The sequence below is a fragment of the Enterobacter cloacae complex sp. S3 genome, assembly GCF_014930495.1.
Lineage (GTDB): Bacteria > Pseudomonadota > Gammaproteobacteria > Enterobacterales > Enterobacteriaceae > Enterobacter > Enterobacter asburiae_B.
The window spans coordinates 1-52191 of record NZ_JADBRD010000037.1; the positions used below are offsets into that span (position 1 = coordinate 1).

At 53.7% G+C, this 52191-nt stretch carries 49 protein-coding genes, 1 tRNA gene and 1 pseudogene; 24 read left to right on the forward strand and 27 right to left on the reverse strand.

The genetic code is table 11. The annotated features are described in order from the left end of the window. Positions 1–102: 102 nt before the first annotated feature. Positions 103–774, forward strand: a pseudogene (locus IM317_RS19665) (autotransporter domain-containing protein); the annotation flags it as partial. Positions 775–899: 125 nt separating this feature from the next. On the opposite strand, the gene mnmH reads toward IM317_RS19665, so the two are convergent. The 7 genes from mnmH to ppiB form a co-directional block, all read right to left on the reverse strand. Beyond that, complete coding sequence (gene mnmH, locus IM317_RS19670) at positions 900–1970, reverse strand: tRNA 2-selenouridine(34) synthase MnmH (RefSeq protein ID WP_033144819.1); 1071 nt, start codon at positions 1968–1970, stop codon at positions 900–902. An 84-nt stretch (positions 1971–2054) separates the two neighbouring features. After that, positions 2055–3122, reverse strand: coding sequence for a 5-(carboxyamino)imidazole ribonucleotide synthase (purK, locus tag IM317_RS19675; protein WP_033144820.1), 1068 nt, complete (start codon positions 3120–3122; stop codon positions 2055–2057). Beyond that, complete coding sequence (gene purE, locus IM317_RS19680) at positions 3119–3628, reverse strand: 5-(carboxyamino)imidazole ribonucleotide mutase (RefSeq protein WP_023310631.1); 510 nt, start codon at positions 3626–3628, stop codon at positions 3119–3121. Before purE ends, purK begins: the two co-directional genes overlap by 4 nt. A 161-nt stretch (positions 3629–3789) precedes the next feature. Beyond that, positions 3790–3975 (reverse strand): hypothetical protein, encoded by a 186-nt coding sequence (locus IM317_RS19685; protein ID WP_029741050.1) that lies wholly within the window; start codon positions 3973–3975, stop codon positions 3790–3792. 68 nt (positions 3976–4043) lie between these two features. Beyond that, positions 4044–4253, reverse strand: coding sequence for a YdgH/BhsA/McbA-like domain containing protein (locus IM317_RS19690; RefSeq protein WP_033144821.1), 210 nt, complete (start codon positions 4251–4253; stop codon positions 4044–4046). A 137-nt stretch (positions 4254–4390) separates the two neighbouring features. Further along, positions 4391–5113: a UDP-2,3-diacylglucosamine diphosphatase gene (gene lpxH / locus IM317_RS19695; protein ID WP_033144822.1), complete on the reverse strand. Its 723-nt coding sequence runs from the start codon at positions 5111–5113 to the stop codon at positions 4391–4393. Between the two features lie 3 nt (positions 5114–5116). Further along, positions 5117–5611 (reverse strand): peptidylprolyl isomerase B, encoded by a 495-nt coding sequence (gene ppiB, locus IM317_RS19700; protein WP_023310635.1) that lies wholly within the window; start codon positions 5609–5611, stop codon positions 5117–5119. Positions 5612–5785: 174 nt separating this feature from the next. Between ppiB and cysS the strand changes: the two genes are divergently transcribed. Further along, complete coding sequence (gene cysS / locus IM317_RS19705) at positions 5786–7171, forward strand: cysteine--tRNA ligase (RefSeq protein WP_029741052.1); 1386 nt, start codon at positions 5786–5788, stop codon at positions 7169–7171. A gap of 89 nt (positions 7172–7260) precedes the next feature. On the opposite strand, the gene IM317_RS19710 is transcribed toward cysS, so the two are convergent. From IM317_RS19710 to folD, 5 genes are all read right to left on the reverse strand, one after another. Continuing rightward, positions 7261–7788, reverse strand: a complete 528-nt coding sequence (locus IM317_RS19710; RefSeq protein ID WP_033144823.1) for a metal-dependent hydrolase — start codon at positions 7786–7788, stop codon at positions 7261–7263. Positions 7789–7862: 74 nt separating this feature from the next. Continuing rightward, the gene (gene malI / locus IM317_RS19715) at positions 7863–8879 is read right to left on the reverse strand and encodes a Mal regulon transcriptional regulator MalI (protein ID WP_023310638.1); all 1017 of its coding nucleotides are present in this window, start codon (positions 8877–8879) and stop codon (positions 7863–7865) included. Positions 8880–8965: 86 nt separating this feature from the next. After that, positions 8966–10465, reverse strand: a complete 1500-nt coding sequence (locus IM317_RS19720) for a PTS transporter subunit EIIC (RefSeq protein WP_029741054.1) — start codon at positions 10463–10465, stop codon at positions 8966–8968. 234 nt (positions 10466–10699) lie between these two features. Next, positions 10700–10912 carry a ribosome-associated protein YbcJ gene (gene ybcJ / locus IM317_RS19725; RefSeq protein ID WP_023334767.1) on the reverse strand — a complete coding sequence of 71 codons (213 nt, stop codon included), beginning with the start codon at positions 10910–10912 and terminating at the stop codon, positions 10700–10702. Between the two features lies 1 nt (position 10913). After that, positions 10914–11780 (reverse strand): bifunctional methylenetetrahydrofolate dehydrogenase/methenyltetrahydrofolate cyclohydrolase FolD, encoded by an 867-nt coding sequence (folD, locus tag IM317_RS19730; RefSeq protein ID WP_008499332.1) that lies wholly within the window; start codon positions 11778–11780, stop codon positions 10914–10916. Positions 11781–12090: 310 nt separating this feature from the next. Between folD and fimA the strand changes: the two genes are divergently transcribed. The 6 genes from fimA (at position 12091) to sfmF (ending at position 18102) form a co-directional block, all read left to right on the forward strand. Next, positions 12091–12654 carry a type 1 fimbrial major subunit FimA gene (gene fimA / locus IM317_RS19735; RefSeq protein WP_023310641.1) on the forward strand — a complete coding sequence of 188 codons (564 nt, stop codon included), beginning with the start codon at positions 12091–12093 and terminating at the stop codon, positions 12652–12654. A 68-nt stretch (positions 12655–12722) separates the two neighbouring features. Then, positions 12723–13268 (forward strand): type 1 fimbrial protein subunit FimI, encoded by a 546-nt coding sequence (gene fimI, locus IM317_RS19740; RefSeq protein ID WP_023310642.1) that lies wholly within the window; start codon positions 12723–12725, stop codon positions 13266–13268. Positions 13269–13302: 34 nt separating this feature from the next. Then, positions 13303–13995 (forward strand): type 1 fimbria chaperone FimC, encoded by a 693-nt coding sequence (fimC, locus tag IM317_RS19745; RefSeq protein ID WP_033144824.1) that lies wholly within the window; start codon positions 13303–13305, stop codon positions 13993–13995. Between the two features lie 14 nt (positions 13996–14009). Beyond that, on the forward strand, positions 14010–16571 hold the full coding sequence (locus IM317_RS19750; protein ID WP_033144825.1) for a fimbrial biogenesis usher protein: 2562 nt from the start codon (positions 14010–14012) through the stop codon (positions 16569–16571). Further along, positions 16564–17571 (forward strand): type 1 fimbria D-mannose specific adhesin FimH, encoded by a 1008-nt coding sequence (gene fimH / locus IM317_RS19755; protein WP_033144826.1) that lies wholly within the window; start codon positions 16564–16566, stop codon positions 17569–17571. The genes IM317_RS19750 and fimH overlap by 8 nt, the downstream gene beginning before the upstream one ends. A gap of 9 nt (positions 17572–17580) precedes the next feature. Further along, entirely contained in the window at positions 17581–18102 is a 522-nt protein-coding gene (sfmF, locus tag IM317_RS19760; RefSeq protein WP_033144827.1) for a fimbria assembly protein, read from the forward strand. A gap of 51 nt (positions 18103–18153) precedes the next feature. On the opposite strand, the gene fimZ is transcribed toward sfmF, so the two are convergent. The 3 genes from fimZ to IM317_RS19775 form a co-directional block, all read right to left on the reverse strand. Next, complete coding sequence (fimZ, locus tag IM317_RS19765; protein ID WP_033144828.1) at positions 18154–18786, reverse strand: fimbria biosynthesis transcriptional regulator FimZ; 633 nt, start codon at positions 18784–18786, stop codon at positions 18154–18156. 800 nt (positions 18787–19586) lie between these two features. Then, positions 19587–20315, reverse strand: a complete 729-nt coding sequence (locus IM317_RS19770) for a response regulator transcription factor (protein ID WP_033144829.1) — start codon at positions 20313–20315, stop codon at positions 19587–19589. A gap of 24 nt (positions 20316–20339) precedes the next feature. Next, complete coding sequence (locus IM317_RS19775; protein WP_033144830.1) at positions 20340–21038, reverse strand: EAL domain-containing protein; 699 nt, start codon at positions 21036–21038, stop codon at positions 20340–20342. Positions 21039–21316: 278 nt separating this feature from the next. Between IM317_RS19775 and IM317_RS19780 the strand changes: the two genes are divergently transcribed. The 8 genes from IM317_RS19780 (at position 21317) to pheP (ending at position 30616) form a co-directional block, all read left to right on the forward strand. Next, positions 21317–21393, forward strand: a tRNA-Arg gene (locus tag IM317_RS19780). Between the two features lie 102 nt (positions 21394–21495). Then, complete coding sequence (locus IM317_RS19785) at positions 21496–22326, forward strand: CPBP family intramembrane glutamic endopeptidase (protein WP_033144831.1); 831 nt, start codon at positions 21496–21498, stop codon at positions 22324–22326. Positions 22327–22681: 355 nt separating this feature from the next. Beyond that, on the forward strand, positions 22682–23698 hold the full coding sequence (locus IM317_RS19790; protein WP_033144832.1) for an iron ABC transporter substrate-binding protein: 1017 nt from the start codon (positions 22682–22684) through the stop codon (positions 23696–23698). 24 nt (positions 23699–23722) lie between these two features. Then, positions 23723–25297 (forward strand): iron ABC transporter permease, encoded by a 1575-nt coding sequence (locus IM317_RS19795; RefSeq protein WP_033144833.1) that lies wholly within the window; start codon positions 23723–23725, stop codon positions 25295–25297. A gap of 1 nt (position 25298) precedes the next feature. Beyond that, positions 25299–26330 (forward strand): ABC transporter ATP-binding protein, encoded by a 1032-nt coding sequence (locus IM317_RS19800; RefSeq protein ID WP_033144834.1) that lies wholly within the window; start codon positions 25299–25301, stop codon positions 26328–26330. Between the two features lie 149 nt (positions 26331–26479). Then, a complete protein-coding gene (gene yahO / locus IM317_RS19805) occupies positions 26480–26755 on the forward strand; it encodes a DUF1471 family periplasmic protein YahO (RefSeq protein ID WP_033144835.1) in 276 nt (91 codons plus the stop codon). Positions 26756–26940: 185 nt separating this feature from the next. Further along, positions 26941–29124, forward strand: a complete 2184-nt coding sequence (locus tag IM317_RS19810; RefSeq protein WP_033144836.1) for a TonB-dependent siderophore receptor — start codon at positions 26941–26943, stop codon at positions 29122–29124. Between the two features lie 103 nt (positions 29125–29227). Further along, complete coding sequence (pheP, locus tag IM317_RS19815) at positions 29228–30616, forward strand: phenylalanine transporter (RefSeq protein WP_024906896.1); 1389 nt, start codon at positions 29228–29230, stop codon at positions 30614–30616. Between the two features lie 82 nt (positions 30617–30698). On the opposite strand, the gene IM317_RS19820 is transcribed toward pheP, so the two are convergent. Both IM317_RS19820 and IM317_RS19825 read right to left on the reverse strand, forming a co-directional pair. Next, the gene (locus IM317_RS19820) at positions 30699–31940 is read right to left on the reverse strand and encodes a mechanosensitive ion channel family protein (RefSeq protein WP_033144837.1); all 1242 of its coding nucleotides are present in this window, start codon (positions 31938–31940) and stop codon (positions 30699–30701) included. 65 nt (positions 31941–32005) lie between these two features. Beyond that, positions 32006–33442, reverse strand: a complete 1437-nt coding sequence (locus tag IM317_RS19825) for an MFS transporter (RefSeq protein ID WP_033144838.1) — start codon at positions 33440–33442, stop codon at positions 32006–32008. Between the two features lie 107 nt (positions 33443–33549). Between IM317_RS19825 and IM317_RS19830 the strand changes: the two genes are divergently transcribed. Next, positions 33550–34419: a helix-turn-helix transcriptional regulator gene (locus IM317_RS19830; RefSeq protein ID WP_033144839.1), complete on the forward strand. Its 870-nt coding sequence runs from the start codon at positions 33550–33552 to the stop codon at positions 34417–34419. A gap of 15 nt (positions 34420–34434) precedes the next feature. Here IM317_RS19830 and IM317_RS19835 read toward each other — a convergent pair whose 3' ends face one another. The 3 genes from IM317_RS19835 to IM317_RS19845 all read right to left on the reverse strand — a co-directional run bounded on the left by IM317_RS19835 (position 34435) and on the right by IM317_RS19845 (position 36587). Next, the gene (locus IM317_RS19835) at positions 34435–35043 is read right to left on the reverse strand and encodes a helix-turn-helix domain-containing protein (protein WP_158002599.1); all 609 of its coding nucleotides are present in this window, start codon (positions 35041–35043) and stop codon (positions 34435–34437) included. Between the two features lie 299 nt (positions 35044–35342). Then, positions 35343–35912, reverse strand: a complete 570-nt coding sequence (locus IM317_RS19840) for a fimbrial protein (RefSeq protein WP_049015674.1) — start codon at positions 35910–35912, stop codon at positions 35343–35345. Further along, complete coding sequence (locus IM317_RS19845; RefSeq protein WP_033144841.1) at positions 35913–36587, reverse strand: molecular chaperone; 675 nt, start codon at positions 36585–36587, stop codon at positions 35913–35915. 285 nt (positions 36588–36872) lie between these two features. On the opposite strand from IM317_RS19845, the gene IM317_RS19850 reads away from it, so the two are divergent. The 7 genes from IM317_RS19850 to IM317_RS19880 all read left to right on the forward strand — a co-directional run bounded on the left by IM317_RS19850 (position 36873) and on the right by IM317_RS19880 (position 43569). Then, positions 36873–37421 carry a fimbrial protein gene (locus tag IM317_RS19850; RefSeq protein WP_033144842.1) on the forward strand — a complete coding sequence of 183 codons (549 nt, stop codon included), beginning with the start codon at positions 36873–36875 and terminating at the stop codon, positions 37419–37421. 78 nt (positions 37422–37499) lie between these two features. Next, positions 37500–38033 (forward strand): fimbrial protein, encoded by a 534-nt coding sequence (locus tag IM317_RS19855; protein ID WP_050595273.1) that lies wholly within the window; start codon positions 37500–37502, stop codon positions 38031–38033. Between the two features lie 6 nt (positions 38034–38039). Further along, entirely contained in the window at positions 38040–38771 is a 732-nt protein-coding gene (locus tag IM317_RS19860) for a fimbria/pilus periplasmic chaperone (RefSeq protein WP_223998124.1), read from the forward strand. A gap of 22 nt (positions 38772–38793) precedes the next feature. Then, a complete protein-coding gene (locus tag IM317_RS19865) occupies positions 38794–41427 on the forward strand; it encodes a fimbrial biogenesis usher protein (protein WP_049015675.1) in 2634 nt (877 codons plus the stop codon). Between the two features lie 14 nt (positions 41428–41441). Then, positions 41442–41981: a fimbrial protein gene (locus IM317_RS19870; RefSeq protein WP_049015676.1), complete on the forward strand. Its 540-nt coding sequence runs from the start codon at positions 41442–41444 to the stop codon at positions 41979–41981. A 9-nt stretch (positions 41982–41990) separates the two neighbouring features. Further along, the gene (locus tag IM317_RS19875; RefSeq protein ID WP_033144845.1) at positions 41991–42518 is read left to right on the forward strand and encodes a fimbrial protein; all 528 of its coding nucleotides are present in this window, start codon (positions 41991–41993) and stop codon (positions 42516–42518) included. Positions 42519–42603: 85 nt separating this feature from the next. After that, positions 42604–43569 (forward strand): fimbrial protein, encoded by a 966-nt coding sequence (locus IM317_RS19880; protein WP_033144846.1) that lies wholly within the window; start codon positions 42604–42606, stop codon positions 43567–43569. Positions 43570–43611: 42 nt separating this feature from the next. On the opposite strand, the gene IM317_RS19885 is transcribed toward IM317_RS19880, so the two are convergent. The 7 genes from IM317_RS19885 to IM317_RS19915 form a co-directional block, all read right to left on the reverse strand. After that, the gene (locus IM317_RS19885) at positions 43612–43764 is read right to left on the reverse strand and encodes a hypothetical protein (protein WP_158002598.1); all 153 of its coding nucleotides are present in this window, start codon (positions 43762–43764) and stop codon (positions 43612–43614) included. Positions 43765–43930: 166 nt separating this feature from the next. After that, complete coding sequence (locus IM317_RS19890; protein WP_049130888.1) at positions 43931–45643, reverse strand: O-antigen ligase; 1713 nt, start codon at positions 45641–45643, stop codon at positions 43931–43933. 86 nt (positions 45644–45729) lie between these two features. Then, positions 45730–47388: a ShlB/FhaC/HecB family hemolysin secretion/activation protein gene (locus tag IM317_RS19895; RefSeq protein ID WP_033144848.1), complete on the reverse strand. Its 1659-nt coding sequence runs from the start codon at positions 47386–47388 to the stop codon at positions 45730–45732. A 93-nt stretch (positions 47389–47481) separates the two neighbouring features. Continuing rightward, entirely contained in the window at positions 47482–50091 is a 2610-nt protein-coding gene (locus IM317_RS19900) for a filamentous hemagglutinin N-terminal domain-containing protein (RefSeq protein ID WP_050595275.1), read from the reverse strand. Between the two features lie 404 nt (positions 50092–50495). Then, positions 50496–51149: an oxygen-insensitive NAD(P)H nitroreductase gene (gene nfsB, locus IM317_RS19905; RefSeq protein ID WP_033144849.1), complete on the reverse strand. Its 654-nt coding sequence runs from the start codon at positions 51147–51149 to the stop codon at positions 50496–50498. Positions 51150–51269: 120 nt separating this feature from the next. Then, the gene (locus tag IM317_RS19910) at positions 51270–51638 is read right to left on the reverse strand and encodes an MmcQ/YjbR family DNA-binding protein (protein WP_033144850.1); all 369 of its coding nucleotides are present in this window, start codon (positions 51636–51638) and stop codon (positions 51270–51272) included. Continuing rightward, entirely contained in the window at positions 51628–52179 is a 552-nt protein-coding gene (locus IM317_RS19915; protein WP_193362519.1) for a TetR/AcrR family transcriptional regulator, read from the reverse strand. The genes IM317_RS19910 and IM317_RS19915 overlap by 11 nt, the downstream gene beginning before the upstream one ends. Positions 52180–52191: the final 12 nt, after the last annotated feature.

Below are 52191 nucleotides of genomic sequence, written 5' to 3' on the forward strand. Positions count from 1 at the left end.
ATGACCTACTTAGTATCCTGTTAAGTAGGTCTATCTGAAGAAGTAGACAACTTTAAAGTCTTTTTCATGTTAAAGGAGACAACTTTAATGTCTGTGTACAACGACATGATTGGTCAGGCTCCAGGTAACGGGATCAACGGCGATTACGACGGTTCTTACCGTTCACGCCAGATGCTGAAATATAAGAAAACCGTGGGCGATGCCGACATCTACGCATCTTACCTGTTTGAAGACAGCGAATACCTGCCGGGCAACGGCCTGCGCTACAAGCGTAAAGGCGGCGGCTCGCTGGGTCTGGATTACCACCTGACTACCGACCTGACCTGGGGCGCGGCGTGGAACTACACCCGCGCGGACATGCGTAACCCGGACAACGGCGACAGCAAAACCTACGACCAGAACATTCTCGGTACCGCGCTGAGCTGGACCCCGGACAACTGGACCTTCTCCGCAGGCGGCGGCTGGTACCAGAACTTCATGACCACCAAAAAAGTGTCGGTTAACGACTACTTTGCGGGTGATGCATGGGGTATTGAATACTTTGCGGGCTACAAGTTCCCGGTCGGCCAGTACGCGGTTAAATCCATCCAGCCTTACTTCATGGGCGACCGTATTGAGTACGTGAACGGCCGTAACTACCAGCGCATCGACAACGGCGTGGGTATCAGCTTCCAGCTGGATTACGGTTTCCGCGTGGATTACGAACACGTGTTCACCTCCAGCACCGACAACCTGGGCGACATGAACCTGGTGCGTCTGCGTTACGACTTCTAAGTCGTCTTGTTGGGTGCGCCCTGATGCCCTCACCCTGACCCTCTCCCACGGGGAGAGGGAATAAACATTAAAAACGGCAACCCAGGTTGCCGTTTTGCTTTTACCTCGCCACCCGGCTTTATTTTTCAGCGATCAAGCCACTCAGCAATCTCTTCGTACGTCCCGCGATACACAATCTTCTCCGCCTTTTTCTCCAGCTGATAGCCGTACATCGGGTCGTAATAATCCTTCAGCAGCGGCGCAAGCCAGCTGAAGTGCGCGTCAGTGCTGCCGGAGCGTTGCTGTTCCAGCAGCGCGGAATCTAACAGCGCGGTGAATTCTGCATACCGCTGCAGCCCCAGACGGCGGCGAATGGCAAACAGGCCGTGGTGCAGATACTCGCTGTATTCTTTCCAGCCCGCTTCCTCGCCGTATGCGGCAGAAAAGTCTGCCCACATATGGTCGAAATACTCTTCGCGCAGGCGCTCAAGGCGGACGTCAAACGGGTCTTCGACGACAACGATAGGGGCTTCAGCCATGCGGTCGCGCAGGCACTCCGGCAGGTGGTTGGAGCCAATCATCCGGCCCTCGTCTTCCAGCACCCAGCGCGCGGCGTTTTTTTTCAGGAGCTCAACCGCAAGGTGGTTTTCAAAGCTGGCCTGGGAAAGCTGCGGCGTGAGCGTGCGGCCAAACGACGAACCGCGATGGTGCGCCAGCCCTTCCAGATCGATACCCTGCGCGTGCTGCTTCACCAGCAGGGTTTTGCCGTTTCCGGTGCAGCCGCCAATAAGCACCATCGGCTTTTGCGACTGCTCGATAGTCACCTGAATCGCCGTCTGACGCAGAGCCTTATAGCCGCCGCGGATCAGCGGGTAGTCAACGCCCGCCTCTTTCAGCCAGGCCTGCGAGATATGCGAGCGCTGGCCGCCGCGCGCGCAGCAGAGAAAGCCCTCAGGATGGGTAAGGCTGGCTTCCCGCCAGGCGTTAATGCGTGCCTCACGCGTCTCGCCGCTCACCAGCTGATGGCCGAGCGCCAGCGCGGCCTCGGGGCCCTGGCGTTTATAGCAGGTACCGACGGCGGCGCGCTCGTCGTCGTTCATTAAGGGCAGGTTGATCGCCGCAGGCATCGCGCCCTGGGCAAATTCGATCGGCGCGCGAACGTCGATTAAAGGGGTATCAAACGCGAGGATCGCGCGATAGTCCGTTCCATCGTTCATGGTTGTTCCAGAAGAAAACTCAGCAGCAATGGGCGGGGATTGTACGCCGGGGAAGGGGAAGATCAACTCCCCGGCGCAGATGTCTTACTTGAGCTTAGACTGTGCCCAGACAATGCCGCTCGCATATTCCGGCGGCAGGAGCGGGATCATCGCTTCCAGGGTGGCGCTCAGGCGGCCCGTGTCGCTGTCGTTCAGGTTCAGGTGACCGACCTTACGACCCGCGCGTACCTCTTTGTCATACCAGTGCAGATGCACGAGCGGCAGCTTCAGCCAGTCGTAGTTCAGATCGGTGCCGATCAGGTTGATCATCACCGACGGGCTGTTCACCACCGGCTGCGGCAGCGGCAGGTCCGTAATCGCGCGCAGGTGCAGCTCGAACTGGCTGATGGACGCGCCGTTTTGCGTCCAGTGGCCGCTATTGTGCACGCGCGGCGCAAGTTCGTTGATCAGCAGACCGGACGGGGTGATAAAGCACTCCATCGCCATGACGCCCACATACCCGAGTTCGTGCATGATGGCAGAGAGCATATCTTCCGCCTGCGCCTGCTGGTCAGCATTGGCGTGCGGGAAGGCGACGCTGGTGCGCAGAATGCCGTCCTGATGCAGGTTATGCGTCAGCGGATAAAAGACGGTATGCCCGTCTTGCCCGCGCGCGCCAACCAGCGACACTTCACCGCTGAAGTTGATGCCCTGCTCAACGATGCACTCGCCGTAGCAATCGTCCGGCAGTTCTGCCGTTTCATCTGCACGCAGGCGCCACTGGCCGCGGCCGTCATAGCCGCCCACGCGGCGCTTCACGATTGCCAGCTCGCCCAGCATCGCGAAAACGTCATTCCACTCGCTTTTATCGGACAGGAGCTGCCACGGCGCGGTCGGCAGACCGAGCTTGTCGAACAGCTGCTTTTGCGTCAGACGGTCGGCGATGATCGGGAACACGTCGCGGTTAACGAAGGCGTTATGACGCGCCAGCTCGCGGGTCAGAGCCGTTTCTGGCCAGCGTTCGATCTCGGCGGTGATCACGCTCTGGTGGAACGGTACGGCTTCCGGTTCGGCGTCCAGCCCGACGGGCCAGACGGCAATACCCAGCGGCTCACCGGCCTGACGCAGCATGCGGCCTAGCTGGCCGTTACCGAGGACGCAAACCTGCTTCATGCCGCACCCCGCGGGTCCGGATTGTCCAGCACCTCGTCTGTCTGGGCTTTACGCCACTCCGCCAGACGCTGGTGTAATGCTTTATCGTGCGTCGCAAGAATTTGCGCCGCCAGCAGGGCGGCATTGGCAGCACCCGCTTTACCAATCGCCAGCGTGCCGACAGGAATACCGCGCGGCATCTGGACGATTGAGTAGAGGCTATCCACACCGCTTAACGCGGCGCTTTGGACCGGAACGCCCAGTACCGGCACCAGGGTTTTAGCGGCAATCATGCCTGGCAGATGTGCTGCGCCGCCCGCGCCGGCAACGATCACCTCATAACCGTTCTCTTCGGCGCTTTCGGCGAAGCTGAACAGTTTGTCCGGTGTACGGTGCGCGGAGACCACTTCAACGTGGTGCGGAACATTCAGGATTTCAAAGATTTCGGCGGCGAACTGCATGGTAGCCCAGTCGCTTTTGGACCCCATCACGATGGCGACACGCGCCGGATTATTGCGGGAAGACATGCGTCTTAAAACTCCTGTGGTGCGAAACACACTGCTTTCGAGGGCACAGAGAATAGCATGTTATACGGGCAAGGAAAACGGTTGCGCGGTTAAAAGGCGAGCAGTTATGGCGAGAAAGCGATAACAAAAAAGACCGCACGATGGCGGTCTTTTATATGATGTTACTGAAGATCCCCTGCGGACAGGTTCTCGTTGTCGAACGCGCGGCTGACATCGATATGATTCACCATGCTGGTGTCGGCATTCGAGCCCGATTTTGGCACGGAGAAGCGATTCTCCGCGGCCTGTGCGCCAGTGGACACCACGACTGCCAGCAGCAGGGTACTTACGATGCTGATGTTTTTCATTCTCTGTTCCTTCCTCATCGTATTGTCGCTGTCGCACGTCTTCGCTGGCGGCACGGCAATCAGGGTTTTTATTTAGTCAGTTCTGCGGTCATGTACACGCGGTTGTTGACCTTCGCGCTCGTGATTTTATAAGAGGCATTCTGCTCGGCGGCCTGCGCGGCAATTTTCGCTTCTGCGCGGTCAAGGGTAGAGGCGGTTGCGCTCACGCTTTGAGCGAAAGAACCGAAAGAAACCAGGGAAAGAGCGGCAGCTGCAACGAAAGTTTTGATGGATTTCATGGTCGTATTCCTTAAGTGTTTTATCTGGGATAGGGCGTGTTGCCCTGATGTGATAAATAATAGGCCGCCCACGGGCTGATTAAAATCGAAACAATTTGCCGATATTGTTCAAAAAAATAGAATGATGGTGCGAGGGGTTAAAACGGAAAGGCGATCGGCTCCACGCCCTCTGGCGTGACTTTGACCATGGAACCTTCGGTGTGCCAGGCACCTAATACCACGCGATGGGCCGGTTCGCCGTTGGCGATAAGGGAATGGACGTCAGGACGATGGGTATGACCGTGGATCAACCACTGAACGCCATGCTTTTCCATCACGCTCACCACGGCCTGCGGGTTCACGTCCATGATGGTCATGGATTTGCTGCTGTTGGAGGCTTTACTGCCCGCGCGCATTCTGGCGGCGATACGGTTGCGGATAAACAGCGGCAGCGCAAGGAACACCTTTTGGATCCACGGGGTGTGGACTTTGGCGCGAAACGCCAGGTAGCCGGTATCGTCGGTGCAGAGCGTGTCGCCGTGCATGATCAGAACCCTGCGGCCATAAAGGTCGAGCACCTGTTCTTCCGGCAGCAGCGTCATGCCGCTTTCGCGGGCGTAGCGCTTGCCGATCAGGAAATCACGGTTGCCATGAATGAAGTAGCAGGGGACGCCGGAATCCACGAGCGCGTGAATGGCGGCGGCCATTTCACGGTGCAGCGGGTTAGGGTCGTCGTCGCCAATCCAGGCTTCAAAGAGGTCGCCCAGGATGTACAGCGCATCGGCGCTTTTCGCTTCACCGCGTAAAAAACGCAGAAAACCGGCGGTTATCGCCGGTTCTTCTGTTTGCAGATGCAGATCCGCAATAAAGAGTGTCGCCACGAATTACTCGCTGACGGTCACGCTTGTAATCACAACGTCTTCTTTAGGAACGTCCTGGTGCATACCGCTGCGGCCAGTAGCGACGGCTTTGATCTTGTCAACCACGTCCATACCTTCAACCACTTCTGCGAATACGCAGTAGCCCCAACCCTGCAGGCTTTCGCCGGAGAAGTTCAGGAAGTCGTTATCAGCCACGTTGATGAAGAACTGCGCGGTGGCAGAGTGCGGAGCCTGAGTACGGGCCATTGCCAGCGTACCGCGGGTGTTTTTCAGACCGTTGTTCGCTTCGTTTTTGATCGCTTCTTTGGTCTCTTTCTGGTTCATGCCAGGTTCGAAACCGCCGCCCTGGATCATAAAGCCGTTGATCACGCGGTGGAAAATGGTGTTGTTGTAGAAACCTTCGCGGCAGTAGTCCAGGAAGTTTTTAACTGTTTCAGGCGCTTTGTCATCAAAGGTTTTGATTACGATATCGCCATGATTAGTGTGGAAAGTAACCATTTTTGCATCCTGTTCCGTTATTGTGGTACGTCGACCCGCGTTCGGGTCATCTATAGGGGCTTGTTATAGCATAACCACAGGATGCGATCACCTTGCATTGTGTGCTGCTTCGGGTTTGAATTACGGGTAGAATAGCCGGTTTTCAACCACACACGTGTTTACATGGAATCTTCGATGTTAAAAATCTTTAATACAATGACGCGCCAGAAAGAGGAATTTAAACCTATCCATGCCGGGGAAGTCGGCATGTACGTGTGTGGTATTACGGTTTACGATCTCTGTCACATTGGCCATGGCCGTACCTTTGTCGCTTTTGACGTGGTGTCACGCTACCTGCGTTTTCTGGGCTACACCCTGAAATACGTGCGTAATATCACCGACATCGACGACAAAATCATCAAGCGCGCTAATGAAAACGGCGAAAGCTTTGTTGCGCTGGTCGATCGCATGATTGTCGAAATGCACAAAGATTTCGACGCCCTGAATATTCAGCGCCCGGACAGCGAGCCGCGCGCGACCCACCATATTCACGAAATCATCGAGATCACCGAAAAGCTGATCGCACGCGGTCATGCCTACGTTGCGGACAACGGTGACGTGATGTTCTCGGTGCCGACGGACCCAACCTACGGTTCGCTTTCCCGTCAGGATCTGGACCAGCTTCAGGCCGGCGCGCGCGTTGACGTGGTTGACGTGAAGCGTAACCCGATGGACTTCGTGCTGTGGAAAATGTCCAAAGAGGGCGAGCCAAGCTGGCCATCACCGTGGGGCGAAGGCCGTCCGGGCTGGCACATCGAATGTTCCGCGATGAACTGCAAGCAGCTGGGCAAGCACTTCGATATCCACGGCGGCGGTTCAGACCTGATGTTCCCGCACCACGAAAACGAAATCGCGCAGTCCACCTGCGCCCACGGCGGCGAGTACGTGAACTACTGGATGCACTCCGGCATGGTAATGGTTGACCGCGAGAAGATGTCTAAATCGCTGGGTAACTTCTTCACCGTGCGCGACGTGCTGAAGTATTACGACGCGGAAACCGTGCGCTACTTCCTGATGTCCGGCCACTATCGCAGCCAGCTGAACTACAGCGAAGAGAACCTGAAACAGGCGCGCTCGGCGCTGGAGCGCCTGTATACCGCGCTGCGCGGTACCGACAGGTCTGTTCCTGCTGCAGGCGGCGAAGCGTTCGAAGCCCGCTTTGTTGAGGTGATGAACGACGACTTCAACACCCCGGAAGCCTACTCCGTGCTGTTCGACATGGCGCGCGAAGTGAACCGCCTGAAGTCAGAAGATATGGCCGCGGCGAATGCGCTGGCGTCCCATCTGCGTAAGCTTTCCTCCGTGCTTGGCCTGCTGGAGCAGGATCCGGACGCGTTCCTGCAGAGCGGTGCGCAGGCGGACGACGGTGAAGTGGCGGAAATTGAAGCGTTGATCAAAGCGCGTCTGGAAGCGCGTCAGGCAAAAGACTGGGCGGCGGCAGATGCGGCGCGTAACCGTCTGACCGAGATGGGCATCATTCTGGAAGATGGCCCGCAGGGCACCACCTGGCGCCGTAAGTAATTTTCCCCTCACCCTAACCCTCTCCCAAAGGGAGAGGGAATTATTAGGTTTTCTCCCTCTCCCCGTGGGAGAGGGCCGGGGTGAGGGCATCAGCGCCCACGTTTTCTCCACCACAGCAACCCCATCAGCACGACTCCCGGCAGCCACACCCACAGCAGCTCCGACACGATCACCTGATGCCCGTACGGCGTGGTGTAGCGCGACAGCGCAAACGGCGCGACCTTAATCACCTGCCACGGCGCAAAGAAGCGTTCATCTGACCACGGCCACAGCCAGCCGACGCCTTTCCCGCTCGTGGTAATCGAATCCAGCAGGCTGTGCGACAGCAATGACACGGTTAAAAACAGCCAGCACCGCGTCAGGCTGGCCCGGAACCACCGTCGTCCAGTCAGCACGCAGAGTATCGGCACCACAAAGGCGAACAGCAGGGAGTGGGTAAAGCCGCGATGGCCGAAAACATTGCCGTACGCGACGCCGAACTTGAACGCCAGCACGTCGGCATCCGGCAGCATGGCGAGGACAATCCCGGCAAACAGCAGGCGGGGAGGAATCACTTTGGTTCCCAGGCCTAAGCCCAGACAAAGCGGAACAGCAGCGTGTGTAATAACGGTAGGCATTGCGATTATCCATGGCAAATCATGGAAATATAGCAGCAATCCCGCGCCGGCAGACCCGCGTCAAATTCTTATTTTTACGCCGACTCGCGCGCGATAAGCTGTCCGGAAAGCGTAATGCGCTGGGTTTGCAGCGTCGGCTCCTTCAGCGTGCGAATAATCAGACCTGCAGCCTGACGCCCGGTCTCTTCGCTGGCGGACGAGACGTAAGTAAAGGACGGCGAGGTGAGATTAACGTGGAGCATATCTTCGAAACCGACCAGCGCGACCTGCTGCGTCAGAAACACATCTTTACCCACCGTTCGTCCAACCTGATGAATACCGGAGATGGAGCCGATCATGGCATCCGGCGAGTGGCAGAGCAGGGCGGTGATGGTGTTGTTTTTTTCCAGCAGCTGGCGGGTGGCGAAACCCGCTGCCAGGGTGTCATCGCTGCAGGCCGGAGAGTATTCATCGCGCCAGACCAGCCCGTTCTGCGTCATCGCGCTGCGAAAACCGAGCAGGCGCTGCTCGCGGATGAGGCAGCCTTCACGTCCGCCAATGTAGGCGATATTGCGATGGCCGCGCTCGATAAGATAACGCACCGCCAGATTTGCCGCCTGACGGTTATCGCGCATCACCAGATTGCATTTTTCATCCAGCAGCGACTGAGAAACCACCACCAGCGGCAGCGGGCAGCGGCGAATCTGCTCCGGCAGGGTGGAGGTGCGGGTATCCGAGGCCAGATAGATAACCCCGGCGACGCCCTGCTGCTTAAACGACAGCAGGCAGCGCTCAAGATGGTCATGGTCGTTCTGGGGCTGGCCGAGAAAAACCATATACCCCTGTTTTTCAAGATCCTGAACGATGCTCGCCATCACCTTGATGGAGAAACTGTCGCTAAAGTCGCGGAGGATCAGGCCAATCAGATTGGACGTATTGGCGCGGAGGTTGGCAGCGGCAACGTTATGAACATAGCCCAGCGTATTGATGGCAGCGTTGACCTTCTCGATCGTTGCCTCTGAGATTTTCCCTTTCTGGCGCAAAACCAGCGAGACCGTTGAGACCGATACGCCCGCGTGCTTTGCGACATCAATAATGCTGACTTTCTTCAAAACCGCTCCCTGAAATTCACCGATTATCAGTCAGATACGACAATGCGTCTCCCAGACTACAGGAGACGCGTCGTTCAGGCATCTTATTATTTGCCGATCATGGTGGACATGGTCTGGGCGATAAACTGTGCTCTGGCACCGAAAATCACCTGAATACCGTTGTCGCCGACGAAGACCACGCCGCGCGCACCCAGTCCGTTCAGGCCATCCTTATCGACCACCTCGCTTTTTGCCACTTCCAGGCGAAGGCGGGTGATACAGGCGCCGACGGAGTCGATGTTGTGCGCCCCGCCCAGCAGGGTGATGATCTCGGTCGCGAGTTCTGAATCAGACTTATCATCCGCGTTGGCGGTCACTTCAGTGCGGCCCGGCGTTTTCACATCGAAACGACGGATCACAAAGCGGAAAGTGAAGTAATAAATCAGGCCCATTGGAATGCCGATGATAATCGCATTCAGGAAGTTGGTCTTGTAGCCGTTAAAGGACGGCAGGATCCCGAATGACAGATAGTCGATAAAGCCCGCGGAGAACGACTTGGCGATATGCGCATGCAGCAGATACATGGTCATGTAGGCCAGGCCTGCCATGATGGCGTTAAAGACGTACAGAATCGGCGCCACGAAGATAAAGGTAAACTCGACCGGTTCGGTGATCCCCGTCAGGAAGCAGGTCAGCGCCGCAGAGAACAGAATACCGGCCGCGATTTTCTTATTCTTCGTATGGGCTTCGTGATACATCGCCAGGCACGCGGCGGGCAGCGCGAACAGCATCAGCGGGAATTCGCCCTGCATGAATTTACCGGCATTCTGGTAGGTGTCGCTGCTGAAGGACTTCACTCCTTCTTCCAGCATCTTGAACCAGATGGTCTGGTCGCCGTGGATCACCTGTCCTGCCTGAGTGGTGTAATCCCCGAACGAGTACCAGAAGGACGGATACCAGATGTGGTGCAGGCCGAGCGGGATCAGCGCGCGCTCTACCAGACCGAAGATAAAGGTCGACGCCGCCTGATTATCGCCGTTAACCACCACGGAGAGCGCGTCGATACCGGCCTGGATATGCTGCCATACGTACGGCAGCAGCAGCCCCATCAGGAACGACAGAAACGCCGTTGCAATGGCCACGAAGCGCTTGCCGGAGAAGAAGCCCAGGAACTCCGGCAGCTGCATGGTGTGGAAGCGGTTATAGCACCAGGCCGCGAGAATACCGCAGATCAGGCCGCCGAAGACGCCCATCTGCAGCGTCGGGATGCCGACCACCATGGCGTATTTCCCACCCTGGGAGGCCATTTCCGGCGTGATGCTCAGCACGGTGCTGATGGTGATATTCGTGACAAACACCGACACCGCCGCAGACAGCGCCGCGATGCCAGATTCTGACGCCAGACCCACGGCGGAGCCAATGGCAAACAGCATCGGCAGGTTATCAAAGATAACCCCGCCCGCGTTCATCATCAGCGGCAGATGGAACTTATCGCCGAAGGCCAGCAGCAGGCCCGCAGCGGGAAGCAGTGAAATTGGCAGCATTAAGGCGCGACCAATCATCGATAACTTAGACAGCGATTTAACAAACCCTGATATCAGACTCATGCTGATTTCCCCCGAGTAGCGCTTTTTTGGCGCTGTTATTGTAAGTAGAACGTTTTAGTAGAACGTTCTACTTATCGTGGGCAAAGAGTGAAAAACGCGCAACTGAATTCTCACGTTTCAACAGATGAAATAGTGATTATTTGAAGTTGATCGATAAATAACCGCGATGGTTGTGAGGGAATTTTATATCCCCTCTCCCTGTGGGAGAGGGTTAGGGTGAGGGCATAAAACGGCTCAGGCCGTAACGGTTACGCTCTGTCCTTCAAAGCTCACGGTCTGACCCGCGACAATCTTGCAGCGCTTGCGCGTTTCTACCACGCCGTCGACTTTTACCAGCCCGTCGGCGATAACGATTTTCGCCTGCGCGCCGCTTTCGCTCCAGCCTTCCAGCTTCAGCAGATCGCACAGCTCAACGTGCGGGTGTTTACCTAATGAAAAAGTCGCCATCTTACGCGTCCTCTACGTCGTGATATTCTTCGCACGCCTGCAGCGTATTCTGAATCAGCGTTGCTACGGTCATCGGGCCTACGCCGCCCGGTACGGGGGTAATGTAAGACGCGCGCGCGGCGGCATCTTCGTACACCACGTCGCCGACCACTTTGCCGTTTTCCAGACGGTTAATCCCGACGTCCACGACAATCGCGCCCTCTTTGATCCACTCGCCCGGAATAAAGCCCGGTTTGCCGACCGCGACGATCAGCAGATCGGCGTTCTCGACGTGGTGACGCAGGTTTTTGGTGAAGCGGTGGGTCACGGTGGTGGTACAGCCCGCCAGCAGCAGCTCCATGCTCATCGGGCGGCCCACGATGTTGGAGGCACCGATAACCACGGCGTTCAGACCGTAGGTGTCGATGTTATAGCGCTCCAGCAGCGTCACAATGCCGCGCGGCGTGCACGGGCGCAGACGCGGCGCGCGCTGGCACAGGCGGCCAACGTTGTACGGATGGAAACCGTCCACGTCTTTATCCGGCGCGATACGCTCCAGCACCTTCACGTTGTCGATACCCGCCGGCAGCGGCAGCTGAACCAGAATACCGTCGATTTCTTTATCGGCATTCAGGGTGTCAATAAGTTCCAGCAGCTCTGCTTCGCTGGTGGTTTCCGGCAAATCGTAAGAGCGGGAGACGAAGCCCACCTCTTCACACGCTTTGCGCTTGCTGCCGACATAAATCTGCGATGCCGGGTTGCTGCCAACCAGCACAACGGCCAGCCCGGGGGCGCGTTTTCCGGCAGCTTTACGCGCCTTCACTTTTTCCGCGACCTCAGAGCGCACCTGCTGCGCAATCGTTTTACCGTCAATAATCTTTGCTGCCATCAGAGAGAAGATTCCGTCTGTAACGTTTGAAAGGGGGGATGGCGTGTATTTTGTCAGAAGCGAGCGTCGCTGTCAGTCACCCTTTACGCGTTTTTATCAGTGAGACGCAAAAACCCTTCTTAAGGGATGGTCAATTTCTTAGGCGGGATTAGGATGTGACCTGGCGAAATAGCAGCGTTTTGACATATTTAAAAAACGCGTCCTGAGCTACTTTGTCTCCTCCGAAATAAGCTTTCAATTAATCAATTGAACGTATTTCTTATTCCCGATTATTCGCGGGAAGGGTTATTTACATTTTAAAGGAATAGACATGAAACTCAGCAACATTGCTTCTACTGTTATTGCTACTTTGGCCCTGGTTGCAGGTGCCGCAAATGCAGCAGATCCTGCTGCGCCGGTTTCCGTAAATGGCGGTACCGTACATTTTAAAGGTGAGCTGGTTAATGCGGCTTGTTCAGTAAATACTGATTCTTCCGAGCAGACCGTTAATCTGGGTCAGTATCGCACCGCGAAATTTACCAAAGTGGGCGACACCACCTCTAATATTCCATTCAACATTGAACTGAATGATTGCGATCCGCTGGTTGCCAAAACTGCCGCTGTTGCGTTCACCGGTCAGATCGACCCAACCGACAAAACCCTGCTGGCCGTGACTTCTGGTAACAACGACAACACCGCGAAAGGCGTGGGTATCGAAATCCTCGACAGCAAATCCAGCGTTCTGACCCCAGACGGCGCGACCTTCTCTGCTGCGCAGACGCTGATCGAAGGGACCAACACCCTGAAGTTCACCGCACGTTACAAATCAACGGCTGCCACCACTGAGCCAGGCCAGGCGAACGCTGACGCCACCTTCGTAATGAAATACGAGTAATTCCTCCGCACAGGGATGTTCAGGCCTCACGGACGAGGCCCGTCATACGCTAATGCCAGGAACGAAGGATGACAAGGACTGGAACACTACTGCTGTTAACCCTTGCGATGGCTTGCCCGGCATCGGCGCATACCGTGGTGATCGAAGGTGGCAAGGTTCATCTCAGAGGTGAACTGGTGAACGGCGGCTGCGCCGTGGCGCCCGACAGCCAGAATATGCGCATCGACATGGGGCAGTACCGAACCAATTCATTTTCCGGTGTGGGCAGTTTTTCCACGGTTAACGTGCCTTTTACCGTGCGGCTGCTGGACTGCAGCGTTGATGTTTCGCGCACCGTGGGGATCCAGTTTCAGGGCGTGACGCCCGCAGAAGATCCGCAGGTCTTTCTGGCGACCTCGCGGCCGGGTGAAACGCCCGTCAGCAGCGGCGTGGGGCTGGCGCTTTTTGACGAACAGCAGCGTCAGATTATCCCAAATGCCACGGCCGTCAGCTGGCTGCCGATCGATACCCGCGAGCTCGCGTTCCATTTTAGCGCCCGCTATCGGGCTATTTCCGAACACCTCGAGCCAGGCAAAATTCAGTCGGATGTCTGGTTTACGTTGATTTATCCATAACACCTGCGAACACATTATTAAAGGTACGGTTGTGATGAATACCCTAATTAAACCAGGACTTTTTTTATCGTTTATTTTGATGATGGTTTCTGCCTGCGCAAATGCTTCCGGCGGTATTGCGCTGGGGGCCACGCGCGTTATTTATCCCGCAGAGGCGAAGCAAACGTCGCTGGCGATCACCAACAGCAACAAACAGGAACGCTATTTAATTAACGCGTGGATCGAAAATGCGAGCGGGCAAAAAGAAAAAACCTTTGCCGTCACTCCGCCCCTGTTTGTCAGCGAGCCGAACAGTGAAAATACGCTGCGTATTATTTACGCCGGGCCAGCGCTGCCTGCCGATCGCGAATCGCTCTTTTACATGAACGTGAAGGCGATCCCGTCGGTGAATAAAGCGAAAACGGAAAACAATAACGTGCTGCAGCTGGCGATCCTCTCACGCATCAAGCTGTTTGTGCGCCCGAACAACCTGGCGATGCAGCCGGAAGAGGCGCTTTCCCAGCTGCGGTTTGAGCGCGCGGGCAGCCATCTCAAAGTCAGCAACGCTTCCCCGTATTACATCACCCTCGTCAACCTGAAGCTGGGCGGGCAGCAGCTGGATAACCTGATGGTTGCGCCGAAAAGCTCGGCTCAGCAGGTGCTGCCAGCCGGTGCCAGCGGTACGCTTTCCTGGCAGAGCGTGAATGACTACGGTGCCATCACCCCGGCGCGTAGCGTCAACCTGTGAGCAGAGTCAGGTCGATGAAAAACCACCAGAGACGTTACTGCCCGGTTGCACTGGCGCTGATGGCTGCGCTCTGGCCGCAGGCTGGCTGGAGCGAAAGTTATTTCAACCCGGCCTTCTTGTCCGACGACACCGCCAGCGTGGCGGATTTGTCGCGTTTTGAACAAGGACACCAGCAGGCACCCGGCGTTTATCGCGTGGATATCTGGCGTAACGATGAGTTTATCGGTACCCAGGACGTGCGTTTCGAGCAGGCCGAGAACACGCCGCCGGTGGCGGGCGGTTTGTCGGCGTGCATTACGCGCGCGATGCTCGATCGCTTTGGCGTCAACGTCGCGGCGTTTCCCGAGCTGGCTAAGGTGCAGGGCGACACCTGCGTTCCGTTGACCACGGCCATACCCGGCAGCGAAACGGTATTCAATTTTGCCTCTCAGCGTCTGGACGTCAGCCTGCCGCAGGTGGCGTTGCAAAACAGCGCCCGGGGCTACATTCCGCCTGAACAGTGGGATGAAGGCATTCCCGCCGCGCTGGTGAACTACAGCTTCACCGGTAACCGGGGAAGCGAAGACGACAGCTATTATCTGAACCTGCAGAGCGGATTGAACTATGGCGCCTGGCGTTTACGTAACAACGGCGCATGGCGGTACACGGAGAATAACGGGCAGCGGCACAGCGAGTGGCAGAATATTGGCACCTGGGCGCAGCGCACCGTCATCCCGCTCAAAAGCGAACTGGTGCTGGGCGACAGCAATACCGGGAATGACGTCTTCGACAGCATGGGTTTTCGCGGTGGGCGGCTCTTCTCGTCTGACAGCATGTACCCGGACAGCCTGCAGGGCTACGCGCCGACCGTGCGGGGGATCGCCCGTACGCCTGCCAAAGTGGTGGTTCGCCAGAACGGCTACGTTATCTATCAAAGCTATGTCCAGCCGGGCGCATTTGCGATTACCGATCTTAACCCGACCTCCTCAAGCGGTGACCTGGAAGTCACGGTTGAAGAGAAAGACGGCACCCAGCAGCGCTATACCGTGCCGTACTCCACCGTGCCGCTTCTGCAGCGTGAAGGGCGCTGGAAGTATGACCTCGTTGCCGGGGATTACCGCAGCGGTAACAGCGATCAGGATACGCCATTCTTCACTCAGGGCACCCTGATTACCGGTCTTGCCAACGGTTACACGCTCTACGGCGGTACGCAGCTGGCGTCACGCTATACCGCGGTAGCCGTCGGGGCCGGGAAAAACCTGGGCGACTGGGGCGCGGTCTCGCTCGATATCACCCACGCCCGCAGCCAGCTCGCGGACGACAGCAGGCATGAAGGGCAGTCTCTGCGCTTCCTCTACGCGAAATCCCTTAACGGCTTCGGCACTAACTTCCAGCTGCTGGGCTACCGCTACTCCACAAAAGGGTTTTACACCCTCGACGATGTCGCCTGGCGCTCAATGGAGGGCTATCAGTATGCCGAGAGCCAGAACGATAACGATGTGCCGGACGTGCAGAGCTATCACAACCTGACGTGGAATAAAAAAGGCCGCTTCCAGCTCAACGTTTCTCAGTCGCTGGGTGACTACGGCTCGGTCTATATCTCCGGTAGCGAGCAGACCTACTGGGGAACAGACGAGACGAACCTCTGGTACCAGCTGGGCTATGCGGGCGGCGTGAAGGGGATCAACTACTCCGTCTCGTGGTCGTGGAACAAATCCGTTGGGATAGACGGCACCGATCGGATCGCGTCGTTTAACGTCTCCGTGCCGTTCAGCCTCTTTACCCGTCAGGGCTATCGCCGGGACAGCGCGATTGACCGCGCCTACGCTACGGCATCCGCCAGTCGAAACAGCGATGGCGACACAAGCTGGCAAACCGGCGTCAGCGGAACGCTGCTGGAGGATCGCAACCTGAACTACAGCGTGACCCAGGGACACGCCAGCACCAACGGCGCAAGCGGAAGCGCCAGCGCCAACTGGCAGGCGACCTACGGCACGCTGGGCGTTGGCTACAACTATTCCCGCGACCAGCACGATCTCAACTGGCAGCTCTCCGGCGGGGTGGTCGGCCACGCCGACGGCGTGACCTTCAGCCAGCCGCTGGGCGACACCAACGTGCTGATCAAAGCGCCGGGGGCATCGGGCGTCAGTATTGAAAACCAGACCGGCGTGAAAACCGACTGGCGAGGCTACGCGGTGATGCCGTATGCCACCGTCTATCGCTACAACCGCGTGGCGCTGGATACCAACACCATGAGCAACAACACCGATATCGAAAACAACGTAAGCAGCGTGGTGCCGACCAAAGGCGCGCTGGTACGCGCCAGCTTTGATACCCGCATTGGCGTGCGCGCCCTGCTGACGGTAACGCGCGGCAACCAGCCGGTGCCGTTCGGCGCGGTGGTGCGTGAGACCAAAAGCGGCGTCACCAGCATGGTGGGGGATGACGGGCAAATTTACCTGAGTGGGCTGCCGCTGGAGGGCGAACTGCTGATCCAGTGGGGCGACGGGGCGCAGTCCCAGTGTCGCGCACCTTACAGCTTGTCTGAACAGAGCCTGCAACAGGCAATCACACTTAAGGGGATCGGCTGTGATTAAAACTCAACTCTTTGCCTTGTCGCTGCTGGCGTTACTGCCCGCGACAAACGCATTAGCGACCGTGTGCGTCAATGAAAAAGGCGTGCCGACGGAAGTGCATTACGACCTGACGGATAAATTCAACAGCTCGAATAACCAGATTGGGCAGGTCGTGACGCTCAGCGAGAAATCGCAGTGGGTAGGGGTGAATGCCGTCTGCCCGAAGGGCACGACCGGGAATACCACCAAGCGCAGCTATGTGACCGATTATCCGGTAACGGGGACCAGCGATGGCTATCAGTATCTGAAGCTTAACGACTATCTGGACGGGGCGATGAAAATTACGGACAGCTATGCTGGCGTGTTTTACCCGCCAAAAAGCTATATCCAGATGGGGAGCCATCCTAACGTCTCCAAAAACAAACCGTTTGGCGTTCAGGACTCCAGCCTGGTCTTCCGTCTTAAGGTGACCCGGCGTTTTATCAACATGGTGGTGATCCCGCGTGCCACCATGTTCCGCGTTTACGTCACCACTACCTCTTCCGATCCGTTAACCACTCCGGTCTATACCATCAGCTACAGCGGAACCATTCAGGTGCCGCAAAGCTGCGCCATTAATGCCGGTAACGTGGTGGAGTTTGATTTCGGCGACATTGGTGCCTCCTTGTTCAGCAAGGCGGGCGTGGGTAACAAGCCGGAGGGGGTCTCATCGCAAAGCAAAACCATCGCCATTAAATGCACCAACGTGGAGGCAAACGCCATGCTGACGATGCGCGTCGAGGCGGAAAAAGTCTCTGATAATGTGCTGGTGTCGGATAACCCGGATGTGGGGTTCATCATTGCCAACGAGAGCGGGGCGCCGCTGACGCCCAACAACCTGACGAGCAAAATTCCGTTCCGTCTCGACGACAGCGCGCAGGCGCAGGTGGGGATCCGGGTCTGGCCGGTGAGCGTGACGGGCAATAAGCCAGCGGAAGGGCGCTTCACCTCGCGCGGGTATTTGCGCGTGGATTACGACTAAGGAGCCGATATGCGAAACAGGATCCGTTTTCTCACCGTAGCGCTCTTTGCGCTTTGCACGCAGGCTCAGGCGGACACCGCGTTGGGCGAGATTAACATTCGGCTCTACGGCAATATCGTCGATTTTACCTGCGTTGCCGAGGGCAGCGACAGCGACAAGGCCGTCCCGCTGGGCACCTGGCCCACGAAACAGCTCAGCACCACCGGGAGCCGCACGCAGCCGATGCCGTTTACGCTGAAGCTGACCGGCTGCCCGCCGGGCGCGGCGTCCATTACGTTTTCGGGTAAAGCCGACGGAAGCAATAGCGGCCTGCTGGCGCTGAATGACGCCAGTACTGCAAGCAATGTCGCCGTTGAGATCAGGGATGCGGATAAAACGCGGCTGGCGCTTCAGCAGGCCAGCCAGCCGGTCTCGGTTGATGCGCAGGGAAATGCGATTCTGTCATTTTATGCCAATTATATTGCCACTGCCGATAACCCTCAGCCCGGACGGGCTGATGCGGATGCCACCTTCATGATTAATTATAATTAGCACTGACCGCACTCCCTGCAGCTCAGATAAGCTGCAGGGAGTGAATTCAGGTTATAGCAGCTCGTGGGCTTTGGCGTAATCAATTAATTCCACGATGCTTTGCACACCCAGCTTGGAATAAATATTGGATTTGTGCGCGCTAATGGTCTTGTTGCTTAATAGTAGCTGTTCAGCAATTTCCTTGTTGGATAATCCATTCGCCAGATACCGTAATACCGTGACCTCGCGATTCGATAATGGCATATCTACTGCCATCCCTTTCCCTGAACCCAGGTGGTTTATAAAGTTCAGCGTTTCCGACGGGAAAAAGGAATAGCCCATCAGGATCATTTCTACGGCGTTGTAGATCTCACCTAAATCTTTTCGTTTACTGACGAAGCCATTTGCCCCGGCGCGAATGGCGCGACCCGCGTAAAATAACTCTGATTTAGACGAGAGGAACAGAACCTTAATGTTCTTGTTTAAGTTTCTGATTCTCTTAAGTAAAGCGAAAGCATCCGTGCCCGTGAGTTCAATGTCAAGGATCACCAGATCGATAGGGTGATTGCGGATACAGTCAAGGACTTCATGGCTATCGCCAGACTTGAGCTTGACTGTGATATTCTTATTTTTCTGTAGCAGGACTTCTATCGACATTCTGACGATAGGATGTTCGTCCATAATGATAACGGATGCCGGTTTCATTTTTAATGCCTCAGATTGTTAAAAGCGTTATGCAGAGTTTGGTAAAACTCTCGAAATGCCGGAAGGATATAATGTGCAGATCCCTATACCGTAGTATTTCCCTGGAAAGAGCGAAAGCATCCTTGTTTACGTAATGAAAAGAACTATGCCTCAGCGCGGTCATCTCATTAGGCTGGTGTTGGCAAAAAGGTTTTTCTTATTCATATTTGATACGCATCTTATTATACAGGGTAAGTTTTTTCCGAAAACCCTGTAAATTAATATGAGGGTATTGGTTTGTATTATCTTCTGGATCTGAATCGCTATTTTTTTAAATTTAGCGGAAATATCCTGTTATCTCATTTACCGCATTTTTTCATCTTTATGTAATAACAAAAAATAACAGATATCTCTGTATGTTGATTAATTGTTAACAAAAATACGCCTCTTTGAAAGGGACGAACCCGCAAAAGTGAGGTTGAAAATTGCCCTCGCAGGCCGTCTGACCTTCATCTGAAAGTGCTTACGCCGATCCGGATAACGGCGTCTGGTGCACAGGAGAACGTGCTGCCCGCTTTGCTTTTTACTCCTGGCAGTTGTCGCTAAGCTGCTTGTTTTTACATCATTATCATCTTGTTAACGCCTTCTGCATTCGCTTAACGGATGGAGGAAAGTGCTGCCGTTCCGCTAATCTGTGGCATTTCACAAGGTTCGCGCCCATAAATTAGGAATAGTTATAAATTCGATTATATTGTTAAAAATTAACATTTTCGCAACGCAAGTGGTAAGTAAATTCTTAAACCGCTTTAGGAAATAAGGGGTTAGGAGGTGAGTGAAAACGTGCAGTCTGAGAGGTTATTAAGAAGATGCAGCAATTCCTGGCGATGGCTTAGCCCCAGCTTTAGGAGGATGCAGCTGAGACGATAGATAATGCGGCTATAGGGGCGATTCTGCATAAGGGCAATCTGACGCAATGTCTTGCCCCGGGAAAGCTCCTGCAGAATGGGCCATTCGTTGCGCGAGAACCAGTCTTTCTCGGTACCCGGCGGAGGGAGGGGATCCTGCAGGCTGTGCTGGAGCGCGGCGGCGTTCAGCTGACGTTCGAGCACATGAAAGGGACCTGCCGCTTTGCAGAAGAGGCGGGTGTCGTAATTATCGGCCCGGACCAACAGCCAGGGCGTCAGGAACGGAGAAAACAGGCTATGCCGTCTCAACTGATCCAGTTTCTCCAGAAGCCCCGTGGATCGGCTTTCAATATCCACGACCAGACGGGCTGAGGGCCACTGCGTCTGAGCGATAAGGGCGTCGTCCAGCGTGGCGTAGTCGCAGCAGCTGCTCAGGGGAAACTGCCCGTGGAGAAAACCGGTGCGCAGGTAGTGATCCTCCGTCACCAGAAGGATAAACGGGGCGTCGGTTTTGCGGGGCTGGCTGATGGACTGGCTCAAAAATTCGAGCCGGTCGAAAAAGGGGGGAGCAAAAGGTGAGCGCGTAAATCCCAGTGCATCACTTCCTGTACGCCGCCGCCGGTAACGGCGCACTGTCATTCGCATGGTCTCCCTCCTGGAAATGGCTTTTTAATCCTCCGGCCATGTCCAGGACGGCCAGTAATATCCCTGGCCGAGGTCTGCGCCTGCCTGCAGTGCCCAGGTACGATCGCGTTCAGTCTCAATACCTTCAATAAGCACTTTCCCGGCAAGCTGAAAGCAAAGGGAAACCAGTTGCCTCAGCGCAGGGGTGTCGCGTAAACGCCAGAATGCTTCCTTATCTATTTTGATGCCGCTTAACGGGAGTCGGCAGGATAAAAACGACTGCACTGTGACGTCATCCACGTCATCAAGCCAGATAGCGTGTCCCTGTTTGCAAAGTTGCCGCAAATTTTGAACGACATGCTGCTTCTCTACGAGGGAAAGCGCCAAAAAGGACGCGAGGTCGACAATCTCAATATTGAGCGGCACGCCTGGCAACCGGATAAGTCGCTGAAAAGACGCGGGCTCTGTCAGGACGGTTATCGGCAGATTAATAAAAAGATTATGACCGTGCGGCGTATTTTTTAACGCGGCAAGCTGCGCTTCAAGCAGCGTTATCGACCACTCTGCGGAGCGATCGCAAAAAAAGTTCTCGCTGTCCCGCGTGTCGGACAGAACGCTAAGGACCTCCACGCCAACCTGGCGCAAGGAGGAAAGGGCGACGATGGGCTCAAGCTTAATGCCGACGATGTCCTGAGAAATGTACTGTAACCGGGGGGGCGTATCGATCAGGTTTTGCGCTGTCACTCCATTGTCCTGTTGTCTGTCAGCCTCCAGGCGGCCGGGATACCTGACTCTAGTGTGACGAGCTGACGGTCAGGAAAACAGCAGGCGTTACTTAAATGCAACTAAGCCTTTTCGCAGCGCTAAATTTTACGGTGAAACAGGACGAAATGTTGAGAAAATAGCCGTATTTACAATCGGCTAGCGGTAATTGGCCCTGAAAACGGAAAAGGCATTGACTCACCTGCCATTGACCGTATAATTCTTCGCGTTTCACCACCGCGAAGTACACGCATATCAGTGCGCCCTTAGCTCAGTTGGATAGAGCAACGGCCTTCTAAGCCGTAGGTCGTAGGTTCGAATCCTACAGGGCGTGCCATTTCATTTCATAGAGTTACGCCTCTTTCACATCCTCCTGATTTCCGTTGTGGGACATATTTGGGACATCGCCCCTAAAATTTACCGGTCAAGAAGGACATTTATGTGGTATCTACTCGCAACTTCGCTTGCCGCACTCTCCCTTAATAAAAGCCTGGCTTACCTGATGCTGGGATTAACGGCATTTCTGGGCTGGAAACAGGGCATTCTTGACGCCCCGGCGCTGCTGGTTATTGCATCAATCGTTGTTGGCTGGTCTGTTGTTGAATGGCTACGTAATAAAAATAATAAATATACATATCTGGTCGAAGGCCTGTGCGTGGCCATCGCCGTTGCCCTGGTTTTGCATCTGATCCCGGGTTTTCATAACCCCAAAGTGCTGGATGCTGTCGTCGTAGGTCCGCAAAGCATACCGTTCAGTATGTACTTTAATATGGACAAGGCAGTGGTGCCGTTCTTTTTAATTACGTGCATGCCAACGTTATTCGTCGCAAAACCCCTCTATAAAGCGGGCAAGGTCGGCTGGGGAATATTGGTTCTTGCGATACCCGTGCTGTTACTTCTGGCTGTTGCGTTGGGCGGACTTAGAATTGAGCCGCATGCGCCTGAATGGTTCGCTCAATTTGCCCTTGCGAATATTTTTTTCGTCTCTTTGGCTGAGGAAGCCTTGTTCAGAGGCTACCTGCAGCAACGCTTGTCCCGGATTATTCATCCTGTTGTCGCGCTGTTGATTGCCTCAGTCATCTTTGGACTGATGCATTATAGCGGCGGTTTACTACTGATTATTTTTGCCAGCCTCTCCGGCATTATTTACGGCCTGGCGTGGATGTGGAGCGGCAGGCTCTGGGTTGCAACGTTATTCCATTTTGGGCTGAACTGCGTGCATTTATTGTTCTTCACCTATCCTATGTATGCCCCTCATGCGGTTATGTGATGCTTTTTAAATTAGTCGCCTTATAAATTTAGCGACCTCCGGATAAGCATAAAAAGCCCCGCAAGATCGGGGCTTTTATATCTGCCGGGCGCATGAATAACAGATTTACCTTCGCGTCATAATGAATAGAAGGCTAATGAATTTCACTGTAGGCAGGCTTAAGGTTTTCTTAATCTAAAAATTATCTCTCATTAAAATTTGGATTTTTATCATTCTAAAATCTGCTAAAAAGAAATTTTACACTTTTACGACTAAACCAGATTGATACTAATTATCATTAGCGTTGTTGTATGCTTTAATCCTGTCCCACAAAGCTATGAGTCGTTAATCCCGTTGGTCTATAAAGGATATGTTCATGAATTCTCGCCTGCTGTCCTGCTTCTCGCTTGCCTTGTTGTCTTCATCCCTTTTCCTTTCCACACAAGCGGTTGCCGCTGATAACAACGAAGGTATCGTTGTTTATAACGCGCAGCACGAAAACCTGGTGAAGTCGTGGGTTGACGGTTTTACCAAAGAAACCGGCATTAAAGTCACTCTGCGTAATGGCGATGACAGCGAGCTGGGTAACCAGCTGGTTCAGGAAGGCAGCGCGTCCCCGGCAGACGTATTCCTGACGGAGAACTCGCCTTCAATGGTGCTGGTGGATAACGCCAACCTGTTTGCGCCATTGGATGCAGACACCCTGAAGCAGGTACCGGCAGAATATCGTCCGGCGCACGGCCGCTGGATTGGCATCGCGGCCCGCAGCACGGTGTTTGTGTATAACCCGGAAAAGCTGAACGAACAGCAGCTGCCTGAATCGCTGATGGATCTGGCAAAACCCGAGTGGAAAGGCCGCTGGGCGGCATCACCGTCAGGCGCGGATTTCCAGGCCATCGTGAGCGCGATGCTGGCGCTGAAAGGCGAAAAGGCCACGCTGGAATGGCTCAAGGCGATGAAAGCCAATTTCGTTGCCTATAAAGGCAATAGCACCGTGATGAAAGCGGTCAATGCCGGTCAGATTGATGGCGGCGTGATTTATCACTACTACCGTTTTGTCGATCAGTCCAAAACCGGTGAAAACAGCAAAAACACCCAGCTTTACTACTTCAAACACCAGGATCCGGGCGCGTTCGTGAGCCTCTCTGGCGGCGGCGTGCTGGCGTCCAGCAAACACAAAGCGCAGGCGCAGGCCTTCATCAAATACATTACCGGTAAAGAAGGCCAGGAAAGCCTGCGGACCAACAACGCCTTTGAATATGCCGTGGGCGTGAACGCGGCCTCAAACCCGAAACTGGTCCCGCTGAAAGATCTTGATGCGCCGAAAGTTGAACCTTCAACGCTCAACAGTAAAAAAGTTATCGAGCTGATGACGCAAGCCGGCCTGCTGTGATCCTGAGAGTGAAGTGAACGTCTTATGTCTGGTCTGAGTCTCGACATCGGAAAAAACAGAGTGCAGGAGCCTGCCCGCAGGCGTCCTGCACTGCCGATGGTTGCGTTAGCTGTATTGTTTTCATTGATGGCGCTTCTGCCTTTGGGGTTTATCATTGCCATTGGCATTGAGACCGGCTGGGAAACCATTAAGGCGCTGGTGTTTCGCCCGCGTGTTGCTGAGCTGCTCAGCAACACGCTGTGGCTGACGGCTTTAGCGGTTCCGCTGTGTATCGTGACGGGCGTGGCAATCGCCTGGCTCACGGAGCGCACGCAGCTTGCCGGGCGAGGGATCTGGTCCGCACTGGCGGTCGCCCCGCTGGCGATCCCCGCGTTTGTGCAAAGCTACGCCTGGGTGAGCGCTGTCCCGTCCATGCACGGGCTCTCCGCGGGCGTGTTCCTCTCGGTTCTTGCCTACTATCCGTTTATCTATATGCCGGTTGCGGCGGTGCTGCGTCGCCTTGACCCGACGCTTGAAGATGTCGCCGCTTCGCTGGGTACGCCGCCGTGGCGGGTCTTTTTCCGCGTGGTGCTGCCCCAGCTCAAGCTCGCTATCTGCGGCGGCGCGCTACTGGTGGCGCTGCACCTGCTGGCGGAATATGGCCTGTACGTGATGATCCGCTTTGATACCTTCACCACGGCAATTTATGACCAGTTCCAGTCTACCTTCAGCGGCCCGGCGGCGAACATGCTGGCGGGCGTGCTGGCCTTGTGCTGTCTGGCTATATTAATGCTGGAAGGCGTGACGCGCGGAAAAGCACGCTACGCGCGCATTGGCGCCGGGGCCGCGCGCGAGCAGAAATGCTGGCCGCTGAAGCCTGCGGCCGCCGCGCTGGGCCAGCTGTTTTTCATCGTGCTGATTGTTCTGGCGCTGGGCGTGCCGTTAATTGTCCTGTGTCGCTGGATTTGGCTCGGCGGAGTGCAAAACTGGATGAGTGCCGATCTCTGGCATTCCCTGCGCCAGACGCTGATGCTCGGCGTGGGCGGCGCGCTTCTGACGACGGCGTGCGTGATCCCCATCGCGTGGCTGGGTATTCGCTATCCGCACCGCATCTTCCGGATGCTGGAAGGGTGCATCTATATCACCAGTTCGCTGCCGGGCATCGTCACGGCGCTGGCGCTGGTCACCGTCACCATTCATTTCGCTCGTCCCATTTACCAGACGGAAATTACCCTGTTCCTTGCCTACCTGCTGATGTTTATGCCCCGCGCGCTCATCAACCTGCGGGCGGGGATTGCGCAGGCGCCGGTCGAGCTGGAGAACGTGGCGCGCAGCCTGGGCAGCACGCCCGCGAAGGCGCTCTGGAGCGTCACGATGCGGCTGGCCGCGCCGGGTGCGGCGGCGGGGGCCGCGCTGGTTTTCCTCGGCGTCAGCAACGAGTTGACCGCCACGCTGCTGCTCTCTCCGCTGGGCACGCGCACGCTCTCCACCGGATTCTGGGCGCTGACCAGTGAAATTGACTATGTGGCCGCCGCGCCTTACGCGATGCTGATGATCCTGATTTCACTCCCGCTGACCGCCATTCTCTATATGCAGTCGAAAAAAATTGCAGGGCTATGACATGCTTGAATTAACCGCCATTTCTAAATCGTTTTCTGATGTGCAGGTGCTCGACAGCTTAAACCTGAGCGTGGCGCCGGGGAGCAGGACGGCGATTGTCGGGCCGTCCGGGTCGGGGAAAACCACGCTGCTGCGTATTCTGGCCGGGTTCGAAACGCCTGACACCGGGCGCATTGTCATGCAGGGGAGAACGCTGTTCGATGAAAACAGTTTTGTTCCCGCCCACCTGCGCCGGATTGGTTTTGTGCCTCAGGAGGGTGCGCTGTTCCCGCACCTCAATGTGGCAGACAACATCGCCTGGGGGCTGGACGGCACTCGCCACGAGAAGCGCCAGCGCGTTGAGGCGCTGATGGAGATGGTTTCTCTGGACAGGCAGCTCGCAACGCACTGGCCCCACGAGATTTCCGGCGGACAGCAGCAGCGCGTGGCGCTTGCCCGTGCGCTGGCACAGCGTCCTTCACTGATGCTGCTGGATGAACCATTCTCGGCTTTGGATACCGGCCTTCGCGCGATGACGCGTAAGGCAACGGCCGATCTGCTGGCCGAAGCGGGCGTGGCCTCGATTCTGGTCACCCACGATCAGAACGAAGCGTTGTCCTTTGCCACGCAGGTTGCCGTCATGCGCTCCGGGCGCTTCACGCAGGTCGGGACGCCTTATGACGTTTACACCCGTCCCGTTGACGAAGAGACGGCGCTGTTTCTTGGCGATGCCGTGATCCTCCCTGCTCAGCTCGCTGCCGGGTATGCCGTGTGCGCGCTGGGTGAAGTGCCGACGGACAACGCGCAGGCGACAGGACAGGGCAGGGTAATGATGCGTCCTGAACAATTACGCGTGACGGCATGTGCAGCGCATGAAAGCCCGATCTCGATTCTCGACGTGGACTTCACCGGCCAGCTGTCAACGCTCACCCTGGGATTAGCCGGGCAGCAGCAGCCCGTAATTCTGAAGACCGTAAGCCAGCCAGGATGGAACCCGGGCACGGCGGTACGCATTGATATTGCTGGCACCGCGCGGGTATTCGAATATTCTTAATATTCGTTAGTAATTTCATGCAACGGGTTGTTATAAAAGATTTTTCCCGAACGCATGGCAATTCCTGAGATTCTCTACCATGCTCATAAAACCTCACCACAATGCGTGAGGTTTTTCGTAGTTGCTGATTAATCTCAAGGAAAAAGGTTATGAAAAAGACGACTGCTATTTTGTTGGGAACGGCGTTACTGTTTACGACCAATGCTTTTGCTGCCCAGCTACTCACTAAAAGCGAGTTCAAGAAAGTTGCATCTCAATATAAAAAAATCGGTACGGTAAACACCTCGAATGAAGTATCGGTGGATGATGCGAAAAAAGAACTGATTGAGAAAGCCGATAAGCAAGGTGCGGATGTCCTGGTGCTCACTTCAGGGAACACCAACAATAAAATTCACGGTACGGCCAATATCTACAAGAAAAAATAATGTTATTGCAGCCACCCCCGAAGCGGGGTGGCCGTTCCCCCTCTTTTCTCGCCAAATCTCCTCATGAACGCGGTTACACTTGCTAACGCATAGATAATGCGTATAGTTCTCATTTGCATTGCATTCAATACATTCTAAGGCCCGACAACGGGTCATTTTTGCGCGCACTTTAAAATGAGTTAACGATGAACAACACCATCATGCACAAAACGCTGCTGGCGCTCGCCGTTGCCGCGGCGACACATTCCGCCTTCGCGGCGGACAATCAAAAAGAGGACACCCTTGTTGTCCAGACTGCTCCAGCCAGCGATTTCAAACCCGGTGGCGACCAGTTGGTACCGGCCTTTCTTGACGGACAGGTGGCGAACGGCGGGCGCATGGGGATGCTGGGCCAGCAGAACGCCATGGACGTGCCGTTCAACATCATCAGCTACACCTCGAAGCTGGTGGAAGATCAGCAGGCGAAAACCATTGCCGATGTCGTCGCGAACGACGCGGGCGTGCAGTTCGTTCAGGGGTACGGCAACAGCGCGGAGACCTACCGCATCCGTGGCCTGAAGTTCGACGGCGACGACATGACCTTTGGCGGCCTGTCCGGCGTGCTGCCGCGCCAGGTGGTGGATACCCAGATGGTTGACCGCATCGAGATCTTCAAAGGGGCCAACTCGCTGATGAACGGCGCGGCAAGCTCCGGCGTGGGCGGGATGATTAACCTTGAGCCAAAACACGCGGGCGAACTCCCGCAGGCGAAAGTCGGCGTGGACTACACCTCGGATTCCCAGATTGGCACCACGCTGGATGCGGGCCGTCGCTACGGTGACAGCGACCAGTTCGGCGCGCGGGTGAACCTGGTTCATCGCGAAGGGGAAACCGGCATACCGAATGACCGCCGCCGCACCACGCTACTCTCTACCGGCCTGGATTACACCGGCGACCGCTTCCGCACCTCGCTGGATCTGGGCTATCAGAAGAAAACCTTCCACGGCAGCCCGACCAGCGTCAATATTTCCGCGGTGGATTTCGTTCCGGAGCCGCCGAAAAACGATCGCAACTTCTCGCAGAAGTGGGCCTACAGCAATATCGAAAACGAATTTGGGATGTGGCGCAGCGAGTACGACATCACCGACGGCTGGACCGCCTATACCGGTCTTGGCGCGCAGCACGCGCACGAGGAAGGCATCTACAGCGCGCCGAAGCTGGTGGATAAAAGCGGCAAGGCAACGGTCAGCCGTCTCGACACCAACCGCATCAGCGATTCCGTCAGCGGCATGGCGGGCGTTCGCGGTAATTTCAATACAGGCTTCGTCTCGCACAAGGTCAACATTGGCTATTCGGCGATGACCAAAAACGAAAAAATCGCGTGGAAAATGTCGGCGGCGAAAGATAACCCGACCACCAACATCTACCACAACACCGGCGTCGATATGCCGGACAGCACCAACTTCAATGGTTCCGGCGGAAAGTACAGCGATCCGCTGACCAGCGGGCGCACCCGTACCCAGGGCTGGCTGCTGAGCGATACGCTGGGCGTGCTGGACGACAAGCTGCTGTTCACCGCAGGTGCCCGCCATCAGAAAGTCGTCATTCGCGGGTATAACAAAGTCACCGGTGCGGAAAACGCGGCGGACGGTTTCGACGGTAGCCGCTGGATGCCCACCTACGGCGTGGTCTACAAGCCGTGGGAGGAAATTTCCCTTTATGCAAACCACACCGAAGCGCTGCAGCCGGGCAAAACCGCACCTAACACCGCCACCAACTACGGCCAGAGCACCGGTATCGTTCACTCTAAGCAGAACGAAGTGGGCGTGAAGGCGGACTTCGGCCGCGTGGGCGGATCGCTTGCGCTGTTCGAAATCAAAATGCCGTCGGCGATCCTCGACAACAGCGGCCACTACGGCCTGGACGCCGAGCAGCGAAACCGTGGCGTGGAGCTGAACGTCTTCGGCGAGCCCGCGCTGGGGATGCGTCTGAACGCCAGCGCTACCTGGCTGCAGGCCGAACTGACCAAAACCAAAAATGGCGTGAATCAGGGTAACGATGCGATCGGGATTCCGAACTTTTACGCCGTGCTGGGCGCTGAGTACGACATCAAGCCGATTGACGGCCTGACCGCCACCGCCCGCGTGAACCACTCCGGCGCGCAGTACGCTGACCTGGCAAACACCAAAAAGCTGGACAGCTACACCACGCTGGATCTGGGAATGCGTTATCGCTTCGCGGTGAACCACAATGAAAACCAGATGACGGTTCGCGCGGGCATCGACAACGTGACCAATGAAAACTACTGGGCCAGCGTGGATGATTCCGGTACCTATATTACGCAGGGCGAACCGCGCACCTTTAAGGTTTCGGTTGGCTACGCGTTTTAAGCGTTCCATCTCGTTATCCGGGGCAGGGATGCCCCAATCCCTTGCTACCTCCAGCATGAAGTGTTAAAACGTGCCCCTTCTAAAAAAGAGACAGGGGTAGGACGTGAAAGACGCGTCATCCGCTTCAGGCCATGGTAGCGCTGAAGCCTCGTCGGATCAGAATCCGACGCTGCAACGTGGTTTGCAAAATCGACATATTCAGTTAATTGCCCTTGGCGGCGCGATCGGTACCGGGCTGTTTCTCGGCATCGGCCCCGCTATTCAGATGGCTGGCCCGGCGGTGCTGCTGGGTTACGGTATCGCCGGGATTATCGCCTTCCTGATCATGCGCCAGCTTGGTGAAATGGTCGTTGAAGAGCCGGTGTCAGGCTCCTTCGCGCACTTTGCTTATAAATACTGGGGTCCGTTTGCAGGCTTCCTGTCCGGCTGGAACTACTGGGTAATGTTCGTGCTGGTGGGGATGGCGGAGCTGACCGCCGCGGGCATTTACATGCAGTACTGGCTGCCGGATGTTCCGACGTGGATCTGGGCGGCGGCCTTCTTCATCATTATTAACGCCGTTAACCTCGTCAACGTGCGCCTGTATGGCGAAACCGAGTTCTGGTTTGCGCTGATCAAGGTGCTGGCGATTATCGGGATGATCGGCTTTGGCCTGTGGCTGCTGTTCTCCGGCCACGGCGGCGAGCGCGCCACGATCGACAACCTGTGGCAGCACGGCGGCTTCCTGGCGACCGGCTGGAAAGGGCTGATCCTCTCCCTGGCAGTGATCATGTTCTCCTTCGGTGGACTAGAGCTGATCGGCATTACCGCCGCGGAAGCGCGCGACCCGCATAAAAGCATTCCCAAAGCGGTCAACCAGGTCGTGTACCGGATTCTGCTGTTCTACATCGGCTCGCTGGTGGTGCTGCTGGCACTCTATCCGTGGGTGGAAGTGAAGTCCGACAGCAGCCCGTTCGTGATGATTTTCCACGATCTGAACAGCAACGTGGTGGCCTCGGCGCTGAACTTCGTCATTCTGGTGGCGTCTCTGTCGGTCTATAACAGCGGCGTTTACTCCAACAGCCGCATGCTGTTCGGCCTCTCCGTGCAGGGCAACGCGCCGAAGTTCCTCACCCGCGTCAGCCGTCGCGGCGTGCCGGTGAATTCCTTGTTCCTTTCTGGTGCTATCACCTCGTTGGTGGTGCTGATTAACTATCTGCTGCCGAAAGAGGCCTTTGGCCTGCTGATGGCGCTGGTTGTTGCCACGCTGCTACTGAACTGGATCATGATCTGCCTTGCGCACCTGCGCTTTCGCGCCGCGATGCGCCGCAAGGGACGCGAGACGCAGTTCAAAGCGCTGCTTTACCCGGCGGGGAACTATATCTGTATCGCTTTCCTCGGACTGATTCTGGTGCTGATGTGCACCATGGATGAGATGCGTCTTTCGGCGATGCTGCTGCCGGTGTGGGTTATCTTCCTGTTTGTGGCGTTTAAGCTTTCCCGCAAAAAGTGATCTGCTTTTCTCCCTCTCCCCGTGGGAGAGGGCCGGGGTGAGGGCACCAGACTGCACCTGCCTTCACGCCCGGCAACCCACCTCACCGATGCTGTAGGGTCAACGAGCGAATATCGTTCCCGGTCGGGGACTGGTGAATACGCAGCCCAAATTCATCCACCACTGCGAAAATATGGTCGAAGATGTCGGCCTGAATCTCCTCATATTCTGCCCAGACCACCGTGTTGGTGAAGGCATATATTTCAATCGGCAAACCATTCGCATCAGGCGCTAGCTGGCGCACCATCAGCGTCATATCTTTGCGAATACGCGGATGGTTGCGCAGATATTCATTCAGGTAGGCGCGGAAGGTCCCAATATTGGTCATCTTACGCAGATTTAATACTGACTCCCCTTCACCGTTCTTCTGATTCCACAGGCTAATTTCCTCATGTCGCGCGGCCAGATAGGGCTTCAGCAGCTTCGCCTGAATGAGTTTCTGCTGCTCCTGCTCGTCGAGAAAATGAATGCTGGTGGTATCAATATTCAGGCTGCGCTTAATGCGTCGCCCGCCGGAGGCCGACATGCCGCTCCAGTTGATAAAGGCGTCGGAGACCAGCGCCCACGTCGGAATGGTGGTGATGGTGTTATCAAAATTGCGCACTTTAACGGTGGTCAGACCGATGTCCGTTACCGTGCCGTTGGCACCGTATTTCGGCATCTCCAGCCAGTCGCCGAGCTTGAGCATGTCGTTGGCGGAAAGCTGGATCCCGGCCACAAGTCCGAGTATCGGGTCCTTAAACACCAGCATCAGAACGGCGGCCATGGCGCCCAGACCGCTGATCAGAATCGCCGGGGACTGGCCGATCAGCAGGGAGATAATCAATATCCCCACCAGGATGGCGCTCACCAGCTTGATGCCCTGGAAGATCCCCTTCAGCGGCAGCTGTGACGCGGTGGCCATTTTCTGCGACAGATTAAAAATCACGTCCAGCAGCGAGAAGAAGGAGAGCAGGGCATACACCATGACCCACAGCTTTGCGCAGGTAGTGAGAATTTCCGCCGCTTCGCTGCCCTTTTGCAGCCACAGTACCGCCTGAACGTTGACGATTATCCCCTGAAGGGTGAAGGCCAGACGGTGAAATAATTTATTCTGGGTAATGATCTGCAGCCATAAATGGCTGCTGGCCTGCGCGCGCTTTTCGAAAGCGCGAAGCACCACTTTGTGCAGAATAAAATGAACGATGATGGCGGTAAGAAAAATAATACCAAAGATAATCACTAAAGAGGTGGTGTGATTAATTTCAATGCCTAACTCTTCAACCTGAGCAATTAATTCCTGCATAACGTCTCCTGTATTGATGCAGCCCCATAATGGCGGCTGCGGATCTATTATGCAAATTCCCGGGCTTATTTGGTGGCCTGGCAGACCTTCACCACCGGCAGGCACAGGCTATGGCGGATGCGCAGCGTCGCCAGGGCAAGCGCCACCATCATCGCCGTTTCCACCATCAGGAAGACGTTCACCGCCTGGGTGTAATCCCCGTGATGGTTTTGCAGCGCGTGCAGCAAAATCGCGCCAAAAATGGCCGGGCCAAGCCCCAGCGCGGCCTGCTGCAGCGTGCTGAGAATGGCGCTCGCGGCCCCCGCGTCGTCAGGCTGAATATCGCGCATCCCGATGCGGTAGAAGCTGTTCACGATCAGCGCCTGCCCGTAGCCGACCAGCCCGGTCGCGGGCGCCAGCGTCAGGGCGGTATTCTCCATTCCCCAGACGCGGAACGTAGCGATCAGCGCCAGCAGGCCGGCAATCTGGATCGCCAGACCCGTCAGCAGAATGGTACTGGTGCTGTAGCGAGCAATCAGCCTCGGCGCGAACCACGCCGAAATAAAGTAAGTTACGCCCAGCGCGATAAAACTGTTTCCGGACTGCCACGGTGCCATCCCCAGACCGGTTTGCATGGTCAGCGCCATACAGAACATAAACCCGGACCAGACGCTGAAAAAGAGCATCGCAATCAGAATGCCAAAGCGAACGCTGCGAAGCTGCAGCAGGCGAGGCGGGATCAGCGGATGGGCATTCTCACGCTCCTTTTTGCGCGCATTCAGCGCCGTCAGCCAGCCCAGCGGAATAATGGCGAGAAGCATAACCTTCAGCGGCCACGACCAGTGCCACTGGGGGCCGAGCGCCATCGGGAACAGCAGGCAGCAAAGAATGATCGCCAGCAGCACGGTTCCGGTCCAGTCGATCCGTGACGGCGTCTCGCGACGGGTTTCGGGTACGAAATGGCGGCTCAGCCCCAGCACCACCAGACAGATCGGCACGTTGATGAAGAAGGCGTTACGCCAGCCCAGCCCGGCGATATCCGCCGACACCAGCCAGCCGCCGCCCATCTGTCCGACGATAAACGCAATCCCACCGATGCCGCCAAACAGGCTGATGGCCTTAGCGTGCGCCGTACCTTTCAGCGTCACGTGCAGCGTGGCAAGAATTTGCGGCACGATCAGCGCGGCTCCCGCCCCCTGGACGATGCGCGCGGCCAGCAGCTGTTCAATGTTGCCCGCCATCCCGCAGAGCAGCGAGGCCAGGCCAAAGCTCGCGACGCCCCACATGAACAGACGCCGACGGCCAAAGTTATCCCCCAGCTTGCTGCCGAGCGCGAGGCAGACGGCGAAGGCCACGCCGTAGAGGGCGACTATCAGCTCCAGCTCGGTGGCGGTGGCGTTCAGCGAGTGGGTGATGGCGTCCAGCGCGACGTTGGTGATTGAGGTATCAATCATCGGCAGCATCTGGCCGGTTAGCAGCAATATCAGGCCAGCGCGGCCCGGTGAAACAACTGACGTATTCATGGTAACTCCATTGCGTCATTCAACAGATGGTCGTAGCATCAACCATCTGATAAACGGGTACCAGTTCTTGCTTATACTGGTACTGGCACTACCATGCAGGGGGATTTATGGCCTTGATGTCTGAACCCGTCGTCTCACTTCAGGATGACACCCGAAAACAGCTGGGGGCATTTTTACGCGCGCGACGTGAAAGCCTCGATCCGCAGCGTCTCGGCCTGCCGCGCAGCGGTCGTCGCCGCACGCCGGGTCTGCGCCGGGAAGAGGTGGCGATGCTCGCGGATGTGGGCGTGACCTGGTACACCTGGCTTGAGCAGGGCAGGGACGTCAATCCGTCCAGCTCGGTGATGGCGGCTGTGGCAAAAGCGCTGCAATGCACTCCGACCGAGGCCCGACACCTGTTTGTGTTAGCCGGGCTGCCGCCGGGTGAAGCCCCGCAGGCGGTCTGCTGCGAGGGTATCAGCGAGGGCACGCGCCGCCTGCTGGATACGCTGATGCCTAAACCCGCCAGCATTCAGAAACCGAATTTCGACATCGTGGCGTGGAACGACAGCTTTGGGCACCTTATGGGCGTCGATTTCAATGAAATTCCGCCGGAAGACCGCAACTGTATTTACCTGTTCCTCACCCATCCGGCGTGGCGCGCTCGTCTCGGCAGACGTGACGATGTGCTGCCCATATTTGTCTCCTATTTCCGGGCGGCGATGGCCGAGCACCGGGGCGATCCGCTGTGGGAGGCCAAACTGGCGCGCTTCTTTGCGGTGTCGGAAGAGTTTAAAACCCTGTGGCACCAGCGCAACGACGTGCGCGGCGTGGAGAACCAGCTCAAGCTGTTTACCCATCCCGAGCTGGGGGATTTTACGCTGCAGCAGATGTACTGGTACTCCGCGCCGCGAAACGGGTCGCGGCTGCTGGTGTATTTACCAGTGGATGAGGCGGGAGAAAGGGCAATGGCATGGTTGGCGGAGCAGAACAAATAAACCTGGTTTACCGGGTCAGTAGTTATCCGGAAGCCTGTTTATTGCCATTAAGAGCCCACGTTCAATTTTAATATAGTTGCCTGTTTTCAAATCGCTCAGGATCTTCATAATTCGACTGCGCGAAAGATGAGTCTTTTCCTGTATGTAGTCACAGGCATTAACAGACAGACGAAGGTCTTCCTTCTCTGTCATCAGTGACACAAGATTAAGGCGAATTAACTCATAAGTAGACAACCCAACCGAAGTTTCATGAGCTTCCAGTAATCGTTTAATGGCGTACATATACGAATAGGCGGCCTCCTGCCAAAGATTGCGATTGTTAATAATTGCAAATGTAGATTTTAGCGGTTTGATTTCATATCTAATTTCACCGCAGGCCTGCATATAAAATCCCGCATTGGTATCAATAAGATTATTCATACCAACGATCATCGGGGCTTCGATAAACTTCAGCAGAAGCCGGTCTCTCGTGCGGTAGACGGCGACGATGCCGGAATGGAGTATGAATGTCATTGGTTTTTCATGCTGATCCAATGAAATGATTTGCCGTTGGTGTCCTACCCTGACGCGCTCCGGTTCAGAGAGTTCATGTATAAGTTTTATAATATAATTTTCAGGTTTCATAGCGTACAACATACCCTGAGAAATATCACTACGAGTATTTCAGAGGTTGATAAAAGTAGTGGAAGTGAGAACAAGGTTATAAATGACACCATGGGCACACGCAATATATAACATGTTATCTTATAGAGGCTGAGAGGATGAAGGATGTTTAACGTACAGGCGATGAGGAAACCGCGTTGAATGCAGCCAGCAAAGACGCAAAGCGAGAGAAAATCATGATATCCCTTTCAGCACCCTACAATGAAAAAAAGACCGAAAACGACCATCCTTGAGCCGCATCCGAGAGAAAAACCCGTTTGTTAGTTATACGTGAATGACATCGTGATAACGGAGCTGATTTTTCCCGGTGTCGCGCCACCGTCTTTACTGAAAGCGCGAGTATGCATCTTAAAGGTGGGTGTCGTGCCTGCGGAGGCAATATCAATAGTCGCCGTTTTGCCATTGCCGTAAGCTTCATTAGCCAAACCTTCAAGCTGAACAGCGATATTTTTAGCCGCTTTGTCTTCTCCCGCATCTACCGCCGTGTTGCTGTACAGCGTGTTAGGATCGCCAGCATCGGCTGTGCCATGAAATGTCGCGGTTATGGTTGAAGTACCCGCCGGGCAGCTTTTGAAAACGACGTTAATTGGTACCCATGCAGAACCGCTTCCTGCTGCGTTCAGATCGGCGCTTTGCAGTTGATCGCCTAAAGAGATGTTTAACGACTCACTTCCCGTATCGATTACGCAAGGTGAGGCGACAATATTGCCCGTTACGGTAATTTGTACTGGGTCAGCGGCAAACGCGGAGTGAGCCGAGACGACAGTAAGAAAAATACAGGCTGTTGATGATAAAAAGAATTTTTTCACATTGAACATAGTAATGGCCATTTAAGCAGATTTTGAGTGCATCTTGCCCACAGCGCCGAAGTCGCTAATGACGCTGAATTGAATATTTCCGGAATTAACCCCCGCAGGGAGCGTAAACGATGTTGTTTTGCCCGGTGATGCATAGGAGACATTCGTAAGTTTTTTTCCGGCAACACTTATTTCATTGAAATTAATGTAGCAGGGCGTCGGATTGTTGATATTCAGTTGGTTGCCGGAAATATGCCAGCTGAGTTTGTCGCTTTCTTTCTCTACGTCCAGGTTTTTCAGCGAGTCCGGGCGATAAATCAGTTTAATGCTGGTTGATACCGCAATCTGTAACGTATTTTTTTCACGTGGCGCAGATGGGATTGCCTTAACACGTAGCCAGAACATGGACTCTTTATCTTGTGGAAGATTGCCTGACTGGATAACGCGCATTAGGTTTTCTTTCCCTCCATCAAGGCGATAAAGCGGAGGGGTGATGATGAAGGGCGGTTTTTGCTGACTACTCTCAAGATTATCGATAACCGTCTGAATAAGATAAGGACTACTGTCTGGATTACGAACGCTGAGTGACACTTCTTTTTTTGCACCTGCATAGACGAGGCGTGTTCCGCCAATATTGACCGTTGCGTGAGCCATCTGGCAGGTGGCGGCGACAGTGCAGCCAAGCAGTAAAATAGTAATAATTTTCACGGTAAAACTCCGAGAGATAATATATGTCTCCTTAATGGGAAAGACAGTTTTCCATGCTGATGCTGTAATTCTAAGTGCCGCTAAGGGTATTGTCCTTCTAAACAATATCCTATTTAGGATCCAAGAAAGGATCGTATTTCATTTTGACTAAAAAGTTAATATTGTAAAAATACCCTTGTAAATAAAATATTGTTACAACATGCTGAGTGTTTTTTCGCTGAAAAATAATGTTTTATTTGTGAGAACAGGATTTTTCTTTTTTATTATAGGTATCTGGAGTTTTAAATGAAGAAGCATATGTTAGCTGTAGTTATGGCATCTATTATGGCAAGCGCTACCTGTGCACAGGCGGCAAGCACTACGACCGTTAACGGTGGTAATATTAAGTTTATGGGTTCTGTGGTAGACGCACCGTGCGCTGTTGCCCTGGAATCTGAAGACCAGGTTGTCCATATTGATCAAATTACGTTGAAAAGCCTCGGCGCTAAAGATGCCGTTTCTGGCCAGTCTAAGCCGTTCTACGTGACCCTGACTAACTGCGATGTCAGCACTTATACGAATGCCGCTATCAGTTTCAGCGGTCAGTCAGACGCTATAACTGCAGGTGCTTTGGCTAACACCGCAGGTTCTGGCGGAGCAACTGGCGTGGCTTTGCGCCTGTTTGGGCCAGATGGTAAGGCGATGGATGTTAACTCTGGTACCGCATCTGACACCATTCCGCTGTCAAAAGGCGACAACACCATTCCTATGAGTGTTGATTATCTGACAACTGGCGATAAACCAACTGCGGGTGCTGTTGAAGCTGTTGCAACATTCCAGATCATCTATTCCTGATTGCTTTATTTATCCCCCTCTGGAATTCCGGGGGGGATATTTCTGGCGCTTCATCATTATTTTTTTATTGAGATAAACATGTTTCGTCTGATAGCACTGATAATTTTCATTCAACTGCTATTGATTCAGCCAGGTATTAGTAGCGATATATCAACCGTGGGAAAAGTGCATTTCTATGGTGCTGTGGTTAATAGCTCATGTTCAATTGATACGCAGAGTTTTGACCAGAGTGTCATGATGGGTCAAGTCCGCACCGGTTCATTTTTAGGGCCAGGAAGTTGGGCTGAACCGGTCACCTTCTGGATTAAGCTTGAAAATTGTGCCACTTCAACCAGCGAGTCGGCAAGCGTCACCTTCAACGGACTGGCTGATCTTAAGGATCCACAGGTCTTTCAGGCAGGTTTTGGCTCTGGTGCTGCAAAGGGCGTCGGAATTGGTATTTTTGATATGAGAGGCAACCAGGTGATCCCTGATAGCCAACCTCTCGCAAAAATGCCGCTGATTGCGGGAGAAAACACATTACTGTTTACCGCCCGATATCGCTCTGTATCGATGCCCGTTACGGCGGGGGATGCCAGTGCGGCCGTCACTTTCTCGGTGATTTATCAGTAAGTAAAAATGGATAAGTACTCACCAGGATGTTTTTTATTTTTTTGGATTTTTAAAATGAAAACCTTTATTTCAACGTTGCTCTTATTAATGATCTGCTTGGGAAATAGTCATTTAGTTTATGCAGAAGGGATCGCGCTGGGGGCCACCCGAATCATTTATCCGCTGGGTGAAAAACAAACCAGCATCAATGTTGTTAACACCAATAAGAAAGAGACGTTTTTGGTGCAATCTTGGGTATCCGATCCGCAGGGTAATAAATCCACACAGTTTACCGTGACGCCGCCATTGTTTGTGATGAAGCCTGAAAAAGCGAACGTTCTGCGCATCATGTACGTAGGCCCAAAACTTCCGGAAGATCGCGAGTCAGTATTTTACTTCAATAACAAAGCAATACCTTCACTCGATAAAAAACAACTCCAGGGTAATACCTTACAGATCGCTACGCAAAGTGTGATCAAATTATTTGTTCGCCCTGCGCATTTAAAAATGAAATCAATGGATGCACCTGCAACGCTGCGTTGCCAGCGTAGTGGAAAAAGCATCACTATTACAAACCCTTCTCCCTATTTTGTTTCGCTGGTGAAATTCAGCGTTGGAGGGAAAGCATTGCCGAACAACATGGTTCCCCCGATGGGTAACCTTCAGGTAACGGCGCCGGATAATGCCCAGGGCAGTATTTCTTTCCAGACCATGAATGACTATGGCGCAGTAACCCCAGCACTAACATGCAATGCGTAATGCAGACAGGTCATAAGTTGTTATGAAACTTCGAAAACAAGCTCGAATGATTAATGCAGTCCGCTGGCGGTTATCTCCATTAGCGTTAGTTATTGGATCGGGTTTATTTTCCGGTGTTTTGCATGCAGAGAACTATTTTAATCCGGCTTTTTTGGCGGATGGTGAAAATCAGGTTGCCGATCTATCCCGCTTTGAAAACGACGGCAGCCAGGCCCCTGGGGTATATCGCGTAGACATTTATCTCAATAATGATTTTATCACCAGTCATGATGTCGAGTTTCAGGCCCGGCAAACGCAGAATTCCAGCGCCCCGTCATCCTCCGATGATACAGGTTTAACCGCCTGTTTATCCGGAAAAGTATTGGATGGTCTGGGTATCGATCTAAGTATTCCGCAAGACCGAAAACAGTCTGTAGACGGACAGTGTATCGACATCGCGACTTTAATTGAAGGGGCTAAAGCCAGTTTTGATTTTAGCAAGCAGCGCCTGGATCTCAGTGTGCCACAGGTTGCGCTTAAAAATAGCGCACGGGGCTACATTCCTCCGGAAAAATGGGATCAGGGGATCAACGCCCTGCTTCTGAACTACAACCTGAATGGCTCGAGACGAAAAGACAGCAGCGGCGAAGGTAGCAGCAATTTTCTGGGGCTAAACGGCGGCGTTAACCTGGGAGCATGGCGTTATCGTGACTATTCTACATTTAACCGTAGCACCAGTAGTAATGGAGAGACAACCAGCCAGTGGCAACATATTAGTGGTTTTCTGGAACGCACGATCATCTCGCTGAAAAGTGAACTGACGGTGGGTGACAGTTATACCAGTGGTGACGTGTTTGACAGCGTTAGCTTCCGTGGTGTTCAGCTAGCCTCAGACGACAATATGTTGCCGGACAGCCTGAAAGGCTTCGCCCCAACGGTGCGCGGTATTGCAAAAAGCAACGCTCAGGTGACGATCAAACAAAACGGATACGTTATTTATCAGACTTACGTAGCGCCTGGCGCCTTTGCAATAGACGATCTCTTTCCGACATCCTCAAGCGGGGATTTGACGGTAGAAGTAAAAGAGCAGGATGGTGCTATTACCTCCTATTCTGTCCCTTATTCCGCCGTCCCGTTACTACAGCGCGAAGGTCGTCTGAAATATTCTGCCACAGCCGCGAAGTACCGCACCAGCAACGAACAGCAAGATCAAGTCTCTTTCGCACAAGGAACATTAAGCTGTGGCTTGCCGCATGGTTTTACGCTGTATGGCGGCGCACAGCTGTCTGACAATTACAAGGCAATGGCGATCGGGACGGGGGTCAATATGGGCCACTGGGGCGCGCTGTCTGCGGATGTCACTCACGCCCAAAGTACGCTTATTGATGAGACCGAGCATAGCGGTCAGTCATTGCGTTTGCTTTATGCAAAATCGTTAAACGAAATAGGAACTAACTTCCAGTTATTGGGCTATCGCTATTCAACGTCAGGCTATTACACCTTTACGGATACTACGTACAAGCACATGGATGGCTATAACAGCAATCCGCTGAACGAGGATGATGATGATAACAACGATGTGCCGCACTGGTTCGACTACTACAACCTCTATTACACCAAGCGCGGAAAGTTGCAGGTCAATATTTCTCAACAGCTGAGTGGTTTTGGCTCCATTTATCTCAGCGGAAGCCAGCAAAGTTACTGGCATAACGATGATAAAGATACGCTGGTGCAGTTTGGTTATAACACCACCTGGAAGGATATTAATATCGGTTTGAGCTACAACTACAGCCAGATGTCCGGCCAACCCGTAGCCGACAAAATGATTGCATTCAACCTGTCGTTACCGATCGGTAAATGGCTCTCAGCGCAGGGAGCCTCGTCGTCAAATAACGCATTTGCGACGTACAGCATGAACCACGATAACCACGGTAGCGTCACCCAGAACGCCGGGATCAGCGGTACTCTGCTGGAAGGCAATAACCTGAGCTACAGCGTTCAGCAGGGCTACGGTAATCAGGGTACAGGTAATAGCGGTAATGCCAGCCTTGCTTATCAGGGCGGATATGGTAATGCCAACGTAGGTTACAGCTACGACAGCAGTAATTCTCAGCAGGTGACCTACGGCGTCGCGGGCGGCATCGTGGCGCATCGCCACGGCATTACTCTGAGCCAGCCGCTAGGGGAAACGAATGTCCTGGTTGAAGCGCCGGGTGCGGATAACGTTAAGGTTGAAAACTCCACCGGCGTGAAAACGGACTGGCGTGGATATGCTGTTGTGCCTTTCGCAACGACCTACCGTAAAAACCGTATAGGCCTGGACACCACAACACTGGGTGACAAAGTTGATCTTGAAAACGCGGTAGTAGACGTTATACCCACGCGAGGTGCACTGGTTCGTGCAACATTCCAGGCGCATGTCGGAAGCCGGGCATTATTTACGTTGATGCACAATAACAAACTAGTTCCCTTTGGGGCGACGGTAACACGAAATGATAATGGTATGGGTAGTATTGTAGGAGATGACGGACAGGCGTATTTGTCCGGGTTGGCACCGAAAGGTGAGTTGCAGGTGCAGTGGGGAGAAGGGGCTGAGCAAACGTGCCGGGCGAACTACCAGCTCCCTGCTGATGCAGAGAATTCCGCCATTACCCAGATGAAAGTCATTTGCCATTAAAAAGGATGCAAACGGTGGAATTGAATTTGAAATGCTTTTTTGTCGTGACTCTGACGCTGCTGGGGGGGATTTTTTGTGTTCCCTTTGCATCGACAGCAGATTCGACGTTAACGATAGCGGGCAATATTATTGCCAGTGGTTGTACTGTTCGATATCCGACCCCGACGGTGATGATTGGTGTATTTTCTGGGAAAGATTTTCCTACGGTAGGAAGCACCACAGCATTCAAAGCTATGAATATTGATTTAAAAGATTGCTATTCAAAATTAAAAAATGTTCAAGTGAGTTTTTCAGGTGTTACGGATAAAGATAATCCTGCTTTGTTGGCGATAACCGATATTGGGAAAGACAAGGTGTTAGCGACGGGGGTGGGAGTTGAATTGCTCGATAATAATTTTAAAACATTGCCATTTAATAGCGAAAAGCCATTGGTATATGAGCTCGACGGGGAAGAAAATACGCTATCATTTCTAATGCGTTACAAGTCGACAAAAGCACAGGTGACGCCAGGAGATGCCTCTGCTGTGATGTATTTTGATTTAATATATCAGTGAGTTTTTATAATGAAAAACACAAGGCGTTTTTTTATAATGTGCTTGCTTTTAAACGTATTCATATTTGATGTTGAAGCACATGATGGTACTGTAACTATATCTGGCACAATACAAGATAATACATGTGAGCTGGCTACAGACTCGCAAAATAAGACCGTTGAAATGGGTGTGCTGGCAGTCAATCAGTTTACAAGGAAGGGTAATCAAACGCCAGAAAAGGCCTTCTCAATTAATCTTATTAACTGTGGGCCTGCGGCAAGTGAAGCTTCTGTTACCTTTTCAGGTACACCCGACCCACAAGTCAATACCCTCTATTCTCTCGACCACAGTTCCGATGCGGCCACAGGTATTGCGCTGGGAATTTATGATAGTAATGCCCAACCGATCGCTCCGGGTGCTCAAAGCTTGGGTGTTGCGTTGGAACCAGGCCAGACATCAGTTGAGTTGGCGTTTACAGCGCGCTATGTATCTGTTGACGATAACGTTGAGATGGGGAGTGCGAATGTATATGTTACGTTTATAGTCAACTACGCATAATAAAATGCTGGAAAGGACAGAGAAATAGTAGATTTTTTTGATTATGCTAATAATATAACCGCGTCCACAAATTTTTAGGTATTCTATGTTCTCTTTTTTACGTTATTTATGTTTATCTGCACTGTTTTTTTCAACTCATTTACTTGCTTGCAGTGCAGATGCTTATTTTGGTCCAACTGATGACGTTCATTTTAATGATGTAATAGTGCAGCGAGATACCCCTGTTGGGACTGTTATTGCATCAGTGGCCGGTGAAATGAGTGGTGGTGAGTATTATTACGGGATTACTGACTGTGATATATATGTTGCAATGAATTATCAAGGGGCTGTTCCAGCACCAATAGAGCATGTTTATAATACAAATGTTCCAGGGGTAGGCATTCGTTTTTATTTCTCTACGTGGTCGCATGGCGGCGTTTATGCTTCACCTACACCAGGCACTTTTTTGGATCATTTTTCAACATCCATGAGCTATGGAATTAATCCCCCTGTTGTGGATTTAATAAAAACAGGAAATATTACGTCAGGATCTCTGGCAACTGGGAGTGTAGCTCATGTATATGCTTTGAATAATGAGAATACAAACGGGGATGTGACATGGAGCATAAATTCGCCTGCGGTTATTACACAAGTCGCCTGTGCCATAAATTCAGGTCCGTTGTCATTTCCAATTGGCAATGTTTTATCGGCCCAGTTTATATCTACTGGAACCGTATCTCAGGAAGTAAAAACTGTTGATTTAAAACTAGACTGTGATCCTGAAGCAAATATCAATTTCACATTGACTGGTGTACAAAACCCCGACTCATCAGACAGTAGTATTTTGGCATTAACGGGGCAGGGCCAGGACGATGCTAAAATTGCGGATGGTATTGGTGTCCAGCTTCTTTATAATGATAAACCGCTGAAATTAAACGAAAGACTGGAAATTAAACATTCCGCTGGCGGAAACGAAATTTTCCCTATTACTGCTCGATATATTCAAACTAAAGATAAGATTAAAGCTGGCATTGCAAATACCACCGCAACGTTGAATCTGACCTACCAATGACCTTCAATATGACAAACCGGGCAGGATGCCCGGCCTCACGTTTTACCCGTGCTTCATATCAATACGCTGCATAAACCGTTTCAGATCGCGCGCTTTCCTTAATGCCAGTTTCGATACGACTTCAGCGGGTACCGGCGTTTCGGGTTTAGGCATCACCGTCACCACCATTCTTCCCTCTTCAACCACAATTTCCACTGGCGCACTTCCGTACCGCGCTCATCACTGGATTTAATTACAGGCGTAATAATAACCAGAAGGAAGGGGAAGTCTGTTTAAAAATACTTAAACCTGCATTTATGACTTACCTGAATATATAAAAACCGCGTTAATCAACGCGGTTGAAATAGATTTCGATCCCCTATTATTTAAATCGAACGTCCCACGGCATTAGCCGATGTGCCCGCTGTTTTAATTTTTCTGCATCACCCTGACGATGTGAAAATAATAAAATATTAACCTGATCGTTCCAGGCGTCCTCTTCCATATGCAATTTTATCCATTCACCATTTTCTTTGGCGTATCGTTCCAGCTCATCGATATCGCCCGTCTGGTTGAAATGCCACAAATGAAGCTGGCTAAGATCGCGCTGATAGCGCATCTGCATGAGCCCCGGCACGTGTAAACCGGTAATGCTCTCAGGGAAAGCAAGTCTGCCCGTCTCAAAATTTCCCAGCACAATGCTGGCAAAAAAAAGCTGTGCAGAAAGCACTAAGCCATACAGTGCGATGAACACCAGCGGCCAACGTAACCGCGAACTGCGAACCTGAAATGTGCGGAGTTCTCCGTCTGCCGAGGCCATTAAAATCAGAATGGCAAAATAGTGCGCCACGGAATAATAGAGTGGAAACTCCACCTGAGTGTGCAGCAGAATCGGCAAGGTGGTGAGCAGTGCCGCCCACTGCCACAGGCTTTTTCGCCTCAGGAAAAGAATTATCCAGCCCCACAGGAGACACAGCCCGCCCGCCAGCGCCATCACGCCGCCCTCCGCCCAGATAAACAGCGTCTCATTGTGCGGGTGTTGCATCATTTCTCGGCTTGGATTATCGAACGGCAGCGCGGCCATAAAATTCTGGAAGGCGGGTTCAAACATTCCTAACCCCCAGCCCCGCCAAGGATGAACGCCGATCATACGTAGCGTGTATTCCAGGGTTAACATCCGCTGATTGCTGGAGCTTTCGTGCGCGAGGGATGCGTCCAGAGGCTGATTCAGCATCAGCATGCCTAAAAGCCCACCCGCGAACGGCAAAAGGACCACCAGCAGGCGGCGACCACGTGTCGTTCGAACGCGAAAACGCGGGTGGCTGAACATCACCGATACGCACAGAATGCCGATTAACCCGCCGAGCCAGCCGGTGCGTGAGTGAAACACAACCAGCGTGGCCGATATCACTATAATGCTGACACAAATAAACAGCAGGCGATACGATTCTGCGCGAACCCGGTAACAGACGCATCTAGCATCGGCAAGAACAAACAGCAATGCGACCAGCCCCGTCGCCAGAAATGAAGCGGTGACATTCAGTTGCTGAAATATACCCGGTGCGTAGCCAGAATAATTTTCAGCCAGGTTATTGAGCGGGAAGGGGAGATACGCCGGGCAGTAAAGCCCCGCCAGCGAAATCAGACATTCCACAACGGCAGCGATAGCCAGCAGATAAAAAATCCCTGTGGTTTCTTTCTCCTGAAGAGGAACCTGAAGCAGAGTCACGTAACACATCACTCCGCCCCAGATCCCGACCAGCCGGGGTAGGGCAGTCGGTAAGCCTTCAGAAGGAGACCAGAGGATCGGCAGCGTAAACAGAACCGCGCTCGCCAGCATGAGTATGCTGGTGCGTGTAATACGCACGGTTGCCGTACGCAGAAAAAGCCATACCAGCAGCGACAGCATAGACATCACGCCCCAGCAGAGCAGGTTCATCGGCAGGTTCATGCCGTAATCGCCGTTGTTAGGCCAGGGGATATGGAGTAGCACCAGCCAGTAAAGGCTGAAAGTGGACAGTATCAGCACGCGTATCGTGCGGGCGTTTAGCAATATATTTGCCAGCGTAATCAAAGAGGATGTCAGCGTGTTCATTAGAGCCTGAAGAGGGTAAATCATGATTGTATTTACCCCCTCCGACAGGGGCTAACGCTCCTGCGTCCATTCTGAGACTTTCTCCGTCAGTACTGCCATTGCACCGAAAACCCAAGCGTGACGGGACTGGTATGCATCTCATCCGGTTTTGCCAGTGGTACGCCCGCAAAAAGGTCATACCCCAGATGGCCTTTTACCCCGCGCACGCCAGCGACCGCACCGGCAATGTGCGCCCCGCTCCAGTAATCATTTTCTGAGCCGCTGACTTCGCCATAGTCTGCGCCAATATACGGCTGCATTCCCCATACCGGCAGATTCAGGTTGATATCGTTGCGCAGATACCAGCCTTTGTCTGCATACAATGAGGACTCTCCGTCAAAGCCGCGCACCGTCCAGCGGTTGCCGATGGTGAACTTATCGGGCTGGGTCAGCCTGTCCGGAGAGGTCTGTTGCTTGAAGTGCGGTTCATAGCTGAGGGCAAACTTGCCCAGTTTGAACGGGAAAGTACCGTCTGCACTCAGCGTAATGATGCGCGCCTGCGCGTCGGCACTGCCCACCATCTCTTCAGCATCGGGTTCTTCACCAAACCACGGTGCGGCATGTTGATAACCGAGGCTTGCCGTAAGCTGACCGAAGGGAAGATAGGCTAAATGTTCCAGGCTGAGCTGCCAGCTGCTGGTGTCCCGGTGCTGAACCTCCACTTCCACGTCGTTAAGATCGTAGCGGGAATCCCGCTTGATCCCTTTAAAGCCCAGCGTGGTTTTCTGGCTCGCGCTGCGGTAAACCACGCGGTTAAGCGCGGCGGTCATTAACTTTTCATCGCTACTGTACCGGTAGTTAAAATCACCGCTATGGAGAGTCTGCGTCGTTCTGTACTGGCTGGCATAAAGTTCCAGCGCCCAGTATCCCCAGGGAACGGAGTAAAACACCGAGGTATTATCGTTACGCTTGCCGTTTTCATTCTTGAAACCACCGCCATACGCGGCATAAAACATATCGTTGAGCGAGGTGGGGTTATCCAGATACAGCGCCAGGCCCCCCTGGTACCGTCCGGTGTATTTACTACCGGAATCATCAAACCAGCTGCCCAGTCGCCAGGCTTTACGCTGGTCGCGCTTGATCTCAACGCGGGTATCGCCAGGATTTTCCCCCGGCACCAGACGAAAACTGGCCTGCGAACCGGGAATACGCTGCAGGTTTTCCAGCCCCTGTTCCAGACCGCGTAAATCGAGGAGATCGTCCGGCCCTTGTGGGACGTTATTCCAGCGATGAACGGAGAGGCCGCTTTGATCCTGAATAATGACATCACTGACGCGTCCAGGCAGAATTCGCAGGGTTAACGTTCCCTTGTGCAAATTTTGCTCCGGTATTAATACGCGGGTGGTAATAAATCCGTGGGATATTAATCGATTCTGCACGGCCGTATGTATGGCTTTAATTCCCTTCACGCCAATACAGTTATTCTCAGCCTGACGAATGATATCGCGAAAAGTGAGCCAGTGAGGAAGCGACTGCGTATTGTCGATGTTCAGATGCTGAATGTCGTAGCACACTGTCTCATGTGGCAGTGCAAGCGCATCAGTTGCGAGCATGCTTTCTGATGAAAGGACTGACTTCCCAGGCGGTGCAAGCTGTTCGTGCCTCGCCTGATCCTGCTGCTGAGTGGTGGCCGGTTCAGCATGTACAGTGTCGGGAAGTGACGCGAGCAGTGATAGCAGAACGAGGCCAGATCGATAATTAGTCATGTAAATAACTTTATGGACCGCGAAGGATCCTGAATATAACGAAAAAATAGATAGCCCCATTCCAGGAATGGGGCTTTGGTTTATTTCAAACGATTACGCGGTATAAATGGAGTAGCCGCCTGGGTAATAAACGATACCCTGAATGGGATACCCGTAATACAGATCGCCCGGATAATAGACAACGCCGTTTTCCCAAACGCCATTACCTTCAGGTGTACCGTTTGGCTTAACGGTGGTATTTCCACTATTATTCGCCGTGGTATCTGAATCTGGGTTGGTATTATTGTTATCAGCAGTGTTACTACCGTTGTCTTGATTTGCTGTACCGGTCTCGTTAATCACACCCATGTTATTGACGTAACCCATGGTGTACACGCGATCGCCGGTAATATTACCGCTGGCTTCGTTGTTAATGCCGTTAGCCGTGTTCAGCGTAATACCGCTTGCACTGGTGATGTTACCGCTGTTGGTCAGGTAGTTGCTGACCAGGATAATACCGTTATCAGCAGACAGCGTACCGCCGTTGATGAGGGTTACGCGGTCCATCTGTGCGTTCAGGGTATTACCCGCCACAATCGTGCCGTAGTTATACGCGGTGCTTTGAGACCAGCCGTAGCTACCCATTACGTCGAGATTAATGTCATGCGCCGCGCGGATGTCACCGCTGTTGTCCAGATTGTTCATGATAAACAGCATGGCATCAGAACCCGCGTTGATCTGGCTACCTGCATCGGTCATCAGATAAGAGGCGGTAATGTTGATGTTATGGTCTGCGACGAGCGTACCGTTGCCCCGGTTTTCCAGGCTAGTGGTGTTCAGGTTGATATCATTCTTGCTGACGATCGAGCCGCTGTTGGACAGGTCTGCCAGCTGAAGATCCATCTGATTAGCGGTAATGTCGCCGCTGTTGTCGAACTGACTGCTGTTCATCTGCAGCGCCAGGCGACCGCCAGCCGCGATGGAACCGCTGTTCTGCGCCGGGCCGCCATAGTTATTCCAGCCATTAGAACCGATGGTTAACATCATATCCTGACCCGCTTTAAGGGTTCCGGCGTTCTGGAACGTACCGGTCACGGTCATGTCGATATTGCCGCCTGCTTCCATCTTACTGGCAAGGTCAGAATAGTAGGACGTGCCGTACATAAAGAGGTCTTTTTCGGCTGCGATGGTGCCGGACATATTATCCAGCGCGCCATTGATTGAAACAGAGCCGTCGCTGTGGATTGATCCATTGCGGTTAGAGAGCATGTTGTTGCCGCTCACCTGAAGCTGGCTGTCAGATCCCAGAGACTGAATCACACCGTTATCGTTATTCAGCATGGAGGCGTTGATCATGTTCCAGCCGTTCCCGGCGGAAATGAGACCGTTGTCGTTCGTCAGCGTGTCGACATTGACGCTCATCGCACCGTTGGTTTCTACGCGGCCAGCGGAGTTGTTCAGGCTGGCAGCGTCAACGCTGAGGGCACCCTTAGCAACAATGCGGCCATGGGTGTTATTCACGCCCTGCGAGTTGTAATTCCAGGAGGCGCGGCCGATCGTCAAATCGCCATTGCTGAGAATTTCACCGTCGCTGTTGTCCAGCGAGTCAGCGGTAATAAAGGTATTCTGGCTGCCCTGAATGGAACCACGGTTGTTAACGGTATTTTTGCCGGAAACATTAACCATCGCAGCTTTAATGACGCCGTTAGTGTTGTCCAGCGTGTTGTCTGCGGCAACGGACACCATCCCCTCAGAGGTAATCTGACCGTTATGGTTCAGGACATCACTTCCCATCACGGTAGCTGAATTTTTACCGCTGATACGTCCGCCGTTGTTTTCGACCACACCCTCAACGTTGATTGACAGCGTGTCGGATGCCGTCAGGTCAGCACCATCGATATGCACGCCAACGCCGGCGTCAGTGCCTTCCATATAGATTTTATTCGCGTACATGGAGCCCAGCGCAGACACATCCAGCGCTACGTCCGGGGCATTGCTGCTGTCATACTTCTTCTGCACGCGGCCATATTTATCAATGTGGTTATTACCCGTGACGATATTCAGTTCGTTAGCCTGAAGTTTCGCATTGACCTTCACTGAACGGGCAATAATGTCGGTGTACTGCGTAGAACGAGTATCCATCCCTTTACCGGTGATGGTCACCTGACCTTTGCTCACATCCAGACCGCTAACATTACCCTTGTTATCGTAGGTGGCAGTACCGGTGGTCAGCGTAGCGTGGTTGGTATTGATAAAGCCGCAGCCGTCACAGGTAATGCCTGATGGGTTGGCGATAATCACCTGCGCGGACTGGCCTGCCACTTCGACCATGCCGTTCAGCTGGCTCGGATCGGATGAACGCACTTCGTTCAGGATCACTTTAGCGCTGCCGCCGGCCATATTAGCGTTGCCATTGATCTGGCCTGCTAATTGGGAGTTGGTTGCTGTGCCGCTGTTATTCAGGATCACGCCGTTGCTTTCGACGTTAAATTCGGAATAAACGTTATGGGAAACCCCACCCGCGCTCGCCTTGTTGATATCAACGATGGTTGCGCCACTTGCATCCGTATGAATGGCCGGTTTGTCGGTATTACCTGCCACGATGGCAGCCTGAGCTGGCATAATCATGCCCAGCGCAAGCATGGTCGCAAAGCAGGTCGGCGCCAGTTTGGCGTGCAATACCTTTGAATTAGCCTTTGTGCTCACTGCACTTTTATTTTTCATATATCTATCCTTGTAATTCCTTGAAAAAGTGTTCCCATTTCTCTTCATGCGAAATGGACGCACATAAAAACATGCAGAACTTCGATTCCAAAAATAGACATGTAACAATTCATACAAAATGTGCATTAATTAATGCGGTACCAGAAGGGAATAATTAACGTGAACGTGACAAAAAATAAATGGATATATTTTTGAGAGTTATTGATTGGGGTGATGAGAGGCTATAACAGGTTGATATCACATAGAAGAACGTAATTAATAATTATAAAATTGCATGCGAAATTTCCGATATAACTATTTCTATGCTGTTACAAATAATTTGCCTGCTAACGGATGCATCTATACACAGCGGGAGTATGCGGTATTGAAAACAGGCACGCCGGATCCCAGCGCGCCAGAGGAGATCAGCACTCAGTTACAATCGTGCTCAGCGGCAGGCGAGACTTCGGCAGCGTGGCGTTGAAATCTTCCACGCTGTGGTGCCCAACCGGTACCACCACCAGGCTGGTAAAGCCTTTCTCTTTCAGGCCAAACTCTTCGTCGAGAATAGCGGCGTCGAAACCTTCAATCGGTACCGCGTCCAGACCCATCGCGCCTACGCCCAGCAGGAAGTTGCCGACGTTCAGGTAAACCTGCTTCGCCATCCACTGGTCGTCATCTTTCAGATCCACGCGGTGCATGTCGGCGAAGAAGGTGCGGCCCTTGTGGTTTGCGGCTTTGGCTTCCGGCGTGTTGAAACGGCCATCGGCCTCTTCCTGATCCACGACGCGCTCCAGCCAGGCGTCATCCAGCGCGGTTTTCGCGCAGAACACCACCACGTGAGAAGCATCCAGCATTTTGCGTTCGTTGAACACATAGGTGCCCGCGGCGGATTTCGCCACGCGCGCTTTTCCTTCCTCGGTGCTGGCCACAATGAAGTGCCACGGCTGGGAGTTGGTGCTGGACGGGCTGTACTGCAGCAGGGTTTTGATTTTTTCCGCTTCTTCCGCGGTCAGTTTTTTGCTTGGGTCGAACGCCTTGGTCGAGTGGCGTTTCAGGGCGACAGAAATGATATCCATAACAACTCCTGGTGATGAAATTCGCCCGCTCGCGGGCGCGAAAGGAAAGCAGATTACAGCGGGACGCGGAAAAAGATAAGTGCAATTCGAGCGCTTAATCTGTTCGTCTCAGACGAACAATCAGACCGGACGGATCCACTTCTGGTCTTTTTTCGGCAGCTTATCCACCACCAGATTCCAGGAATCACGGATGAGGTCGGTAACCAGTTCCGGCGTCACGTCGTCGGTGCCGTAAAGGGAAATCCAGTGCTTTTTACTCAGATGGTAGCCCGGCTCGATCCCGCGATAGATCTGCTGATTTAACAGTGATTTCTCCGGGTCTGACTTCAGGCTGACGTGTGGTCGCCCGTGCGCGACCGCAACGATCATGAAAATCTTTCCGCCCACTTTAAACACGTCAAACTCCGGACCAAACGGCCAGCAGTGTTCGGTGAAGGGCAACTCAAGGGCCACGCGCATTGCGTGCTCCTGCAAGGATTTACTGTCCATCGCTCTCTTCCTGGGCCAGCCCGCGCCACATCACTTCAAAACCGAGCGCTTTAAAATCAACGGCGCGGGAAGGGTCGCGAGTGGCAAATTCCATCGTGGATTCGGCCAGCGATAAGAAAAGCGCATCGCCAAAGGTTTTAAATTCATCTGACATAAACACCTGACGCACCGAGCGGCGGCACAGTTCATGGAGTTCCGGGAACATCTCTTTCACCGCCTGTTCCGTTTCGGCGCTCAGCTTTTCACTGACGCCAATCTGGCGGATAGCCGCATGAGAAACGGGGTTACGAATACCCCAGTCCACGTAGCTGTTCCAGATATTGCGGGTATGCTCTTTGGGAAGCGTGATGGTGCGATCGAGGTTTGCCAGCATGGCCTGGCAGAGATCCTGCTTCAGGTGCAGATAGAGGGCATTCAGCAGATCGTCTTTAGTGGGAAAGTAGCGAAACAGGGTCCCTTCGGCGACGCCCGCGTTACGGGCGATTAACGACGTTGAGGCGGCAATACCTGACTGTGCAAACGCCACCGTTGCTGTACACAGACATTAAAGTTG

Excerpts from the sequence above, each read along its gene's own strand:
- mnmH (WP_033144819.1), bottom strand. The coding sequence starts at position 1,970 with ATGAACGATGGAACGGACTATCGCGCGATCCTCGCGTTTGATACCCCT.
- purK (WP_033144820.1), bottom strand. The coding sequence starts at position 3,122 with ATGAAGCAGGTTTGCGTCCTCGGTAACGGCCAGCTAGGCCGCATGCTG.
- purE (WP_023310631.1), bottom strand. The coding sequence starts at position 3,628 with ATGTCTTCCCGCAATAATCCGGCGCGTGTCGCCATCGTGATGGGGTCC.
- IM317_RS19685 (WP_029741050.1), bottom strand. The coding sequence starts at position 3,975 with ATGAAAAACATCAGCATCGTAAGTACCCTGCTGCTGGCAGTCGTGGTG.
- IM317_RS19690 (WP_033144821.1), bottom strand. The coding sequence starts at position 4,253 with ATGAAATCCATCAAAACTTTCGTTGCAGCTGCCGCTCTTTCCCTGGTT.
- ppiB (WP_023310635.1), bottom strand. The coding sequence starts at position 5,611 with ATGGTTACTTTCCACACTAATCATGGCGATATCGTAATCAAAACCTTT.
- cysS (WP_029741052.1), top strand. The coding sequence starts at position 5,786 with ATGTTAAAAATCTTTAATACAATGACGCGCCAGAAAGAGGAATTTAAA.
- IM317_RS19710 (WP_033144823.1), bottom strand. The coding sequence starts at position 7,788 with ATGCCTACCGTTATTACACACGCTGCTGTTCCGCTTTGTCTGGGCTTA.
- IM317_RS19720 (WP_029741054.1), bottom strand. The coding sequence starts at position 10,465 with ATGAGTCTGATATCAGGGTTTGTTAAATCGCTGTCTAAGTTATCGATG.
- ybcJ (WP_023334767.1), bottom strand. The coding sequence starts at position 10,912 with ATGGCGACTTTTTCATTAGGTAAACACCCGCACGTTGAGCTGTGCGAT.
- folD (WP_008499332.1), bottom strand. The coding sequence starts at position 11,780 with ATGGCAGCAAAGATTATTGACGGTAAAACGATTGCGCAGCAGGTGCGC.
- fimA (WP_023310641.1), top strand. The coding sequence starts at position 12,091 with ATGAAACTCAGCAACATTGCTTCTACTGTTATTGCTACTTTGGCCCTG.
- fimI (WP_023310642.1), top strand. The coding sequence starts at position 12,723 with ATGACAAGGACTGGAACACTACTGCTGTTAACCCTTGCGATGGCTTGC.
- fimC (WP_033144824.1), top strand. The coding sequence starts at position 13,303 with ATGAATACCCTAATTAAACCAGGACTTTTTTTATCGTTTATTTTGATG.
- IM317_RS19750 (WP_033144825.1), top strand. The coding sequence starts at position 14,010 with ATGAAAAACCACCAGAGACGTTACTGCCCGGTTGCACTGGCGCTGATG.
- sfmF (WP_033144827.1), top strand. The coding sequence starts at position 17,581 with ATGCGAAACAGGATCCGTTTTCTCACCGTAGCGCTCTTTGCGCTTTGC.
- fimZ (WP_033144828.1), bottom strand. The coding sequence starts at position 18,786 with ATGAAACCGGCATCCGTTATCATTATGGACGAACATCCTATCGTCAGA.
- IM317_RS19770 (WP_033144829.1), bottom strand. The coding sequence starts at position 20,315 with ATGCGAATGACAGTGCGCCGTTACCGGCGGCGGCGTACAGGAAGTGAT.
- IM317_RS19785 (WP_033144831.1), top strand. The coding sequence starts at position 21,496 with ATGTGGTATCTACTCGCAACTTCGCTTGCCGCACTCTCCCTTAATAAA.
- IM317_RS19790 (WP_033144832.1), top strand. The coding sequence starts at position 22,682 with ATGAATTCTCGCCTGCTGTCCTGCTTCTCGCTTGCCTTGTTGTCTTCA.
- IM317_RS19795 (WP_033144833.1), top strand. The coding sequence starts at position 23,723 with ATGTCTGGTCTGAGTCTCGACATCGGAAAAAACAGAGTGCAGGAGCCT.
- IM317_RS19800 (WP_033144834.1), top strand. The coding sequence starts at position 25,299 with ATGCTTGAATTAACCGCCATTTCTAAATCGTTTTCTGATGTGCAGGTG.
- yahO (WP_033144835.1), top strand. The coding sequence starts at position 26,480 with ATGAAAAAGACGACTGCTATTTTGTTGGGAACGGCGTTACTGTTTACG.
- IM317_RS19810 (WP_033144836.1), top strand. The coding sequence starts at position 26,941 with ATGAACAACACCATCATGCACAAAACGCTGCTGGCGCTCGCCGTTGCC.
- IM317_RS19820 (WP_033144837.1), bottom strand. The coding sequence starts at position 31,940 with ATGCAGGAATTAATTGCTCAGGTTGAAGAGTTAGGCATTGAAATTAAT.
- IM317_RS19825 (WP_033144838.1), bottom strand. The coding sequence starts at position 33,442 with ATGAATACGTCAGTTGTTTCACCGGGCCGCGCTGGCCTGATATTGCTG.
- IM317_RS19830 (WP_033144839.1), top strand. The coding sequence starts at position 33,550 with ATGGCCTTGATGTCTGAACCCGTCGTCTCACTTCAGGATGACACCCGA.
- IM317_RS19835 (WP_158002599.1), bottom strand. The coding sequence starts at position 35,043 with ATGAAACCTGAAAATTATATTATAAAACTTATACATGAACTCTCTGAA.
- IM317_RS19840 (WP_049015674.1), bottom strand. The coding sequence starts at position 35,912 with ATGGCCATTACTATGTTCAATGTGAAAAAATTCTTTTTATCATCAACA.
- IM317_RS19850 (WP_033144842.1), top strand. The coding sequence starts at position 36,873 with ATGAAGAAGCATATGTTAGCTGTAGTTATGGCATCTATTATGGCAAGC.
- IM317_RS19855 (WP_050595273.1), top strand. The coding sequence starts at position 37,500 with ATGTTTCGTCTGATAGCACTGATAATTTTCATTCAACTGCTATTGATT.
- IM317_RS19860 (WP_223998124.1), top strand. The coding sequence starts at position 38,040 with ATGGATAAGTACTCACCAGGATGTTTTTTATTTTTTTGGATTTTTAAA.
- IM317_RS19865 (WP_049015675.1), top strand. The coding sequence starts at position 38,794 with ATGAAACTTCGAAAACAAGCTCGAATGATTAATGCAGTCCGCTGGCGG.
- IM317_RS19875 (WP_033144845.1), top strand. The coding sequence starts at position 41,991 with ATGAAAAACACAAGGCGTTTTTTTATAATGTGCTTGCTTTTAAACGTA.
- IM317_RS19880 (WP_033144846.1), top strand. The coding sequence starts at position 42,604 with ATGTTCTCTTTTTTACGTTATTTATGTTTATCTGCACTGTTTTTTTCA.
- IM317_RS19890 (WP_049130888.1), bottom strand. The coding sequence starts at position 45,643 with ATGAACACGCTGACATCCTCTTTGATTACGCTGGCAAATATATTGCTA.
- IM317_RS19895 (WP_033144848.1), bottom strand. The coding sequence starts at position 47,388 with ATGACTAATTATCGATCTGGCCTCGTTCTGCTATCACTGCTCGCGTCA.
- IM317_RS19900 (WP_050595275.1), bottom strand. The coding sequence starts at position 50,091 with ATGAAAAATAAAAGTGCAGTGAGCACAAAGGCTAATTCAAAGGTATTG.
- nfsB (WP_033144849.1), bottom strand. The coding sequence starts at position 51,149 with ATGGATATCATTTCTGTCGCCCTGAAACGCCACTCGACCAAGGCGTTC.
- IM317_RS19910 (WP_033144850.1), bottom strand. The coding sequence starts at position 51,638 with ATGGACAGTAAATCCTTGCAGGAGCACGCAATGCGCGTGGCCCTTGAG.